We start from the raw sequence: 57671 nt of genomic DNA on the forward strand, positions 1-57671 counted from the left end.
TCGTTCAATAAGAAGGATTTCTTCTTTGATACGATTGCCGCAACCGTGCTTCCGCAAAGCAATTATGTGCTTTTGGGAGAGGAATATCAGTCCGACATCATTGTGGCGGCATACAGCACCACACGTTCGCCCAAGATCCGAATTGGAAAACTCAACGCAGACGGAACGCAGCTCGTTTCAAGCAACGACACGGTTGCCACCCAGAACGGCAAAGGCCTTTTCCGAAAACGAGCCACGGCCGAAGGCATTTTCTCCTATGAAGGCATGGTCGACCTCGTGAACAGCGAAGGCGGAACGCAGAGCTATCCGTTCCGATCGGAATACATCGTAGCGCGGCCATCATTGGTGGTGTCGCCAACGCAGATGAATGTGCTTTACAAAGGCATTGACAATCCTGTGGCCATCTCGGTTCCTGGTGTTCCTTCCGAAAAGATTTCCGCCACTATCACCGGAGGAAACAAACTTAGAAGAACGGGTTCAGGTCAGTATGTCGTTGAAATGAGCCCACAATCTCCGAACACGGTTAACATCGTTGTTTCAGCCACAATGGCTGATGGAACCGTACGGAATATGGGCAAAATGGAGTTTCGAGCGAAACGTTTACCGACTCCGTTTTCAGAGATCAATCGGAAATCTGGGTCCATCAGAATGTCTGAAGGAGAACTCGCGGCTCAGCTCGGATTATCAGCAAAATATGATGAGGAATTTGTGTTCAAACTTAATTGTCGCGTCAAGAAGTATCGGGTTTTCATTCAAGACCGTCAGAACCAGATTATCATGAACGATGGTTTTGAAGGGAGCACTTTTCCACCTGAAGTCAAAGCGGCTCTTTCGAAAGCAAAGAAGGGTTATCGTGTCCAGTTTGAGGAAATCGAAGGAGTTGGTGACGATGAGGTTCGCCACAAACTAGCTCCAATCATCATAACCGTAATGTGATTATCCAATGTCAAACGAAAAAAGAAATTGCATAATCGCGGTCTTGGTTCTCTTATTGACCCAATCAGGATGCTCACAGACTAAGCTGGATTACAACACGGTGAAGTCAGAGATTGCGAAACGGAAGCGTGAGCTGAGCTCTGCTTACAGCGACCCAAAGTGTGATAAGGATTCTGTTGTGCAATGTGCGCAGCAGTTCCTTTTCACCACCATGACAAGCAAGGTTTTCCCTTGTTGGTATGGCACGAGGTGGGATTATAACGGAACCACCGAAGAACCCCGAAAAGGGAGCATTGCCTGTGGCTATTTCGTTACCACCACGCTTCGCGATCTTGGTTTCGATATTCCACGTGTGCGTTGGGCGCAACTTGCTTCAGAGAGTATGATTCGGGAAATGACGGGTTCTGAATACATCAAGCGCTACCGCTTTGCAGACATTAGTCACATCGAAAGCGAGATCAGAGCTTGGGACGATGGACTGTATGTGGTCGGCATGGATTCGCATGTCGGTTTCATTGTGAACTCAAATGGAAAATGTGCCTTTGTTCATTCTGACTATTTCAACCCACTGAGCGGAGTGATTTCCGAAGCGCTTGATTCAGATAATCCGCTGAAAACCTCTAAGTATCGGGTCATCGGTAAAATTCTAACCAAGGAAATGACGCGTAAATGGTTAGAAAATGAACGTTTTCCTTGATCAGAAACAGTTCAGATCCATCCATTTCTAATTACTTCGCGTCATGCAAAACAAGATTGCCACAGAAGTTGGTTGCAGACCTGAACAGGTCAAAAGCACATTGAGTTTGATGGATGGCGGAGCAACGGTTCCCTTCATTTCGAGATACAGAAAGGAGGCGACAGGCGGCTTGGATGAAGTACAGATTGAGCGGATAAAGGAACTTTTTGACCGCTATTCTGAACTGGAGAAGCGCAGAGCGACCATTCTGGCTTCGTTGAAAGAACAGAATGTGTTGACTCCTGATTTGAAGAAAAAGGTGGAGGAAGCCGCCACTTCTCAGGAGTTGGAAGATCTGTACTTGCCATATCGTCCAAAACGGAAAACGCGTGCCACAATGGCCATTGCCTTGGGGTTGGAACCATTGGCAAAAATCCTGATGGCGCAGAACGAGCGCTTTCCTGAACGTGCGGCAGAACGGTTTGTGAAAGGCGAAGTGAATTCCGTTGAAGAAGCGTTGCAAGGTGCACGTGACATCATTGCCGAATGGATGAGCGAAAATGCTGCGTTGCGATCACGATTAAGGCCGCTTTTCCTTCGCGAAGCGATGATCAGCTCTAAAATGGTGAGGGGAAAAGAAGAGGAGGGCGAGAAGTTCCGTGATTATTTCAAACACGAAGAACAGCTCAAACGCATTCCATCGCATCGCTTTTTGGCCATTATGCGAGGCGAAAAAGAAGGGTTTTTAAGAGTGAATATTGCTCCGAATGAAGAGAATGCACAACAATTGATGGAGCGCTTTTTTGTGAAAGGCGAAACTGCCAGTTCTGACGAAGTGCGAACAGCTGGCAAAGACGCTTACAAACGTCTATTGCAGCCATCGCTCGAAACCGAGATGCGAAACACCTTCAAAGGGCAATCGGATGAACAGGCCATCAAGGTTTTTGCGGAAAACCTGCGGCAATTGCTGATGCTTCCGCCATTGGGCGAGAAGCGCGTATTGGCCATTGATCCTGGTTACCGAACGGGTTGCAAGGTGGTTTGCTTGAGCGCGCAGGGAGACCTGTTGCATAACGAGAACATCTATCCGCATCCACCTCGCAACGAACGAACCCAGGCGATGAAAAAACTGTCAACGTTGGTGGAACAACATAAGATTGAAGCCATCGCCATTGGAAACGGAACCGCCAGCCGCGAAACGGAAGCATTGGTCAAAGCCATTCACTTTGATCGGAAAGTGCAGGTTTTTGTGGTGAGTGAAGCGGGAGCTTCGGTCTATTCAGCAAGTAAAGTGGCGCGCGATGAATTCCCTCAGTTTGATGTGACGGTTCGTGGTTCAGTGAGCATAGGAAGAAGGCTGATCGATCCTTTGGCGGAATTGGTGAAGATTGATCCAGCAGCCATCGGTGTTGGTCAATATCAGCATGATGTAGATCAGAAACAGTTGCTAGCATCGCTGGAACGGGTTACCGAAAGCTGCGTGAACCAGGTGGGTGTCAATTTGAATACGGCAAGCAAATTCCTTCTCCATCACGTTTCAGGTCTTGGGCCACAATTGGCGGATAATATTTTGGAGTTCCGAAGTGAAAATGGCCCATTTTCTTCGCGAGAGCAACTCAAAAGCGTTCCCAGATTAGGAGCCAAAGCCTTCGAACAAGCCGCTGGATTTCTTCGAATACCACAAGCGAATGACCCATTGGATAATTCTGCCGTTCACCCAGAGCGCTATGGTTTAGTGAAAAAAATAACGAAGGATTTGAAAATTTCAGTCGCAGATATGTTGGGAAATGAAGAACTCGTCAACTCCATCAACTTATCCAACTATATTACTGAGGATGTCGGTCTGCCAACGCTTCAGGACATCAAAGAGGAACTCCTCAAGCCTGGTCGAGACCCTAGAAGGATCATCAAAGTGTTTGAGTTTGAAAAGGGAATTGAGAAGATTTCTGACCTGATCGTTGGCATGGAACTTCCTGGAATCGTAACCAACATCACGGCTTTCGGTGCGTTTGTGGATGTAGGCGTGAAGCAGGATGGCTTGGTTCATATCTCGCAATTGGCCGACCGTTTCATCAAAGAACCGACCGATGTAGTATCAGTTCATCAGCATGTACGGGTAAAGGTTTTGGAAGTAGATGCTGCCCGAAAGCGGATTGCATTGAGCATGAAAGGTCTTAACGGATAAGCGAAACGCGACCGAGCTTTTTGTACTGCCTACCTCGATAATCCTCGTAAAGAATCTGGTAAACATAAAGGCCTGGTTTCACTTCATTTCCGGTTTTCATATCACGGCCATCCCAACCAACAAGGATGTCATCAGTCACGAACAGTTCTTTCCCCCAGCGATCGAAGACGCGGAAATCGAACCAGAAAATATCTTTGCCATAAGCGTAAAAACCATCATTGATCCTGTCCTTATCAGGCGTAAATGCTGATGGCACGTATAGGGTTGTGTACGGAGCAATGTAAACCGAATCGCGAACAGTGTCAGTGCAACTATATTGATTGTAAGTAACCAAGGTAATGACCTGCATTCCTGTGTCTGCATATGCGTGCGAAGGGTTCTCTTCGTCCGAAAATGGAGTGAAATCTCCAAAATCCCATTCCCACGTAACTGCATTAACCGAGAGGTCTTCGAAATTGATCAGTGGCTCTATGGCGGTGGTATATTCAGGAGTCGCCAAGAAAGAAGATATCGGGCGCGGATTGACCGTTGCTGTGTTGGTGGCTTCGGCAGAACAATTTCCCCAAGTGACTTGCAGCGTCACATCAAAATCCCCTGCTCCTTGATAGAGCACAGATGGCATCGTATCTGTTGAAGTCTGACCATCGCCAAAACTCCACAGATAGGTAATACCAGAGGTTGGAGCCGAAGTATTCACAAAAAGTGAAGTGTCGTCAACGCAAACCGCATCAACCGTAAAACTCACGGTAGGAATCGGTTCAACAGTCATCGTTGTTGCACTAGAATTGACGCAGCCGTTGGCATCCGTTCCCGTAACCGTATATGTGAACGAGCCTGCCGCTGAAGGAGTGAAAACAGGGTTTGCAATGGTTGCACTGCTCAGTTCCGTTGTTGGGTCCCAAACGTAACTGACCGCGCCAGACGCGTTCAAGTCAACACTTTCCAGTAAGCAGATCGGGTTGTAATTGCCTGCATCTACAAGAGGCAGATCATGAACAATCGAAAGAATACTGTCGGTTGTGGTGCAGTTTGCATTGGAAGCCTGATAATAGAGATAATAGCTTCCAACGCCTGCGGTGGAAGGAGAAAACACGCCCGTGGCATTGGTGATTCCCGCGCCAGACCAAGTTCCGCCAGCAGGTGTAAATCCTGCTAGGGTTACATCAGCAGCATCGATGCAATTTTCAATATCCGAACCTGGATTGACAACAGGAGCGGCAATCAGCGTAATGGTCACTGCATTACTTGCAACACTGGTACAACCAAGGTTTGTGGCTTCAACTGTGATGCTGTTTCCAGCGACCAATCCAGTGGTGGTCCAAGTTGCAGAAGCACCGTTCTGAACGGTTGTCGCTCCATCAAAGAATTCATAGCCTTCCAGTCCAGCAGGATTTGCCGTGAATGAAATCGATTCGCCCTCACAAATTTGACTTACCGGAGCGCTTAGCGTGACGCTTGGATAAGGACTAACAACTGTTGTAATGATATTGCTTTGTCCACCAACGCAACCTTCTACAGATGTTCCTATCACAAACACATTGGTTCCTGTTGCAAGCGAACTCGTTTGATAAATGTTCGAGACACCTGATTGCACCGCAGCTACTCCTTCAAAAAACTGGTAGTCTGCCAGACCGAGAGGAAGAGCCGTGAAGATGATATCATCGCCATCGCAGATGCTATCGTTCAGATCAGAGCTGGTAATTGTCACAAACGGAAGTGGATTAACCTGAGTGACAATGGCAGCACTTGCCACGCTCGGACAACCATTGTCCGTTGCTACAACGGTGATGCTGTTATTGACAGGAACGGTTCCGAATAAAATGTTGCTTGCGCCATTTTGCAATGAATTGTTTCCATTGAAAAATTCGTAGCTATCAAGCCCTGCTGGTGATGCGGTGAACGTGACCGTCTCACCTGCGCAGATTGTGTTGTCCAGATCATCCGAAGTAAGGGTAACAGTTGGAATTGGGTTGACCGTTGGCACAATCGTATCACTTGGATTGGCGAAACAACTTCCGACAAAAGCCTCTATATAAATGCTGTCTCCTTGCTGTATGCTTGAACTGGTATACACAGGCAAAGCACCATTCTGTACCGACACTCCGTTTATGAAAAACTCGTAGTTATCGTATGTTGGCGGTGTGGCAGTGAAAATGATCGGGTCGCCTTCGCAAATGCTTGTTGAACTCGCGCTAAGCGTCACATTATACACGTTCGATTGTACGGTTACCTGAGTGGAATCGGTAACTGGCCCGCAACAGGCAGTTAGAACAGTCACTTTTACCCAATAGGTTCCGGGCGTGCTGAAGTAAACATCTGAAGTGGTGGTTACGGAAGCTCCAGATTCGGTTGGAGGAGATGCAACTGGACCGAAATCCCAATCGTATTGACTCCCAACGAGTGTGGTTGAAAATTGATTCGGACAACCCGCGTCTACTGTTGGGTTTGCAGGAGAAATGGTTGGAAGTGTTGGTCCGTTATTGAAAATTCCTACGAAATCAGTGAAGGTCGTTCCTCCATATGTGATTGTTCTCCTTCCCGTTGTCGGATAGGTAACTGCAAATGGACCGTTGCCATTTGCTGTCTGTGGATTTGCGCCTGAGCCGAAATTCCAAGCTGCGTTTCCACCAGTTGCGCTAAACGTCACTTCGGAATTGGTACAACCATAATTGTCGACAGAAATAATAGGTGGGTTGCCTGGCACACCATTGTTGTTTGATGCAGACACAGGAGTTCCTGCTGATTCCAAAAGAGGCATTGAAACCCCATCTGAACCATTACCGCCATTGCCACCGTTACCACCATCGCCTCCATTGCCACCGTTGCCGCCAGAACCAACATCGCAACTACCTCCTCCACCAATACCCCCAAAACCACCTGAACCGCCAATACCACCTACGCCTCCTATCCCGCCATATCCTGCGTTACCAGAAATTAACGAGCAATCTTGTATCACTCCGCTAGGACCATTATTCACTAAAAAGACGGAAAACGAAGAGCCTCCACCAAACCCACCAGTACCACCAGTACCACCACTTCCTCCTCCGCCTCCAGCTCCACCATCAGCACCAGATCCATCATTGCAGAACAGGCCAGACTCTGAGCCACCTCCGCCTCCGCCTCCGCCTCCAGTTCCGCAACCACCTGCCATACCGGTACCCGCCTGTGTGGGAGTCCAATAGCCATTGATAACCAGCCCAGAAAATCCGGTAAGCCCATTTGTTCCAGTTGTACCGTTGCTTCCACTGGCTCCATTACCACCGTTTGACCCCGCAGGATGACTGCAATTAGAGGAACAAAATTCAGAACCACCAACACCACCGGTTCCTCCGCCACAAGCGCCTTGTTGAGCGTCTGTCCCAGCACGATTTCCGTTCCAACCTCCATTTCCTCCGTTTCCTCCATTACAGCCACACATGGAGATTCCCCCAGTTGCAATGGAAGCATCTGTATTGAAGTTTTGATTGTCCGGATCGCCATCTCCACCGTTTTGCCCATCACCGCCTCCTTGTCCTGTCACTCCAGCCTCGCCCGGTTGTCCGTTACTGCCGTTCCCTGCAGTGACAAAACATCGAACTATGTTATAGTTGGAACAGCCGTTGAGATATATTCCGTAAACTGATGCTCCAAAAGGACTCGTAGTGGTGGATGCAGGGGCGTCTGCTACATCGATTGTAAGGTCTTGAAGACGGAATCCTGATGCATTAAGTCCTGCCAATGCAACAAGTGTATTGGCAGGTGTAGGCAACGGATTTGCTGCGGTGCGACTGATGACGCTAGGCGTACTGTTGCTCTTTATCCAGGTTGAAGGATTAAACCCTCCTTCAATAGTCACATTATTAGGAATGGCAATGCTGCTACTAATGGTATACGTTCCAGAAGCCAGCCAAAGCACATTATTTGTTGCGTTAGCTAAGGTCAGGGCATAAGAAAGAGATGCGGGATTGATCCGTGTGCCAGTGAGTCCTCCAGCAGCTCCAGAAGGGGAAACGTAAATGATTCCGCATTCTTGACCATTGCTAGAGGCAAAGAACAACAAGACAAGAATGATACTTAGAAAAAATGTCTTGATACGATTCATTTTCAAGCCTTACATGAACGCGCGAAAGTAAATGGGGTTGCTGGTTTCTTTGGTCATTTCATGTTACCAAACGGTTATCGAGAAAAGAATAGGTATTTGTACCGTAGAAACACCTTAAAAAAGCAGCCCTTAAATGGCTGCGCGTGAAGTATGGAAGCGGCATCCCTTTCTTTTCCATGGTTTGCGCTTCGAGATCCTCAGTGACCGCTGGGAAAAGAAAAGATACAGCGGATAGCCTGACCCGATTGCGGGAAGTAATGCGCAGTGGCGAGGGACACGCCCAAAAAGTCAATCTCTACGAACGGAAAGCTATGAAACGAGCGTAGTGGATAACATTCTTGTGTAACGCCCATTTAGGGGTTGCATCGGGATAATTTTGATTCTCAAACCTTAAGGTCATGAAAACCAATTTCGCACACGTATTTTTTATCTGCGCACTTTCTGTATTTCTGATGTCGTCTTGCGCATCGGTAAAACCATGCGGAGAAGCGTACACTGAACAACAACAATTTTTCCAGTCAAAGAAATTCAAAGAGGCCGTAGGACAACGCGATTCGCTTTGCGAACGAACTACTGACCTTGAAAATGTATTGGCTACAACTGAGAAGGATCTGGCTAAGACCAAAGAAGAGTTGGCCAGCGAAAAAAAGAATGTTGATGCCTTGAATACTGAAATTGCTGCCAACAAGAAAGCGTACGATCAATTGAAGCTTTCGTCTGGGGCGCAAGTGGCGGGTCTGAGCAGCGATCTAGCAGCTAAGCAGGCAGAGCTTGCGGATAAAGAGCGTTTGCTGCAAAACCGCGAAGAGCGATTGAAAATGCTCGAAGAAATTGTGAAGAAACAGGATGAGTTGATGAACGCGCTTTCGAACAGGGTTAAAGATGCGCTGATGGGTTTTGATGCCGATGAGCTTACCGTTGAAATGAGAGATGGGAAAGTTTATGTTTCGATGAGCGACAAACTTTTGTTCAAATCGGGTAGCGATGGTGTGGAGCCAAAAGGCGTGGAAGCACTGGAAAAAATAGCTGGTGTCATGAAGAAGAACACCGACATTTTTATGGCGATTGAAGGCCATACAGACAGTATTCCTATCAAGACCAATCGATTTAAAGATAACTGGGATCTGAGTGTTGCACGTGCCACATCAGTGGTTCGTATTCTAACTGGAAATGGTGTAGATGCTACACGCTTAACGGCATCAGGAAAAGGCGAATTCTCGCCAAAAGCAAGCAATTCTACCAAAGAAGGCCGTGCTACCAACCGAAGAACAGAGTTAGTACTTTCTCCTAAATTGAATGAGTTGATGGATCTGCTTGGGCAGTATAATCGCTAGCTCAAAGTTCGTAGCTGAGATACAAACCTGCTCCGTTTCCTGTTGAAAATGGCGCAATACTCAAGCCTTTGGTGAGTGGCTTTCTTCGATGCAGCCAAGGCACAAGATATCCAACGGTTGCACCCACAAAATATCCAGCAATGATGTCGCTTGGGAAGTGCTTTCCGGCTTCGTACCTAAGAAATCCGGTAACGGCTGGTAGAATCACTGCTCCGGTCCAAACCAATGCCTCGTGCGTTCGGTTATCCGAGTAATCGGAAAAGACTTTAGCGGTGGTAAAACACAAGGCTGCTGTCAGTGAAGTGTGGCCAGAAAAGAACGATTGTCGGGCGTCTTTACTTGTCCGCTCGCTCATATCAACATCCGAATTGTAAACAAATGGTCGCGGACGCTTGGCCAAGCCTTTCGTCATTTCGGTTACTCCCAAGGTCAGCATAGCTGTTTCAGCATAAATGAAGCCGACCACAAGAAAATCTTTTCGGGCCCGTTTATTTATCATCAAAAACGCTGGCAGCGTCACACTTCCATAAAGCAGAATGTCGCTGGCAAAATCGGCTTTCGGGCTCCAATGGTCTGTAGCGCTACGGTCAAAACCCGGTAGTTCATATCGGTCAAGCGAATTGACCTGTGCGACCGTGAGGGGCCGAATCTGATAACTGGTAAAAAGCCCTCCGGCTGCCAATAGCCCAGAACCTGAAGCATAAACCAATTCCCGCTTCCAATTGAAGTTATAGGGGCTTTCAGCCTCTTGAGCACTGCTGGTTAAAACCGCAAGCATCAACACGAGGAAGAACGAGGTCTGTTTCATTATTCTGAGATACAAAAAAGGCGACCTCGGGTCGCCTTTTGCTTTGTGTTGATTGCTTACTTTATTGCGTTGAGTTTTATTTCAAGCTCAGTGAGTGCAGCTTTCATGCCCTCAATTTCTTTCTGCTTGGTGGCTTGGGCCGCAACATTTTTTTCAATGCTTCCTTGCGCTTCTTCGATCTTCTTGTTGTAGTCGGCAATGTCCTTCTCCAAGCCTTCCTTATCCTTGGCCATTGACACCAATTCCTTCTCAAAACCACCTAGAACCTTGCCCGCATTCTCAATCTCTCTTCTTACAACTTCTTTCGATTGTTCTACGGCAAAATCGTAAACGATCTTTTCGCCAGCAGGGTATTTATCTGGATGATTTGCCGTGCTCAAATATGCACCTCCAAGATCAAACGCAACAATAAGCTCCACTCCTTCATCGGTTGCTTCTTGCACAACGGAATAAACGTCAAAGGAATTGTCGCCCATGCTTTTAGCTTGGCAGTCGTCACCAAAGATCACTGTCTTATCACTGACCTTTCCTTTAAGGTCTTTCAATTGTTTTTTCCAAGCCTTCTTTATGTCTTCTGCATTGGCTCCTGTAATAGTAACAGAGAGACTGTTGCGACTACTGCCGTCAATGGCAGCCATTTTTTCAGTAACGGTTATCTTATTCTGAGCCATTGCCACGGATGACAATAACAACATTGGAAGGATCAATTTTCTCATTTGATGTGCTTAATTGTTAAGGCGCAAAGAAAATAAATAATCAAGGCTTATCTGATCTTGGCGGGATTCAATCCCATTAATCAATGCCTTCTTCTCCAACCTTTTTACCTGCCTGATAAACGATGGTTTTGACGACTTTGCCGTTTTCGTATACATAAACCTTACCGTCAATCAATTTCTTGTCCTTGAAGGTTCCTTCCTTTGAAACCGTTCCGTCTGCATTCATCAACTTGTTGAATCCGTCCACAAATTCGCCTTTACCAAGTTGCTTCGGAGCTGGTTTTCCAGAATATTTCTTGATGTTTTCGTCAAAAGCTTTCCCTTCAACCAAATTCACCGTTTTATCAGGAATAACGTTTCCACCATCAAAGTAGCGCTTGGCCTTGATGGATCCATTCTCGTAATATTCTACCAACTCGCCAGCCTCTTTTCCTCCTTTCCAGTCTCCGATATATTGTAGCATTCCGTTTTCGTGGAAGTACAGCTGCTGTCCTTCGCGCTTGCCTGATGAGTTGTAACTCCAATCGTACTTAAGCACGCCATTTTCGTAGTAATATTTATACTGTCCTGCCCAACGATTCATTTGCCAAATTCCTTCTTCCTGAATCTGTCCGGTTCGGTAATAGATCTTTGCATAACCGTTGGCAATGTTGTTGGCGAAAGTCAATTCGTGCTTCTTATTTCCGTTCGGATAGTATTTGGTCCAAACACCTGTCTTCTTATTGTCCACGTATAGACCTTCCTCTACCAACTGGTTGGTTTCGTAGCCTTGATACTTTCCATCATCATTATAGACCTTCCACCAACCTTGTTTTTGGTTGTTGGAATCTTTGGCATTGATCGTATCGCCACTGGCAGACTGTGACGACTGCGCACTGGTTACCATAAAAGTGGTCAGTAGAAAAATGTAAGTGAGTAAACTTTTCGCCTGCATATCAATCTTCTCTCGTTGGGAGGTTTATACTCTCTAAACAATATTTTGTTCCAAGTCGTTTATCGAATTCTAGCGAGACATCTCTTTATCTCGAACGATTCTTACATTTGAGAAGCCTATGGAAAAATGGATAATTGAATCTTCTGACCGCAGTCCAAGTGTGGTTTTAGATAGACAGGAATCAATATTAAAGATTGACGGCAGGTCTTATCCTGAAGAAGGAATGGATTTTTTCGATCCTATTATTCTCCGCTTCAGAACCTTACAAGATTCTGAAAGTCCTATTCGTACGGTTCATATCAGATTGGAGTATTACAATTCTGCCACAACAAAGGCCATTGCAGAGCTGCTTACTTCACTTGTTAAGGCAACTCAAAGAGGCTTTGAGACCAAGGTAATTTGGGAGTACGAAGAAGATGATGACGGTATTTTAGAGGATATCGACATGTTCATCGAAACCTTTGACCTGAAATTTGAGATCCGCTATACGGAATTCAAATAAGTTGATGGCTCAAATGGCCGATCATATCGGCTGTCATCATTTCCAACGAATAATCGTTTTTCCATCCCCAATCATTTCGGGCATCGGTATCGTCTATTGAACCGGGCCATCCGTCAGCAATTGCTTGTCTGAAATCGGGTTTGTATGAAATAGAAAAATCAGGAATGTGACGTTGAATTTGCAGCGCAATTTCGGCCGGAGTAAAATCTACTCCAGAAATGTTGTAGCTAGAACGAATCTTGACCTTTTCGCTTTCAGCTTCCATAATGCCGATTGTGGCTTTTATGGCGTCCGGCATATACATCATAGGTAATCGGGTGTTTTCAGACAGAAAACACTCGAACGATTGACCGGCAACGGCTTTGTGAAAAATATCAACTGCATAGTCAGTTGTTCCTCCGCCCGGATTGCTTTTGTAACCGATAAGTCCAGGATAGCGAAGACTTCGCACATCTACGCCATAGCGATGGTGATAATAATCGCACCATCTTTCGCCAGCCAATTTGCTGATACCGTAAACCGTTGTAGGTTCGGTAATGGTTGATTGAGGCGTATTCAGTTTAGGTGTATTTGGACCAAAAACGGCAATAGAGCTTGGCCAATAAACCTTGTCTATCAACCCTTCTTTGGCCATTTCCAGCACATACAAAAGCCCGTACATATTCAAATTCCACGCAGGCATGACCTTTTGTTCGGCAGTAGCCGAAAGCAGTGCTGCAAGCAAATAGATCTGACCAATGTTGTATTGAACTACCAATTGGTGCAAACGGTCGCGGTCCATTACATCAAGCAACTCGAATGGGCCGCTTTCCTTCACTTCTTGCGATGCTGTTTTGAGGTCGGAGGCAACAACATTTTTACTGCCGTAAATTGAGCGAAGCTCCATTACGAGTTCGGTACCGATCTGGCCCGAAGCTCCAATCACCAAAATGCCTTTTTTCTTTGTCATTCGTTGCGTGTTCGCAGGTGGGCAAATGTATCATTTTTCGAAGCCTGAAACGGAACACGAACAGTTCCAATTTGCTTTGGAAGTGGTGTTTATATTTGGGCAAAATTGCGAGAGAAATGAGTGCTTCAAAATTTGATTCGAACCGTGCGCCAGAACCTGTTGGCCTTTATCCGCATGCCCGAAAGGTCGGCCAACTGTTGTTCCTTTCTGGAGTTGGGCCACGAGAGCGCGGAACCAAACAAATTCCTGGAGTGGAATTGGATGAGGGCGGAAATATTCTCTCTTACGATATTGAGAAACAGTGCCATTCGGTATTCAATAATGTGCGAATGATACTGGAAGATGCTGGTTCGAGTTGGGATCAAATTGTTGATGTAACGGTTTTCCTGACCAACATGAAAGATGATTTCAAGACATACAACCGTGTTTATGCGGAATATTTCAAGGATAATTTGCCTTGCCGTACTACGGTTGAGATAAACTGTTTGCCAACTCCGATAGGAATTGAGCTGAAGGTGATTGCGACTGTTTAGTCGGCTAGCGCGCTTGCGTTAAGGATGGAAGCGGCATCCTTTTTTCTGACCTCCGCCATCGACTGCGCTCAGGCATCGGCCAGAAAAAAGATATAGCGGACAGCCTGACCCCGATCTTTATCGGGGAAACGCCCAAACAGAATCAATCATAGATCAATTGACCATGCTCAATTTCATCATGTTTGATTGCCCGCGTTCGGTAATTGGCATGCTGGCAATGTTGATGACGAGGTCGCCTTCTTTTACGAGGCCTTCGCGTTTGAGGCGCAGTTTGAGGTCGGCAATGGTGTGATCGGTGCTTACGTATTTATCGTAAAAGAAGCCGCGAACGCCCCAAACGAGGCTGAGCATGTTGAGTATGGATCGATTGTCGGTGAAAACGAAGACGTTTGCTTTTGGCCGATAACTGGCAATTTTGAATGCCGTGTAGCCCGAATTTGTCATTGTGATGATTCCTTTTGCATCTGACTGTTCGGCCAAGCTGACGGACGTTTGGCAAATGGCATCGGTGATGGTGCGGTCGATGCTGGCAATGTGATTCACTTTTCTGTAGTAGATGTCGCCTTTGTTCTCTAAATGGCGGATGATGCTGTACATGGCTTTGATAACCATTGTTGGATGATCTCCAACGCTGGTCTCGCCACTCAGCATAAGTGCATCGGCACCATCGAGAACAGAATTTGCCACATCGTTCACTTCGGCCCGAGTTGGTGCCGGATTGGTGATCATGCTTTCCATCATTTGCGTGGCAATGATGACCGGCTTCGATTCGTTGAGGCATTTTTTGACGATCTGCTTCTGAACAACGGGAACTTCTTGCATTGGAATTTCCACACCCAGATCGCCACGTGCCACCATCACAGCATCTGTTTCGCGAATGATGTTATTGAGGTCTTTAACAGCTTCTGGCTTCTCAATTTTGGCGACCACTTTGGCTGTTCCGTTGTGCTTTTTGATAAGTTCTTTCAGTTCAATAACATCTTCAGCCTTCCGGACAAACGAAAGTCCAATCCATTCTACATTGTGCTGCAGGGCAAATTCCAGATCGGCAATATCCTTCTCCGTCAAACAAGGCATTGAGATCTTTGTGTTCGGAAGGTTGACTCCTTTTCTGGATTCCATCATTCCGCCATGCTCAACCGATGCGGTAACCTCCGTTTTTCGGTCGGTTCCAGTTACCTGTAAGATCAGTTTTCCATCGTTGATCAGAATGGTGTCGCCTTCTGCCACATCTTTCGGAAACTCGGGATAAGAGAGATAGACTTTCTGTGCCGTGCCAACACATTTTTTTGTGGTGATAGTGATCTGATGTCCGCTCCTTATCTCCACTCCGCCATCAGTCACTTCTCCCAAACGGATCTTTGGTCCTTGAAGGTCGGCCAACAAACCAACGTGCAATCCCAGTTCATCGTTCAGCTCTCGGACGTATTGAATCACTTGAAGATGGTCTTCATATTTTCCGTGAGAGAAGTTGAGCCGAGCAATGCTCATTCCGCTATCTATCATGCTTTTCAGCACTTCCTTTGATGACGATGCCGGGCCAATGGTGGCTATGATCTTTGTCTTATTGAAACTCATTAATGCATAAGATTTAAGTATGATTTCAATGCTCCAGTATCAACTCGCTGGGCTGCATTTATCAGTGGTATCAGGTTTAATTGATCTTCAATTTCTGCCAGTTCAAACTCATCGAACTGACCATAGGCCTGAAAGAAATAATCAACCTTGGTCAACTCTGGAATGAGCAACTCAGGCTGCTCCGTTGCAAACAGGTCTCCAGCCTTTGCAACCAGATCTTTGATCAACGGTTGATTGCTGATCAAAAAATATTCCTTGTGTGTCACCTCGTCTTCATACATGAATTGAGCATAGGTTGGCAAATGTGGTTTTTCTGGGTCTTCCAAGAAATCGCGCACCCGTTTAAAAGCACATTTAAAGTGCTCATTCAAGGCATAACACAATCTGTAATCTTTCTGGTGACAATAGATATGAAACAACTCAAAGTCGGGTTCCTGAGGTAGCCATTCAGATGCGTTCAGTTTCATAGCCGTGTTCCAAAGGTATCATTGATCAGGCAGACAAACGAAGCCTTTCTGACAAATGATGGTTTCTTAAACTTCGATATTGAGCTTTTCGCAAGCTGCCTTTGCCGCTGCCTGCTCTGCCAGCTTTTTTGTGCGGTCAATTCCTTCTCCGCAAACTTCACCATCAATCATTAATGCAATGGCAAAAGATGGACGATGACCATCAATGGTCTGGCTCATCACGGTGAACTCAAACTGATGCTTGTCTTTCTGGCACCACTCAATCACTCTGCTCTTGAAATTGGCGTCTTCTTTCAGAAGCTGTTCAAGATCGATGAAATGATCGATCATTCGGTCTAGAATGAACTTTTCGGCATGAGTATATCCGCGATCGAGAAAGATTGCTCCCACAAGTGCTTCCAGTGCATCTCCGCCAAGCGATGAACTCGTTCTATTGTTCTCTGCGCTCTTATTCACCATTTCGGGCAAGCCAAGTTTGCGCGAAAGGCCATTCAGGTTTTTCCTACTTACAACCTTTGATCTGGTTTCGGTCAGGAATCCTTCATTTTCAAATGGATATCGTTTAAACAGATATTTGGCAACAACGGCACTGATCACCGCATCTCCCAAAAACTCCAAGCGTTCATTGCTTACAAGTGTTCCGTCCGATAGTTTTTCACCGGCAGACCGATGAATCAGTGCCAAACGGTAAATGGAAATGTTCTTTGGAGTAAATCCCAATATATTCCGCAACGCCTGGCTCAGTTCCTTGTCTTTTCTGAAAAAGCTGCGCAGGGTGTCGAGCAATGGAATCCGGTTTATAGAACGAACTTTTTAACGATGATGGAAGCGTTGTGTCCTCCAAAGCCAAAGGTGTTGCTGATGGCAGCATTCACCACACGTTTTTGAGCTTGGTTGAAGGTAAAATTCAACTTCGGATCAAAGGCTGGATCATCTGTAAAATGATTGATGGTTGGAGGAACAAGATCGTTCTTCACCGACATAACGCAAGCAATGGCCTCAATGGCTCCTGCCGCACCAAGCAAATGGCCCGTCATGGATTTGGTTGAGCTGATGTTCAGATTGTACGCGTCAGTCCCAAAAACTTCCTTGATGGCTTTCGACTCGGCAATATCACCTAGCGGAGTACTTGTTCCATGCACGTTGATGTAGTCAATATCGCTAGGCTTCAACCCTGCATCGCGCAATGCGCTCCTCATTACATTGATAGCTCCCAATCCCTCTGGATGTGGCGCAGTTATATGATGTGCATCGGCACTCATTCCGCCACCAACTATCTCTGCATAGATCTTCGCTCCACGTGCCAAGGCATGTTCCAATTCCTCTACAATAAGACAACCTGATCCTTCGCCAAGCACAAAACCGTCACGGTCAAGGTCAAATGGGCGCGATGCCGTTTCGGGCGAATCGTTGCGTTGTGAAAGTGCTTTCATGGCGTTGAAACCGCCAACTCCTGCTTGTGTTACCGCAGCTTCAGACCCACCGGTAACGAAAATGTCCGCCATTCCCAAACGGATGTAATTGAACGAATCAATCAACGAATTGGTAGATGACGCACACGCAGAAACGGTCGTGAAATTAGGTCCGCGCAAGTTCCATTTCATAGAAATGTGGCCTGCGGCAATGTCTGCGATCATCTTCGGAATGAAGAAAGGATTGAATCGCGGTGTTCCATCTCCAAGCGCAAATTCGCTGCACTCATCATAGAATGTCTTCAAACCTCCGATTCCCGAACCCCAGATCACACCGGCACGGTCATGATCGATGAGCTCTTCGTTCAATCCAGCGTCAGCCCAAGCTTCTGTAGCAGTCACCAATGCATACTGCGCATAAGGATCGAGTTTCCGCGCTTCCTTACGGTCAAAATGTGCTTCAGGGTCGAAGTTCTTCACCTCGCAGGCAAACTGCGTTTTGAACTTCGATGCATCGAAATGCGTGATGGGAGCAGCGCCACTTTTGCCAGCAATAAGGTTTTCCCAATACTCTGTAAGCGAATTGCCTACCGGAGTAAGGGCTCCCATGCCTGTAATAACTGCGCGTTTTAGCTCCATTATTAACTTAAATACCCGCTTCCCAGCGTTGGATAACGTTAGGAAGCGGGTAATTTTTCCTCGTTAGAGGAGAAGGTTACTTAGCGTTTTCTTCGATGTATTTGATCGCTTCGCCAACGGTACCGATGTTTTCAGCCTGATCGTCTGGAATAGCGATGTTGAACTCTTTCTCAAATTCCATGATCAGCTCAACCGTATCCAAAGAATCTGCTCCCAGATCATTTGTGAAGCTAGCCTCAGGTGTCACTTCGTTCTCATCGACACCCAATTTATCAACGATTATAGCTTTTACTCTTGATGCAATATCAGACATGATTATCTGCTTTTGGTAGGTTTTTTTATCGCTGCAAACTTAAACAAAATTCAATTCTACAAACGTTAGTTCCAAGTGGCGACCGTCCGCTGGTAGGTCTCGCCCTATTCCACACATAAAAGCGTTCTCATTTTCAAGCACATAGCAACCCAATTAATCGGGTAGCTTAACAATTATTAAGACGTGCTTAAAAATGAGCCTGAAGCTGCCGCGCTCATTTGGTTAATTTTGGCGCGTGAAAACAGGAAGCATGCATTTAGCAAGAATATCAGCCATTGTCCTTGTATCCATTCTAAGCTTATTCTCTACTGAGATAATGGCCCAAGACGAATGGACATTGGAACGATGCATAGAACACGCACTCGAACACAACATACAGATCAAGCAGTCTGCGCTGCAAGAGGAATCGGCACGATTGGACAAAACCCAATCGCTGGCACAACTGTTCCCATCGCTCAATGCGAACTCGAGTTTCAACGTAAACTTCGGACGGAACATTGACTTCGTGACCAATACGTACGTAAACCAGCAGATCAACAACAACAGCTACGGAGCTTCCAGCAGCGTGACCTTGTTCAATGGTTTCAGCCTTCTTAACTCATTCAAACAATCGCAAGTTGACCTGAAATCTGCAGGTTACGACCTAGATGGTTTGAGCAACGACATCAGCCTGAACATTGCCACTGCTTTCATGCAGATCATGTTCAATGAAGAGCTTCTTGGCGTGGCACAAGACCAATATGAAGTGACCAAAGAGCAATTGATCCGAACTCAAAAGATGGTTGATGCTGGTTCTATTCCTGCTGGAAACGCCTATGATGTGGAAGCACAATTGGCTTCGAATGAACTGCAGATCGTGACTGCAGAAAATGCACTCAACACCTCTGTTCTTACGCTGAAGCAAATGTTGAATCTGCCAGCATCAGAAAAATTCAGGATTAAAAGGCCAGAAATGGACCTTCCGCTTGAAGACATGAGCGCTACAACGGCTGGCACCATTTACGATCAAGCGTTGAACAATTGGCCGAAAATAAAAGCACGCGAATCGCGCTTGGAAAGCGCAAGAAAAGGAGAGAAGATTGCATTCGCGTCTTACACTCCTACGTTAAGTGCCAACGCATCGGTCAACACCCGATATTCCAGCGCAACTTCGTTCGGAGGAACGAGAGATTCATATCAAGATCAGCTGAAAAACAATATTGGTGAGAACATCGGATTTTCGTTGTCTATACCCGTTTTTAACGGACTACGAAGCAGAACCTCTGTTGGCAAGGCGCGCCTAAGCAGAATAAATGCAGAGCTTTCTCTTCAGGATGAGAAGAACAAACTCTTTTCGTCTGTACAACAAGCATATAATGATGCGCAATCTTCAAAACGTCAATTTGATGCCAGTACCAAAAGCGTGAACGCAATGGACAAAGCATTTGAATACGCCCAGCAGCGCTATGCGGTTGGAATGACGAATACCTTGGAATTCAATACCGCATCCAACAATCTTTCGCGTGCGAAATCTGAGTTGCTACGCTCTAAATTCGACTACATTTTCAAAATGAAGGTGCTGGATTTCTACCAAGGCAAAGCCATTACCTTTGATCCAACCAAATGAAAAACAATAAGACTCTTGTATTACTGGTGGCCACCGTTGTTGTGCTGCTTGTGGTTGCATTAATTGCCAAAAAGAAAGGATTTGTTGGTGGAGCTCCGGCCACAAAGGTGGCTGTTGAAGAAGTTGCCAAACGAAGCATCATAGAAACCGTTTCTGCCAGCGGAAAGATCCAATCTGAATCGGAAGTAATCATCAGCCCAGACGTTTCTGGAGAGATCATGGAACTGCCTGTAAAGGAAGGCGATAAGGTGAAGGAAGGTCAATTACTCGTGAAGATCGATCCAGACATTCAGCAATCGAATGTTGAGCGCTTGGAAGCTGCATTGAATACGAGCAAAGCAAATTTCGCGAACGCGAAATCGCGTTTAACGCAATCTGAGTCACGTCTCATCAATTCTAAAGCCAACTACGAACGAATTAAAAAACTGTTCGAGGATAAAGTGGTGGCTCAATCAGAAATTGATGCCACGACCAGCGAGTACGAAGTGGCAAAGAGCGAAGTTGAAGCTTCGCGCCAAAGCATGGAAGCGAGTCGATTCAGTGTGAAAAGTGCAGAAGCTGCGTTGAAGGAAGCTGAGAAAAGCCTTACCAGAACCGAGATCTATTCTCCAGTAAACGGTACCATTTCCAAGCTCAATTTCGAAAAAGGAGAACGCGTTGTGGGAACCACTCAAATGCAAGGTTCAGAGATCATGACCATTGCCGATCTGGATGAAATGGAGGTTACCGTTGAGGTGAATGAGAACGACATTATCCGTGTTGGCTTTCAGGACACCTGTGATATTGAAGTAGATGCCTATTTAGGAAAGACCTTCAAAGGAATCGTTACCAATATCGCCAATTCGGCCATGTCTTCTGGTATGGGAACCGATCAGATCACCAATTTTGAGGTGAAAGTTCGAATTCTCCGTTCTTCCTATGCTTCGTTGGTGAATGAAAAGCAACCTGACCAATCTCCTTTCCGACCTGGAATGAGCGCAACGGTTGACATCCGCACCAGAGAAGTGAAAGATGTGTTGTCTGTTCCTATTCAGGCAGTTACAACCCGAAGCAAGAAGGATTTGGAAGCAAAGGATGACGAAGGCGAAGCAGAGCGACAAAACAGACGTAAAGGGCCTGCTTCTGAAGACGAAGATGAAGCAGAAACGGTGGACAAGACAGCCGTGGTGGAAGATGCCATTGAGCTCATTTTTGTGGTTGAAGACGGAGAAGTTGTAGCCAAAGTTGTGAAAACAGGTATTCAGGATAATGAGTTCATTGAACTGATTTCGGGAGCTGAACTGGGCGATAAAGTGGTTACCGCGCCATACCGCGCCATATCGAAGAAGCTCAACCCGGGCGATGCTGTTGAAGTTGTGACCAAAGAAGAACTGTACAGCGCCAAGGAAGACGGAGCGGCAGAGTGATCATTGATCGTTCCAGTGGCCGTTATTCTCCATATTGAAAGTTCAACTTTGACGTGTTCTGTTGCTGTTTCGAGCAACGGGAAAGTATTGGCCGTTCAAGAAACGCACGACACATCTTACGCGCATTCGGAAAAACTGGTGGTTTATATTGATGAAGCCATAAAATTGGCTGGAATTCAACCCCGCGAACTGGATGCCATTTGCGTTTCTAAAGGTCCTGGTTCTTATACTGGTTTGCGCATTGGTGTTTCTGCGGCAAAAGGTCTGTGTTTCGGATTGGGAATTCCGCTAATTTCTATCGGTTCGTTGGAATCACTGGCGCACTGGGCCAAAGTCCATTTTCAGAACGAATTAGCAGATGTTTCCATTCTCTGCCCAATGATAGACGCTCGGAGAATGGAGGTTTACACACAGCTTTTCAATGACTCTCTACATGAACTTCAGCCTGTTTCGGCTATGATCATTGACCAACAGAGTTTTGCTATGGAATTGGAAATAGGCAAGGTTACTTTCTTCGGTGATGGTGCCGCCAAATGCAAGGAGATCATCGACCATTCGAATGCTGTTTTTCTGGATGGATTCAATCCAAGTGCAAGCGGAATGATCACGTTGGCCGAGGCCAAATTTGCTGCTAAGCAGTTTGAAGATGTGGCCTACTTCGAGCCTTATTATCTGAAGGATTTTATGGCTGGGAAGCCGAAGAAGGTATTCTGACCGTTCAAGCGTAGCCGTTCTTCAACGCAAAACGAATAAGTCCTGCAATGTTGTGAATATCAAGCTTGTTCATCAGGTTGGTGCGATGCGTATCAACCGTTCGTGGACTGATGAATAGCTTTTCTCCGATCTGTTTACTACTGAGTCCTTCAGATATCAACTGCAAAATCTCCACTTCCCGTTCGGTAAGTTCTACTTCCACTCCATTCAAATTCTTCTCCACTGTTTTTCCGGCCAAACTCATGGTCACTTCACTGGAAAACACATTCTGGCCTTCAAAAACCTTTCGAATTGCCGCTGTAAGTTCATCTTGCGCAATATTCTTTAGCAGATAACCGTCCGAACCGCAATCGAGCAGCTGCTGTACCATGCCTCGTTCGCTGTGCTGGGTCAGCGATATCACTTTCACCTTCGGATATTCCTTCTTGATTCTTCGGGTTGCCTCCATGCCGTTCATCACTGGCATGTCTACATCCATCAGCACCACATCCACGTCAAAAACCTTCAACAGTTCCAATGCTTTTTGACCATTGTCGGCTGTGGCCACGCAATCGAAACCTTCGATGTCGTCAAGCAGCGATTTCAGCCCGTCCAAAACTATGCGGTGATCATCGACCAATATTAACCGGATGTTGCTCATGGTAGCGGAATTCTAATGGTTGCAACAGTTCCTTGTTCTGGGCTTGGCTGGTAGTTCACTTCACCATTCATCGCTTTGGCTCTACTACTTATGTTCATCAGTCCAATTCCATTCTGGTTTTGCTCCGAATCAAATTTAAAACCCTTTCCGTTATCTTCAATCACCAGAATGAGGTGTGTTTTCGATTTCAATAACTGCACAGAAACAGCCTTAGCGTCAGAATGTTTGATGATGTTGTTGATAAGCTCCTGCGAAATGCGATATACGCTGATTTCCAAGTTCTCAGGAAATCGTTCACCTTCCACTTTATGGTGCTCAAATTCATAGTTGATGTCGGTGCTTCCCAAGCTTTTGCCCAACATATCTTCAATGGCCGGAATGAGCCCTCTTTCGCTCAATACACGCGGCATCATCTGATGGCTGATGCTCCGAACTTCAGCAATGGATTCGTCCAGCATGGCTTTCGATTCTGCATAACGAGTGCGCTGTTCATCTGAAACATCTTTGATCATGGAGAACCCTTTCTGTAAACGCAAGCTCAGCGCAGTCAGCGTCTGCACAATTCCATCATGCAGATCTTTGGCAATACGCTTCCGCTCTTCTTCCGTAGCTTCAATCACTGCAGAAATTCCTCGTTCTCGCTCTTTAATGAGTGCAGCATCTTTTTCGGCCTGAGACTTCCGTTTGGATCGCTGAAGGAGCGCAAAACCAAGTAACACCAACATAACCAGACCACTTAACAGACCGATGACCCATTTGGTCTGGTTCTCTATTTTGAGTTTAGCCTCGGCCAAGGCAACTTTTTTGTCAGCGATCTCGGTTTCCTGCTCCGCAGTTCGATATTGTGTTTCGAGTTCTTGAACTTGAAGACTGCGTTCCGCGTTCACCAAACTGTCCTTTATGGCGACATAACTCATCCAATAAGGATAAGCATCTTCAAAGCGACCCAATTTGCTCAGTGTTTTTGCTTTCTCCCAATAGACCTTCCAAAGTAATGCCTTATCGTCATGCGATTCTGCCACAGTTTGCGCAGAATCCAAATAGCTGAGCATGGTCTTTCGGTCATTAAGCATACGGTAAACCTCGGCTATGTTGTAATACGTAGAGGCGTATCCTTCCGAATTGCCAATTGCCTGCTGAATCCGAAGCGTTTTAATCAAATACTCCAGTGCCTGATCGAAATCCTTTCTGCCCAAATGAACATCCGCCAAACAATTGTAGGCGCGTGCAAGACCATAAAGATCATTCAATTTGATCTTAAGTGGAATTGACATCAGCACGTAATGTTCTGTCGAGTCAAGGTCTGGTATTTCGCGATACAAGAATACCTGAGCGATGTTTGTGTAGCTGGCCGCAATCCCATAAGTATGATTTGCTCTTTGCCTAATCTGTAGTGCCTGTCGGTGATAGCGCAAGCTTTTATCAAACTGATGATCCTCATTAAGAATGAGGCCGATATTATTATAGTTGTTGCCTAGGCCGATATCATCACCGATCCTCTCAAAGATCTCTGCTGAACGGATGTAGTGATCGATGGCTTTTTCTGTGGCGCCTTGGTTCCAATAGATGAGACCGATATTGTTGAGTGCTCCCGCCTCGGTTTTCAAATTCTTCTTGAGCTTGGCCTCCTTCAGTGCCAGGGCATACCAATACAAGGCCGAATCGGGCATCGACTTGATATCATAGGCCACCCCGATGCGGTTATAAATGCCGGGCACAAGCGAATCTCGTCCACTTTTAGCGCACCATTTCAGCGCCTTGTTCCCAAAATGGATGGCCGAATCGGGCTGGTTGAACACATAGACCCAAATAAGAGCATTGTAAGTGCTTTCATCTGCTTTTCCAGCATGATGGATAGACAAGAGACTATCAGCATTCGATTGTGCCCAGGTTTGAACCGAGAACAACAGAAAAAACAATACTAACGAACGTCTAAAGTAGCGTTGGCGAATCATAATGTGGGGTTAGATTGACCTACAACAAAGAAACTGATTCCTACGACATTCGTCTATAGTGGAATATTCCCGTGCTTCTTTCGGGGCAGCGTTCGGGCTTTATTCTTCAGCATGCTAAATGCTCGAATCAGTTTTTCGCGGGTTTTTGAAGGCAGAATGACCTCATCAACATAACCTCTTTCTGCTGCGCGATATGGATTGGCGAAATGCTCAAGATATTCCAGCTCCTTCTCTTTGAGTTTGGCTTCTGGATCTGCAGACGACATGATTTCGTGTCTGAAAATGATCTCTGCTGCGCCTTTGGCTCCCATAACTGCAATTTCTGCCGATGGCCACGCATAGTTCATATCCGCACCAATGTGCTTGCTGTTCATTACATCGTAAGCTCCGCCATATGCTTTTCGGGTAATGACCGTAATCCGCGGAACAGTAGCCTCGCAGAATGCATAAAGCAATTTAGCACCATTCGAAATGATGCCATTCCATTCCTGATCTGTTCCTGGAAGAAACCCTGGAACATCCTCAAACACCAATAGCGGAATGTTGAAACAATCGCAAAAACGCACAAAACGTGCGCCTTTTGTGGATGCATGAATATCTAAAACACCTGCCAACACTGCTGGCTGATTGGCCACGATTCCAATGCTTTTTCCAGCCAATCGGGCAAAGCCAACTACCATGTTCTCGGCAAAGTGTGCATGCACTTCCATGAATGAGCCAGCATCAGCCACCGCTTCAATTACTTCCTTGATGTCGTATGGCTGATTTGGGTTCTCGGGAATGATGTCATCCAACTGCAGGCGATTTTCATCTCCAGCGTGATATTCCAACGTTGGCGATTCTTCCTCACAATTCTGTGGCATATAGCTCAACAGTTTCTTAAGCTGTTCTATGCACTCAAGATCATTGGCACAAGCAAAATGCGTGACGCCAGACTTTGTTGAGTGCGCACTTGCGCCTCCCAATTCTTCTGAAGTAACCTCTTCATGAGTCACTGTTTTGACCACGTTCGGCCCAGTTACGAACATGTAACTCGAATCCTGAACCATCATCACAAAATCAGTAAGTGCAGGAGAGTAAACCGCACCGCCAGCGCATGGTCCCATAATGGCCGAAATCTGTGGAATTACCCCAGAAGCAAGTGTGTTTTTATAGAAGATGTCCGCGTATCCACCCAGCGAAACAACGCCTTCCTGAATACGAGCGCCACCAGAATCGTTCAATCCAATTACCGGAGCACCATTTTCCATGGCCAGGTCCATGATGCGGCATATTTTCTCAGCATGCATTTCGGCCAGCGAACCACCGAAAACGGTAAAATCCTGCGCAAAAACGTATGTCGTTCTTCCCTTCACGGTTCCATATCCAGTAATTACACCATCGCCTAGAAACTTCTGTCTATCAAGACCGAATTCTTGCGAACGATGCGTTACGAACATCCCTAGCTCCTCAAAACTCCCTTCATCCAGCAAGAGATGAATGCGTTCCCTTGCTGTCAATTTGCCTTTGGCATGTTGAGATTCGATGCGCTTTTCGCCACCGCCCAACTTGGCCAATTCCTGTTTTTCTCTAAGCTCGTTTATCTTCTCTTTCATGGCAGGAATCAGTAAGCAGATTTGAATTGATCTAAGAATCGTTTGTCATTCTCGAAAAACAAACGAAGGTCTTTTACCTGATATTTCAGCATTGCAGTTCGTTCAATACCCATTCCGAATGCAAATCCAGAATAAACCTCTGGATCGATGCCACAAGACTTCAACACATTCGGATCGACCATTCCGCAGCCCAAAACCTCCAACCATCCTGTTCCTTTTGTAATCCGGTAATCAGCTTCTGTCTCCAAGCCCCAATACACATCCATTTCGGCACTCGGTTCGGTGAATGGGAAATAAGACGGCCGCAAACGGATCTTCGTTTCAGGACCGTAAAATTCACGTGCAAAATAGAGCAGCGTGTCTTTCATATCAGCGAACGAAACGTTCTTATCTATATACAGTCCTTCAATCTGGTGGAAAATGCAATGCGCTCGTGCCGAAATGGCCTCATTTCTAAAAACTCGACCTGGAGAGATTGTCCTGATAGGCAGTTTTTGGTTCTCCATTGTTCGTACTTGAACGGATGATGTATGCGTTCTCAAAGCAAAATCTGGATCCTTAGCCACAAAAAACGTGTCCTGCATATCGCGCGCTGGATGTTCTGGTGGAAAATTCAATGCCGAGAAATTGTGCCAATCGTCTTCAATTTCAGGTCCTTCGGATACAGTGAAACCAATGCGTTCAAAGATTCCGACAACTTCTCTTCTCACCATATTCACAGGATGCCGGGTTCCAATTTCCATTGGAAATGGAGGAACCGTCAGGTCAATATTCGGGTCAACTTGTGATTCGCTTGACTTCAGTTCTGCCTGAAGGTCTTTGAATTTGCCCTCGGCCAGACCTTTTAGCACGTTCAATTTTTGACCAAAGGCCTTCTTCTGCTCATTAGGCACATCTCGGAATGCCGTAAATAACTGAGGGATTATTCCCTTTTTAGACAAAAATTGGAGTCGGAAGTTTTCCAGATCCTCTTTGCTGGCAATGACCAGTTCTTGAATCTGCTTCTCGTAGTCTTCGAGTTTCTTTAACATGGGGCAAAAATAGAACAGGCCGCGCAATTGGCGGCCTGCTTAAATTCCTGTTAGGATAAGATCATTTGCTTAGGATTTTCACCCGCATCGGGATTGCTTCTACCGGTACATCGCCTTGCTGTGTTTTCACTGCAGCAATCTTATCAACCACATCTAAACCATCAATCACTTCTCCAAAAATGGTGTACTGCATGTCAAGGTGTGGTGTTCCGCCAACTTCAGCATAAGCCTTTCGTTGCTCATCGGTATAGGTGATGCCCATTCTGGCTTCCATCTGCTTCACCATTTCTTCGGTGTACGTTCTACCCTGAACAATATAAAACTGTGAACCACTTGACTTGCGCTCCATATTCACTTGATCTGGCGTTCGAGCTGCGGCAAGAGCACCTTTTTTGTGAATGTATCTAGGAGTGATCTCCGCTGGAATTTCGGGACGATTATCGATTGTTCCAAGACTAGCATTTCCACCACCTTGAATCATGAATCTATTGATAACGCGGTGAAAAACCGACCCATCAAACTTTCCAGACTTTGCCAATTCAAGAAAATTATCTCTGTGCAATGGAGTCTCGTTGTAGAGTTTCAATGTGATATCGCCATAAGCAGTGCTTATCAAAACAATCGGTTCTTTCTTGTTTTGTGCAAAAGACCCTAAGCTGAATAAGGCGACCAAAAGAGTGAGGATAATCTGTTTCATCATGTTATATTTATTGTTGAATTTGTACTTTTAATGACTCGTCAAATATATTGTCTGAATTGAAACACAAGGCTAACCAAAAAACAGTCCAAATGAATACGAAGTTTTCAAAATGGGGTTTCCTTTTCCTTCTGATAGTCTCTAGCACAGGTTTTACCTCGTGTGAAAAGCAGGAGACCGCGACTGCGTCTATCGAAGTGGTAGAGAAATATACCGCAACACAAGGTACAGTAACCCGATTCAGGCCCATAGATGGAGCAGAACTTAAAATTTATGGGCCCACTGGCTCCAGTATTGAAGCAATCTTGTTCACAGATGCAGAAGGAAAAACTACGTTTACATACGAATATGAGGCTTACCTGAATTGCGATGTTTCCTATTTGGGAAGGGTATCCGAAGGAAATCCAGTGAAATTCGAACTGGGAAAAACAACTAGTACAACGATAATACTACCAGAGTAAGTTGGTTTCGGTTAATTTTACCCCTGAAATTAAAAAAATGAAACGCACTAAAATTTTATTGCCACTTCTAATCTTAGGAGTACTAATTGGTTCTTCTTCCTGCAAGAAAAACCGTGACGCGAAAGCTGTGATCACTGTTCTAAAGGATTCGGTCAATTTTATCACTGGAGATACTGTGCAAGTAGCAGCCGTACAAGCCATTGTGCGCTTTTACCTTGATCAGATAGGTGCAGAACAGATTGACACGACCATTCGTACCAACACATCTGGCAAGGCCGAGTTTGTGTGGTTTGAAGACGCCATCATTCAGTATGATGTGGTCTATAACTCATTTACCGACCTAGAGAATTACATTATCCTCAAGCAAGGAGAAACCGTTGAGAAAACGGTAATCGTTCCTTAGTTGGTTAATTCAGCATTCTTGAAGTAATCCAAGATTGCTTCTTTCATCAAAAGGCTTTGTTGCGTAGGATTGAGACGCGGAAGTTTTGCCAATTCCTTGTAATGAGGCCAACCGTCAGTGTCCATTCCAATGTACTCGTAATATCCGTATTGGCTAAGTAGACGACAGATTGCAATGTGCATCAAATCAGTCTTCTCGCTTTTCTTGAATGTCCGATATCCCTGCCCAAGCTCTTGAACTCCAATCAGAAATAATACCGCATCCAAGTCCAATCCTTCCCCAAATTTCGCTTCAAGCTCTGAAACAAGTTCACGCCAAGCTTTCTGTAGTTCCAATTCTAGCATGGCACAAAATTAGTACGGAAAGGCAGGAAACCTCAAAACGCTATTTTTGCGCGCACAAAATGTCAATACAACTCATTCTCAAGCGCCTCATTCTTTCCTCCTTCCTGGTACCACTGTGTTTGCTAATTACAACACAGCATTCGGTGGCTATCGAACTTCCCGATGTGAAAGAAGGTGCACCGATGGATATTGTCCTTGTCATAGACATTAGTGGAAGTACGGGTGGTATTCTATCCTCAGTTAGAGGAAAATTCTGGGAGATCCAGAACGAAATATCAAGACTTGAGCCCACACCTAAATACAGAATCGGTATTGTGTGCATGGGCCGACCAAGCTTTAAAAAAGAGAACAACTACGTTCAGGTAATTTCTGACCTGACTGATGATATTGATGCTGCTGCATATCCGTTTTTTCAGATCAAGGACGTTTCTGCCCCTGGAAATTATTTCCTAGGTCATGCATTGGATGTCGCGGTTAACGGAATGTCGTGGTCAAGCGACCCAAATGCCATCAAATTGATATTCCTTGCTGGAAATGGAAAACCGTCTGCGGGCCCAGGATATACAAAACCGGTTCGAGAGGCAGCTGAAAACGGAATTATCATCCATTCACTTTACTTTCTTTCGTATTCCAATCAGCAAGAACAAGCAGAATGGAATTCCATTGCAACAGAAACGAAGGGCACATTCAGCGTTATTGGGCTTAAAGAACCTGCTATTGTGCTTGAAAAGCCGTACGATGGTTCAATGCTTCGCGAGGCCAACCACATGATGAACACGACCTACCTTTACTACGGTCAGGAAGGATTGAGCCGTTACGAAATGCAGGCTGATCTGGATGAAGAAGCCGAGCTACAGGGCGAAAACCAAGTGGAAGCACGAACGTTTTTCAAAGCCACAAGCCTCTATCAGGGCAAAAATGCTAAGTGGGACCTAGTTGACCTACAGAATACCGGAGGAAATGTGCTTAAGCAGAATACCAAACTAATGGATGAGCGCTTGAACGAATATTCGAACGAAGAATTTCTTGCTCACTTGATGGAAGTTGGCTACGAACGCAAAGAATACATCTCCATTATTAAGATGCTAAGCACGCAACGTGAAGAGTTCCTAAAAGAGAAGCGCGAAAAAATGGAGAATTATCGCTTCGGAAAGACCTTTTTCGGGGTAGTTAATCGGCAAATTGTGGAGACAGCCGAAAAGCACGGATATACACTAGAATACTGATGAATTGGCTTGACATTCTGTTGGCCATACCAATGATCTGGGGCCTTTACAAAGGTTTGACGAGCGGCTTCATCATGGAAATTGCCCGATTGGTTGCACTGATCACTGGCGTTTATCTGGCAGTAAGGTTTGCTCAAGAACTTTCAGAATACGTCTATCAGAATTCGGATATCACGAACGAATTTCTTCCCATCCTTTCGTTCGCCATCATTTTTGTAGGAGTCGTTCTACTAGTACATTTCTTTGCCAAGGCCATTGAGCAATTAGCCAAAGCAGTCGCCTTGGGATGGGCGAATAAAGCTGCTGGTGCTGCTTTTGGGGTTCTCAGAATGACGTTCATAGTTAGCATCGTGATAATGATGCTTTCACGCTTTGAACTGTTAGATAAATTCAATCGGGGCGAAACAGCAGGGAAATCGTTTCTCTATTCGCCAGTAACACAATTAGCTCCGTTCATTCTTCCTATTTTGGAAGATGTGAACAAAGATTCCATACTAGATAAGGTTGACAGAAAAGTGAATAAAGCGCGCGATGCGATCCGTGATATTATCCACGAATAGCTTTGATTCCTGGAAGCTCTTTTCCTTCCATATACTCCAATAGCGCACCTCCACCAGTTGAAACGTAGCTAAATTTATCAGCAAGATTGAACTTGTTGATAGCTGCTACAGAATCGCCTCCACCAACCAAAGAAAACGCTCCGTTTTCTGTTGCTTTAGTGATTGAAAGCGCTACGGACTTGGTTCCATGCTGGAACGATTCCATTTCGAAAACACCCATTGGACCGTTCCAAAGAATGGTCTGAGACAACTGAATAACGGCATCGTAAGATTTCTCTGCTTTTGGGCCAATATCCAATCCTAACCAACCATCAGGAATGGCGTTGGTATCGCATGTCTGTGTGTTGGCATTATTATCAAATGCATCGCCCGCAATTGTGTCTTCTGGCAAGTGGATTTTAACGCCTTTTGCTTCAGCATCCAGCAGAATTTGCTTCGCAGTCTCCAAGTAATCATCTTCTACCAGCGATTTTCCAACCGAACCACCCATTGCTTTCGCAAATGTGTAGCTCATTCCTCCACCGATAATAATGTGGTCAACGCTATTGATGAGGTTTGAAATGATGGAAATCTTCGAAGAAACCTTGGCTCCACCCATCACAGCCGTAACCGGTCGTTTTGAATCTTTAAGCACCTTATCTACACTTTCGATTTCCTGCGCCAACAAATAGCCGAATAGCTTGTCGCTGGGAAAGAAATCTGCCACAATGGTTGTTGATGCATGAGCTCGATGAGCGGTGCCAAAAGCATCATTCACGTAAACATCTCCCAAATTGGCCAACTGCTGTGAAAAAGCTCGGTCGCCTGCTTCTTCTTCTTTGTGAAACCGCAGGTTTTCCAAAAGCAACACGTGACCCATTTTCAACGAATCTGCTGCGGCTATGGCTTCTGGTCCAACACAATCTGAAGCAAATTTCACAGATACTCCAATTAATTGAGTCAGATGCGCAACTATGTGCTTAAGAGAAAACTTATTTTCAGATCCGCTCTTTGGCCTTCCGAGATGACTCATTAGAATAACTGCACCGCCATCATCCAAAATCTTGGTGATGGTTGGCAGTGCCGCGCGTATTCGTGTATCGTCAGTGATATTGAAATTTGCATCCAACGGAACGTTGAAATCAACCCTCACAAGCGCTTTTTTACCAGCAAACGAAAATGTGTCCATAGTTTTCATGGTCGCAAAAATAGAAATCAGCTCTTGCTTTAAAGCAAGTGATACCATTGTATTGAATCATACTTTTGAGTCATGATATTGGTAACGGGCGGAACGGGTTTGTTGGGTTCTCATCTACTGTTGAATTTGGTGGAGAACGGTGAGTCGGTAAGGGCCATTTACCGAACCGAAGCCAAGCGCGATGCGGTTCTCGGCATTTTCGGTTATTACCAAGAAAATCCAAGGCCATTATGGGAACGGATTGATTGGGTAATCGGAGATGTTTTGGATATTCCAAGCTTAGAAGACGCTTTTGATGGCGTTTCTCAAGTTTATCATTGCGCTGCCGCTGTCACATTTCTACCTGCTGATGAACCGTACATGCACAAAGTGAATGTGGAGGGCACGGCCAATGTGGTTAATCTATGTTTAGAAAGACCTGAGTTACGATTATGTCATGTAAGCTCGGTGGCAGCCATTGGGCGAGATGGCTCCGAAAAGGTGATAAACGAACAGAACGAGTGGAAGGAAAGCAAGCACAACGCATCGTATGCGGTCAGTAAGCATCATGCCGAAATGGAGGTTTGGCGTGGCATTACAGAAGGCTTGAACGCTTTCATGATCAACCCATCGTTGATCATCGGACCTGGCGATTGGTCGCAAAGCACAGGAGCCATGTTCAGAAAAGCATGGAAAGGTTTGCCTTTTTACACACGAGGCGGCAACTGTTTTGTGGATGTTCGTGACGTGGTAGCAGTGATGATGGCACTGATGAAATCAGAGGTTCGGAACGAACGCTTTATTGTAGGTGCTGAAAACCGCTTGTTCAAAGAGGTTTTTGAGCGCATAGCACAAAACATGGGTAAGAAGCCGCCAACGCTTGAAGCTTCTCCGTGGATGACAGAGCTAACGTGGCGTGCAGAAAAAATGCGCAGCGCCATAACTGGAACCAAGCCATTCATTACAAAAGAAGTTGCACATCATGCTTTGCAACTGAACCGCTACGATAACGCTAAACTGTTGCAGAAACTTCCTGATTTCAGCTTCAGAAAAGTGGATGAAACTTTAGATTTTGTGTGCGACAAATTCATGTACGACCAGACAGCTACTGCGCTGAATTGACCTCGCTTTCCTGTTCTGATAGATTTTCCAGAACCTTATCGTAAATCACATCCATTCTATCGGTTTGGGTAGAATAGTAGTACAGACTGCTATCAAAATCGGCTTTGGAAACATTATTGGTCGCGAATATGGAGCCGAAAGCTTCGTCATACTGAAGCCCCGAAGAATCTGGATTGTAAATCTTGAGGTTGGCGGCAGTTTCTACAATATGCATGTCCACCATCATTGAAACCATCTTTTCCTCATCTATTAGGTAAGCTGGTTTCTTAGGTTCGTTTTCCTGACAAGAAACGACAAAAAGGGAAATCGAAAAGAGGAAGATGACTGCTTTTCTCATCGATCAAAGGTCAATCGTTGGCCAAGAACAGCATCGTTTAGTTTGCCATTCGAGTAGACCAGATTTCCGTTCACAAATGTGTGTGTAACGGACGAAGAGAATGTTGTTCCCTCAAAAATGGACCAGCCACATTTGTACAGAATATTCTGCTTAGAAACCTTCCAATCGTGTTTAGGATCTACAAGAACAAGGTCTGCAGCGTAGCCTTCGCGGATAAATCCACGGTTTTCCAACTGAAAACAAATGGCCGGTGCATGGCACATTTTCTCCACCATCTGCTCAATGGATAAAACGCCATTTTTCACATGTTCCATCATGGCCGGAAGCGCGTGCTGAACGAGTGGTCCTCCCGAAGGCGCCTTTAAGTAGCTGTTCTGTTTCTCCTCCCAAGTGTGCGGAGCGTGATCGGTGGCAATAATGTCAATTCGGTCATCGAGCAAGGCTTTAAAAATGCCTTTCCTGTCCTCTTCGCTTTTAACCGCAGGATTCCATTTGAGCAAGGTTCCTTTTTCCGCGTACATCGACTCATTGAAGGTCAAATGATGAATGCAGGCTTCAGCAGTTATACGTTTTTGGGCCAACGGAATGGAATTATCGAAAAGGTGCGTTTCCTTTTCTGTTGAGATGTGAAGAATATGCAGCCGCGTATTATGTCTTTTCGCCAACTCTACCGCTTTTGATGACGACAGATAGCACGCTTCTACACTTCGGATATTCGGGTGTTCCCAGATCGGAATGTCTTCACCGTATTGCTCAATCGCTCTAGCCGTGTTTGCTCTTATGGTGGCTTCGTCCTCGCAATGCGTGGCAATCAACAACGGACATTCTGCGAATATTCCATCGAGTGTTGCTTCATTGTCTACCAACATATTTCCTGTGGATGAGCCCATAAAGATCTTGATGCCGCAAACGTTTCTTCCATCGGTTTTCAAAACCTCATCCAAATTATCGTTGGAGGCTCCCATGAAAAACGAGTAGTTGGCCAACGAAACCTGAGCTGCGCGATCGTATTTCTGCTGCAGCAGTTCCTGTGTGAGCGCATTCGGAACGGTGTTGGGCATTTCCATGTAACTCGTAATTCCCCCAGCAACAGCCGCGCGCGACTCGGTAAAAAGTTCGCCTTTGTGGGTCAGTCCTGGCTCACGAAAATGCACTTGATCATCAATTACTCCGGGAATGAGGTAAAGTCCATCGGCATTGATCTCGTTCACGAGTTCGTTTGCAGCAAGCTGAATTTGATCCTCAATTTTTGCGATGCGTCCATCTTCAATCAAAAGGTCTTTAACCTCTTGTCTTCCTTCGTTTACAATGGTTGCACCTTTGATCAGATGTCTCGTCATTCCTTTATCGTTTATAACTCTTGAACAGGCTTTTGATTCTCATTTCCAACACTCCGAAAATGGCTTCTTTGAAAATGCCTGAACTCATTTTCGACTCGCCTGCTGTTCTGTCTGTGAAGATTATCGGTATTTCCTTAATGATGAAGCCGTATTTCCAAGTGATGAATTTCATCTCTATCTGAAATGCATAACCGTAAAACTTGATGTCATCCAACGGAATTGTTTCCAATACGGTTCTTCTGTAGCATTTGAAGCCAGCAGTTGTATCTCTGATGGTCATTCCCGTAATGAAACGTACGTAAGTTGATGCGTAATAAGACATCAGCACGCGGCTCATTGGCCAATTAACCACATTTACACCTCGGATGTAGCGCGATCCGATCACAAGGTCGGCCGGTTCATCCACGGCAGCATTGTAAAGATTGGTCAGGTCTTCTGGATTATGCGAAAAATCGCAATCCATCTCAAAAATGAACTCGTATTCACGCGCCAAGGCCCATTTAAAACCATGGATGTAGGCAGTGCCCAGCCCAAGTTTGCCAGACCGTTCTTCAATAAAAAGCCTCCCTTGGAATTCTTCTAATAGTTCCTTTACCATGGAGGCCGTTCCATCGGGCGAACCATCATCAATAATCAGAAGGTCGAACTTTTTATCCAACGACATCACCTTACGGATCATCTGATGGATGTTCTCCTTCTCGTTGTATGTTGGTATGATAACTAGACTATCTGACACGGCTGACGGCTAAATTACTCAACCTTTGAGGCTCTTAATTGATGTGATAAGACTTTTTAACAAGCTTCCTCCCGGAAGGTTGTAAATCAGGGTGACCAACTTGGCACTGTTGCGAGGTGCTTCTGGAAATTGAATTAAAAAAAACAGGAGTTCTCTGATCAATTGCGTTCGCTGACCAGTGCTTTGATAATGCCTGATGAGCAATTCTTTCAAACCTCGCTGTTTATTTCGAATGAAGTTTACCGATAGTTTCTCGTTAACCAATGGATTATTCAGCAGAGACGAAAACACATAAATCAAATGCAAAATACTGTCCCTGGACTGTTTATCAGTATTTCCCGAATGAACCCGAAGTTTAGCCGTATATCCGCTTACTGGCAAAACTGGAAATTCTGACGTTATTCTTGCCCAAAGTTCTACGTCTTCGTTAATGAATAGAGCTGGATTAAATTGATATTTGTACAAAATTTTTCGGGAAACACAAACGGAATCGGGCGCAAACTGATTGGCAATGACGTACTCGACATCTGAATTAAACTTATTGCGATCACTATATTTTACCTTATGCTCTTTGATTCCGTTTTCATAAAACCAAATCAATCCTGTGTGAAGCATTGTATCTTGCTTCAAGGAAACAGCAGCTTTTCGCAGCGTGCCTAGATGGTCTGGCAACCACAAGTCATCACTGTCTAAAAAACATATAAACCTTCCCCTGGCAGCGGTAATTCCGACATTTCGAGCTATACTTCTTCCTTTATTTTGTTGCTTAATGTAAATAATGCGTTGGTCTTCATTTGCATATTCTTTTACTAGACCTTCCGAATTGTCCTCAGAACCATCATCAACAATAATATGCTCGTAGTCGGAGAATGTCTGAGCTTGAACGCTAACTATCATTTCTCCTAGAAAGGATGCGCGATTATAAGTTGGTGTAATTATGGAGAAAAAAGGCTCAGCTACGTTGTTTTGGTCAGATGATAATAGATCTGCAACGACACCATTAAGCGATTGGAAAATGGATTCAACTTCCTTCGCCCGTTCTGACCACTGATAAGTATTGCCACGTGACAATGCATTAATCCTAAATTGTTCCAATTCCTCTCGGTTCTTACTGAGGTGAAGAATTGCACTAACAAATTCTGCCTGATTGATTGCTTTAAAATAATCTACCTGAGGATGACAGTCGTCAAAACCACGCATTCCTTCAGGGGTACTAACGATGGCTTGACCAAGCGCAAGAAAATCACAAATCTTATTACGAACACCTCCGCATACTGCACCATCAGGGTAAGTTGCCAAGCAGATGTCTGATTTAAGTATCTCGTCTTCAAAGTCTTCGATAAAGCCCGTATACAACACATTGCCGCTTTTTGGCAATGGTTTCGTGCCACCACCGATAACGACAAATAGAATGCTTGAGTCTTCCGATTCAACTTCTGCAGCTATATCCAAAAGCATTTCCAAAGCCATATCGTTGCTTGGAAATCCATCTATTGGAAGAACTGAAGTGCAAATAAATCGTTCATTCTTTGGACTGAGAATCTTTCGAATCGGAATAATCTGCGTGGCGTTTTTAACAATGTGTAACTTTGACTCGGGCTTGTTGTAGATCTCCGAGAGAATCTTGCTGGTTTCAGACGAAACAGTTATTACAAGGTCTGATTCAATAACAGCGCTTTTCTCCCGGTCAAAGGTTATTTGCTGACCTTCTTCATCTGCACCAAAATTCTGATGCTCATAAAAGACAGAGGTATGTGCGTCATAAACCCTTGGAACTTTTGGAAGTGCTCTCGAAAGCCTTACCCACATCCAATTGTTGAGTTGATGTACATAAATTACATCGGGCTTGAATAAGCGCACCCTCACAAAAAGCCATGCAAAATTAAATGCCCTATCAAGAATTGATATGCCAGATTCTAGAGAATCTTTGCTCATAAAAGCAACACGGCTTTTTCCTTTTCCAGATTTATCGCAAACGTGCAATATCTCATGGCCAATGTCTGAAAGACCATCACCAATAAACATTGGGCGAGTACTTTCTCCGTACCCATTTTCCTTAATATTTGAAACGATTAGAATCCGCAACTTACTCATTATAAACAATTTGCATCACCGTTTGTCCAACCGCTTTCAATGTTTCGCGGTCAATAACATCGATGTTATCGGAGTGCGTGTGCCAATAGTTCGCAAACCGCGATTCTGTTTGAGCATCATGCTGAACGATATCGATGCAAGGAATGTGTGCGAAAAGATTGACGTTGACATGATCATCCAAAATTTCCCATGTTCGGTTATACTGGAAATGCTTTCCGTAGCCAAGTTGATGGCCCATGTCCCATACCTTGTACACCACATCAGGCGCATACTCCATAGACGTTGCATCCAAGGTAAAAATGGCGTCTTTCGCGCCTACCATATCAAGCAATATCCCGTATCGGTAACCGGTCGAATCAACACGTTCCGACCAATACCAAGAACCTCGACAAAAGCCGTGATCGTATGGGTCGTCATAGACATCCGTTGCTGGGCGTCCTTGGTCTTCAAGGTCAAATAGGACGATATCCACGCCTACTTCTGGTGACCGTTCTGAGATCAACCGCGCCATCTCCAATAGAACGGCTACACCACTCGCATTGTCGTTTGCGCCTGAAATTGGCTTTTCCTGGTCTTGAACATCTCTGTCTGCATATTTCCGACTATCCCAATGGGCGAAAAGCAGAACACGATCGGAACGTGCAGTGTCTGAAGAGGCAATGATATTCCTGAACGCAGATGCATAGCCAGTGTAGACCTTCATTGAATCGACCTGCTCAGAAACAGCGAACCCATATCTTTTAAAGGTTTTCACCAGATGATCGCCACATTTCTTGTGAGATTCCGTTCCCGGTACTCTAGGGCCAAACGCCAATTGTTGCTTGATAAAAGCGTAAGCAGAATCAGCCTGAAAATCGGGAGCAGCGTTAAGTTGCTGTTGTGCAGGAATCCGCTTATTGGGATTGCAGGCGCCAATTGCCAAAAGCAACGCAAAAAAGAAAGACGCTTTACCCCAATTGCCAATCAGCACCATCTTTTCCGTCCATAATGGTTACACCGATGGCTTTCAGTTTATCGCGAATAGCATCGGCAGTATTGTAATCCTTATTCTGTTTGGCAATGCTGCGTAAATCAAGCAACACGTCCATCACATCATTCAATGTTTTTCCACTTTGGCCATCCGACACATTGCTTCCTAAACCAAGCACATCCTCGAAATAACTGGCAAAGAGCGCTACTACCTGCTCAAATTCGTTCTTACTTGGAATGAGCTTCTCTTGCCCATTCTTCAACCCGTTGATGTATGACGAAATATCGAACAGCGTAGCAATGGTCAAAGACGTGTTCATGTCGTCATTCATTGCTTCAGTACATTCTTCCGACCATTTGGCAATTTTGGCTGCCACTTCTGGTGTGTCTTGGTTCCAATTCAAGGAAAGTTCGCGAGCAGTTGCAAGTGCGCTCCTTAACTTGGAATACCCTTTTTGAGCCGCCAACAGCGCTTCATTGCTAAAATCGAGTGTGCTTCTGTAGTGCGCCTGCAGAATAAAGAACCGTATGGTCATAGGATCGAAAGCCTGATCCAGCAATTTATTATCTCCAGAAAAGAACTCGTGCAACATGATGGTGTTGCCCAACGATTTGGCCATTTTCTGACCGTTAAGCGTGATCATGTTATTGTGTAGCCAATACTTAGCTGGTTCTTCTCCATTCGACCCTACCGATTGTGCAATTTCACACTCATGATGAGGGAAAAGCAGGTCCATTCCACCTCCATGAATATCAAAGGAGTTTCCAAGGTATTTGCTGCTCATTACAGAACATTCAATATGCCAGCCCGGAAAGCCTTCGCTCCAAGGAGAAGGCCATCTCATGATATGCTCAGGCGAAGCCTTTTTCCAAAGCGCGAAATCCAGCCCACTTTTCTTTTCGTCCTGCCCATCAAGATCGCGCGTGTTTGATTGCAGGTCCTCTATCTTTCTTCCCGACAGCTTTCCGTAGTGATTTTTTTCAGCATATTTCTTCACGTCAAAATACACGGAACCATTGGAAACGTAGGCAAACCCGTTCTGAAGCAACTTCTCGGTCATGGCAATTTGCTCGATGATATGCCCTGAAGCTTGAGGCTCTATGGAAGGCCGATTATTGTTCAGCGCATCCATATCTCGATGATATCGGTCCTTGTAATACTGAACGACCTCCATCGGTTCCAATTGCTCAAGACGCGCTTTTTTGGCCACCTTATCTTCGCCATGGTCGGCATCGTTCTCCAAATGTCCTACATCGGTAATGTTGCGAACGTAGCGCACCTTATAACCAAGGTGTTTCAGGTATCTGAAAACGATATCGAATGTGATGGCTGAACGGGCGTGGCCCAAATGCGCATCGCCATAAACCGTTGGTCCACAAACATACATGCCTACAAACGGTGCATTTGCAGGAACAAATTCTTCCTTCTTTCTAGTTATCGTGTTGTAAAAGTGCAGCTTGCTACTCATTTTCTTTATGCCTAAGCAGCAAAGATAGGTTTCGTGAACAACCGATCGTCTGAACGTGGTTTCTTTTTGATAGGGGTCTGGGTACAAAAAAGGAGTTACCGATTTTCATCCGCAACTCCTTCTTACGTTTTGTGGGCCCACCTGGGCTTGAACCAGGGACCCCTTGATTATGAGTCAAGTGCTCTAACCAGCTGAGCTATAGGCCCGTGCCTTGCGGCTTTCTGCTTCATTTGAAGCGGAGGCCAAAAGTATATATTTGACTCTTGTTAACCAATACGGTTTTCATGAAGCCAAAAGACTTTCAGAATATCATTTTCGATCTTGGTGGAGTCATTCTGAACATTGATTATTCAAAAACCATCGCTGCGTTTCGCAATCTTGGCCTTCTGGATTTTGAGAATAATTATTCTCAATTGGTGCAGACAGACCTTTTTGATAATTATGAACGTGGAGAAATCAGTTCTGCAGATTTCAGAAATGGCATTCGAGCCGTTTTTAGAATGGAATTATCAGACGCTGAAATTGACCATGCGTGGAACATGATGCTGTTGGATCTGCCACCACAACGACTTGACCTTCTGCACAGATTGGGAAGCGAAAAAAAACTGGCGTTACTAAGCAATACCAATGAAATTCATATTCATCAGTTCGAAAAAAGCCTAATGAGCAATTTTGGGTTTGAAGATCTTTCAGATTACTTCCAGAAGCTGTATTACTCTTACCATGTTGGAATGCGTAAACCCGAGGAGCGGATCTTTCAACTCGTGCTGGATGAAATGGGTTTCAATCCATCAGAAACCTTGTTCATTGACGATTCTCCGCAACACATAGACGGGGCGAAAAAAGTTGGTTTGCAAACCTATCACCTGTGGGTTGACCGAGGCGAAACGATCCTTGATCTATTCTGAAATTTCTTGACACAATTCCATCAACACTCCTGACGTGTCTTTTGGATGAACGAAGCAAATAAGCTTATTGTCGGCACCACGTTTTGGCTGCTCGTTCAGCAATCGGAAACCTTCGGCTTTCAAACGCGCCATTTCCTGATGGATGTCGTTTACGGCATAAGCTACGTGATGAATTCCTTCTCCACGCTTTGCCACAAACTTGGCGATGGCGCTTTCTGGCGATGTTGCCTCTAGCAGTTCAATCTTGTTGTTGCCAGTTTGGAAAAAGGCAGTGACCACATTTTCCGATTCCACCGCTTCTTGCTTATAACACTTGGTATTAAGAAGTTGCTCGTAAATCGGAATGGAGCGCTCTAAACTTTCAACCGCAATTCCCAAATGTTCGATGTGTTCCATGGCGTAAAATAAAAAGGCCGCTCCATAGAATTGGAACGGCCTTTACTGTTTTGTTAAAATCAACTACTTCTTGAATGTTGCCGTTGCCGTACCGTAATTGAGGTAGTAAGTGCCCTTTTCCAATCCACTTACATCTACTCGTTTTGCAACTCCTTTGGCCACGATGTTTCCGTATCCATTGTAAATTTCATACAAGGTCATATCAGAGAAATTGAGTGCGTCATCTGCCTTCTTGCCATCGCCTGGTTGGAATGTGATCTCTGGAAGTGGCGAATTGATCTTGGCTTCAAACGAATAGCGAGGCTTTCCACGCTGATCCAGTTGTTTTACGCGAAATCTGTTCTGACCAGTATGAACCGTAGTAAGTTGAACTTCGTAATCGTTCTTTTCAGGATTTCCTTTGCCTTCAAATTCACCTACTTCAACCCATTTGTTCCAACGGAACTGCTCGATGGTGTAAGGAAGTTTTCCTGTTTCGTTCGAAGTTGTGAGTTCAAGCAATCCAGCTTTGCTGATACCAATTGAAGCCACCTCAAAGGTGCTCATCGGCTTAAGCACTTCAGGGTTTACAACCTTTGGCTTACAATCATCCTTGTGAGAAATTCTGATCTCAACAGCAGAACCAAGTTCCAACTGAAAGAAACTCAGGTCAATCTCATAAGCGCTTGAATTGATCTCGTCAGTTGTAACCTGACCGTTAACCTTTACTTCAAAGGTGCAAAAACCAACCCCTTCTGAGGCAAATGGATTCTGGACATACAGGTTTCTACCGTGGTAGTTTCCTTCCAAAAGAATGGTTCCTGCCATGGATGGCAAGGAGAAAAGTACTACAAGAACAGATAGAATCTGTTTTCTGCTGGTAAGGAGTTGTTTCATTTGTGTGGAAAACATGTTAGTAACAGGCAATATTACAGGGTTGTAAAGATAAATCAAAACAGATGCCAATTGAATGTGCAAGTTTTAGACAAATGGTCGACATACTTGATTTCTTTGAGCTTAAACGTTAATCTTGTGTAAAGCACTTAGGCAATGACACAAAGATATACCCGCGCCTTTCTACTCATATTTCTTTCCACGGTTACATTTTATTCGTGTGAAAGGGTTGAAAATACACAGACGCATCGGATAGCAAAGGGCAATGCCGAGGTAGGTGGATTGTTGAAAGTAGCCGTTCCGCAAAACCCTAAAACCTTCATACCAAGCCAAATAACAGATGCCGTATCTTCAGAAATAGGGCTTCATCTTCATTGCGGACTTTTGCGACTTGACGATCAATCGCTAGAGGTTCTTCCTGGATTGGCCGAAAGTTGGTCTGTTGATGATGCCGGCACATCGTATGTTTTCGCCCTTAGAAAAGGTGCCACATTTCACAGAGACGCGTGTTTCGGCAATAGTTCGAGAGAAATTACCGCCAAAGACTTTGCTTATAGTTTCGGTCGGCTTTGCGCCTCAGATGCAGCTGCTTTTGAAAGCACATTCAGTAATCGGGTTGTAGGAGCTGATGCATTTCACTCTGGAGAGTCTCAAGAACTAACAGGTGTAACAGTAATTGATGACTATAAACTGAAGATTCAACTACTGAAACCAGATAAGTCATTCCTATTCGTTTTGGCACAACCTTCTACTGCAGTTGTTTCTGAGAAGGCCGATCTGAAATATGCCGGAGAATCGAAGGTCGGTGCCGGGCCGTTCAAGTACAACCTTGATGAAAACGGATTGCTTCTTGAGCGGAATCCAGATTATTTCTTGAGTGACGCCTTTGGCAATCGTTTGCCTTACATCGATTCGCTTAGTTTCAAAACCATTTCAACAAAAGAAGAACAGTTAGCGGCTTTTTTCGATGGAGAAATTGACGTGGTTTCTGGGCTTTATCTTGATCCTGTGAAAGAGATTCTTGAACAGCACGTGGCTGAGTTTTCTGGAAAGCATCCGAAATTCGTGATGCAACGAGAGTCTGAATCGGTTGGTTATGAATCGTATTGCATTTATGATGCTGTGGTTAAAGACCTAGGCAACAACTTTATGGGTTATCGCGATTTTTCGCATGTTCAGATTGAACAATAACTACTGTTTCAAGCTTACACATTCATGGAATTAAAAGGAAAAATTGCGCTGGTAACGGGCGGAAGCAACGGTATTGGCAAAGAAATCGCTCTTCAACTTATTGAAGAAGGAGCCAAAGTATACATCACTGGAAGAAACAAGGAACGCTTAGAGGCCGCAGCATCCGAGATCGGAGCGCTTGCCATTCATGCCGATGCTTCGCTTCAATCAGATGTCAACAGCACCTTCGATCGCATCATGACTGAAAATGAATCGTTCGACATTTTGATAAATAATGCAGGATTTGGTGCTGGTTGGGCAGAATTGGGCGACCTGAACATGGACGACATGCTACGTGTCTATCAAACCAACGTTTTCGGTGCGGCCATGATGGGACAGGCAGCGGCAAACATTTTCAAAAAGCAGAAAGCTGGAAATATCGTGAACATCGGTTCTACCGCTTCGGTCAAAGGTTATGCTAAGGGAAGCATCTATTCTTCATCAAAATTTGCGCTTCGCGGATTAAGCCAATGCTGGCAAGCCGACCTAAGACCATATAACGTTCGCGTGATGCACGTGAATCCATCGGAGGTGACCACTGCGTTTGGCAAAGCAGACGGAGTAAGCAGAGATGAGGTTTCGAATAAGCTCAGACCAAAGGAGATTGCTGATGTAATTGTTGCTCAGCTAAAAATGGACGATCGCGGTTTTGTTCCTGAAGTGACAGTTTGGGCAACCAATCCTTTCTAAAAGTAAGGGATTCACGTAGTAGCGTGCTATATTTGGTTTTCACAATTCCAAATTGACCTTTATGATCAGAAAGTTTACGCTCCTATCCCTTTTTTCTATTTCAAGCTTTGGATTCGCTCTTGGGCAGCCAAGCACGGTTACTGTTGGAAATACTACACTTGATGTAAGGGTTGTCATTCAAGGAACCAATTCTACAAATGGAATAGATATTCCTTGGGAAATTACTTGGGGACCAGATGACCATATTTGGATGACCGAACGTTACGGACGCGTCAGTCGTCTGAACCCAGAAACGGGACAACGCACCACAATTCTCGATCTGACCAATACGGTTTACGATAATTCCGAAGCAGGCCTGCTAGGTTTGGCACTGCATCCAGATTTCGAGAATACACCGCAGGTTTTCTTGGCCTACACTTATTCAAGCGGAGGAATTAAGGAACGGGTTGTACGATACGACTATAACAGTACGAGTGGAATGCTTGAGAATCCATTGACGTTGGTGGAGGGGATTAATGGAAATACTACCCACATCGGATGCCGATTATTTGTCCTGCCTGACAATACACTACTTGCAACCACTGGTGATTATCAAAATCAATCTTCACCTCAAAACGAGACTTCTGTGAGCGGCAAGATATTGAGAATGAACTTTGACGGCAGCATACCTGACGACAATCCCTTCGGGACAAGTAGCTATATCTATTCGAAAGGACACAGAAACGCGCAGGGATTGGCGCTGGCTCCAAACGGCATTCTTTACAGTTCTGAGCATGGTCCAACCACGAATGACGAGTTCAACATCATCGTTCCTGGTGGGAATTATGGTTGGCCAGATGTAGAAGGATTCTGCACAGGTGCTGAACTTAGCGACTGCAACGCCATGACCAATTATCAAGACCCATTGGCCATTTGGTATCAGAGTTCTACCATTGCCCCTTCTGACCTCATTTGGTACGACCATCCTGCCATTCCAGAATGGCAAGGAAAAATGTTGATGACCGTACTAAAGGCAGAGCATCTGAAGGTAATTGAAGTTGACAACATGGATGGAACAACCGTGGTAAGTCAGGAGATTCTATTCAATAACGCCCATGCAAACAATCCTTCTTCCTCTTTTAGCAGCGGATTGTTCGATCGATTAAGAGACATCTGCATGTCACCAGATGGACGGGTTTTTCTTGCTACCAACGGGCCATCTTGGGGAACCAGTCTAACATGGCAGAATTCCATCATCGAGCTGAAAAATTCAGCTTACATCGCAACTTCTGTCGAACACGCAGTTAAGCAGATCCGTACGCAGGTTTATCCGAATCCAAGCAGTGGCAGCACCAATTTGGTATTCGATGAGGCAATGATCGGTTCTGCGTTTTCCATCTGCGATCAGGTTGGCCGCGTGGTTTACACTGGAATTGTTAGCGCGCGAAAGACGGTACTTGATCTTTCTGATCTGGCACCTGGTTTGTACACCCTGCTCTCGTCCAATTCGAATTATTCAACAAACGAAAGGATATTGATTACCGAATGAGACATCTTTCCATTGTTTTCCTTTTCCTGGTTTTGAATTCCTCTTTGCATGCACAAGTAAATAATGCTGAGTTTGACAACGTTGCCAAGAAATATGAAAAAGGCAGTTTTGAATCAGCGCTCGAATCGGCCGAAGCGCTGATGGACAACGACAAATACCGCAAAAATCCGGAGCCTTATCTGTGGGCTTCCATGTGTTTCTACGAGTTGTCGAAGTCTGATGATGAGAAAATCAAAGAGCGCTATAAATCCGCTTTTCGCGATGCATTGAAATTTGCTGGCAAAGCCGTTTCTAAGGATAAGGAAGGGGCAATAGTAACGGACAATCAAGAATATTTTGATCTGATGAAGAAAGAAGGGATTGCCGCAGCAAGAGCTTTCGAGAAGGAAAATGATTACCGAAAGGCATCGTATACCTACAAACAATTGCAAGACATTGCGCCAAACGATGCATTCATCCAATTTGCAAAAGGAGTAACGGATATCCGATTGAGTTCCATGTTTGAAGCTGAGCGCGAGATCAAAGCAAGCTTTCCTGTTTTGGAGGAGAATTATCGTAACCTAGATTACAAACCAGACCCGATCAGTTCACCACTCTTAAAAGAAGCTGTGGTCTATTACATCGATCATCTTACAGAGGTCAATTATCTCGATTCTGCAAAGACCGTGTTGCTTACCGCCCGCGTTTTCTTTCCGCTGGATGAAGAAATAAAAGGAAAGCTGGAAGGTTTGAAATAATCAAACTTCCGTTCAGGAATTGTTGCTGTTCCCTACCTGATTCTGAGCTTATTCGCCCAACATTCCTTTGATCATATCATTGGTTTCCTTGGCTTTCACCTCATCAATTACTGATGCGATAGTTTCCACCAACGACTTGGCTTCGGCCGAATCCTGCGCTTCGGCAGATTGGCGAAGACCCATCAAAACCTGAAGTGAAGAAAGGCGCATCCACCATGCTCCTTCGTTAAGAGCAAGATCCTTCAGCATTCCAAGTCCTTTTGTTTGGGTTGCGATGTCTTGCTTCATCAAGTATTTACCAAAGATCTGAACGTAAACGTATTTCTCGTTCGGATCAGAAATCTTATCAATACCATTCAGGAAGAAATCGATTTCTTCGGCACCACCTTTTTGAGAATAGAGCGATGCAATAGACGACACAAGCGAACCTGAAGCATCTTTTTCAGCTTCTTTGGCCAAGCTTAGCGCACGGTTCTCATCATACTCGGCTATTGCCTTAAGCGCTGCGCCTAAAACCATGTATGATCGATCTTTCATTGCGCCTTCAATCACCAATTTCACGTTTGGATCGCTGCTAAATGTTTCTGCCAAAAGTGCCAACGCTTCTGCGCGTACCAGCGATTTTTGGTCTTTCTGAGTCAACCAGATCAACTTGTTTTTAAGAAGCGAAGTATCTGCCACTGCTTTTCCTTTCAGCGATGCAAGTGCTATTCTCCGCGCAGCCCAGTACGTGTCGTCCAGTGCATTCAGAATTGCATCCAAGGCAGCAGGATCATTTGATGCTTTCAGACCATTCATGGCTTCCACCTTATCTAAGAACAGTGGCGCATTTTTCAGTTTGAAAATATTCTCTTCTTCAGAAATGGTTTCCTCTTTTGTTCCCAAAAGCATGTTCTCTGCATCAACAATTACAAGCGATGGCTTGCCCAACACATCGAAATCAAATGTCTGCTCTTCATCTGTAAGGTCAATTCGATATCTGTTAACAGCTCCTCCGAAATACACATCCACATCCATCGGAATTCTGTACAGAGGGAATTCTTTCAGGTCTTGAGTTTGGCTGATGGTTACGCTGTATTTCTTCATCTCCTCGTTGTAATTGTGAGCGATCTTCAGGTTTGGGTGACCTTTGTCCAAGAACCATTGGTTGAAGAACCAATTGAGGTCCATTCCGGTCACTTTCTCCATGGCCAAACGCAATTGGTGAATTTCCACCGACTGGAATTTATTGTCATTCAAATAAAGGTTCAAGCCTTTGAAGAATGCCTCGTCTCCAATTGTTTTGCGAAGCATATGCAGAATACGTCCGCCTTTGTTGTATGAATGCGCATCAAACATGTCCTCTTTATTGTCATAATAAAATCGGATCATGTCTACTGGACCGCCAGATTGGGCCAAAGAAGCTATGTACTGACGCATTTGCTCGTAACCGTGCTTGTCAGCCTCATCGCGACCATGACGATGCTCTAGCCATAGATATTCGCCATAGGTGGCAAAGGATTCGTTGAGCGGCAAATTGCTCCAGCTTTCGCAGGTTACAAGATCACCGAACCAATGGTGAAACAACTCGTGCGCAATGATCTCTTCGTTGTCGCCATCAATCAGTTCGCGCTCGGTGCGTTGCACAAATTCGCCATGAATGGTAGCAGTGGTGTTTTCCATGGCACCAGAAACATAATCGCGCACAACAATTTGGCTGTATTTCTCCCAAGCGTATGGATAATCGAGCACGTCTGAATAGAAATCGAGCATGTTTGGCGTTTCTCCAAAAATGGCCTTCGCATATGGCTCAAACGCTGGCTCAACGTAGTAATCCACATCAATTCCTTTCCACTTATCTTTTATCACAGCAAACTCACCAACGGCCATCATGGCCAAATAAGGCGCGTGTGGTTTGGTCTGTTTCCAATGGTCAGTTCTTGTTCCGTCTCCGTTTGGACGTGAACTCAGCAATAATCCATTTGAAAGGGTCACGTAACGGCTATCAACGGTTATTTTGATGTCCTGCGTCATGTTCTCATTCGGAGAATCGATGGTAGGGAACCAGCAAGAACTTGATTCGGTCTCGCCCTGCGTCCAGATCTGTTTTGGCTTGTCTTTATCCTCGCCTAGTGGATTGATGAAATAAAGTCCTTTGGCATCTGTGATGGCTGCGCTTCCTTCCGCTTCCAATTCTTCCGGTTTGGCCACATAATCTACCCAAATGATCAGCGTTTCGTTGCGCGCATATTCCTTATCCAGTTCAATGAAGATCTTCTCGTTATCGTAGGTGTATTTCAGCGATTGCAGGTTTCCATCCTTTTTAATGCTCACCGCCCGAAGGTCAAAACCTTTGGCATCGAGCGTCAGCTTTTTGCTTGAATAGAAATAAGGCTGTAGCGTGAGCTCTGCTTTGCCGATCAACTGTTGCTTGGTCCAATCGAAGCGAACATCCAGCGAAGTATGAAGCAGGTCGAACGTACGGGTGTTGGAAGCCATGTACGTGCGGGTTTCCTTTTCAATCGGCTCCTCTACTACTATTTCAATCCCATCTGTTTCTGACGCAACTGCAGTTGTCTGTTTCTGTGTTTTGCAGGCACCTAGGCCAAGGGCCATTACAAGTACTCCGATGATCCACGCATTATTCTGAGTAAGAATTCTCATTCTATTCTTTTCTTTGATTTTTTTAACGGTCGGCAAAAATAGCTTAAGCCTATAGAATGCAGCGGCCATTAGCGATTTTTAAGATATGAGCAAACGTGTTAAGGTTTCCGGGTCAGAGTTTCTGGTCGATTTTGAAGAGGAAAACAAGAAGACTGGAACCGTAAATGGAAAAGCGTTCAGTTGGGATGTAAGCAAAATTTCGCCCAAGGTATATCACATCCTAAAAGACAATCGCTCTTTTAATGTAGAAGTATTGGGCAAGGTTGATGGCATTCATCAACTTAAAGTGAACGGTACGATATACGAAGCTCAGACCATCGACCAGTTTGACGAATTGCTGAAAAGCCTTGGGATGGAAAAAGGAGCTGCGGGAAAAGTAAACGAGCTGAAAGCCCCAATGCCCGGAATGGTTCTTCACATAGACGTCAGACCTGGCGACCAATTGAAAAAAGGCGACCGTGTATTGGTGCTGGAAGCCATGAAAATGGAAAACGTCATCAAAGCACCGGCAGATGTTACCGTTGCTTCAATAGAAGTTGAGACAGGAAAAACCGTAGACAAGAACCAAGTAATGGTCCGATTCGCTTAATCGTTTACCAACGAAATATCGAACTGAACAAGGTCGATGAAATCCTGAACACGATCATCGATTTCATCTTGAGAAAGGTCGATCAGTCTTTCTGTTCCGAATTTCTCTACACAGAATGAAGCCATTGCTGAGCCAAAAATGATGGCGCGCTTCATATTGTCGAATGAAATGTCGCGTGTGCTAGCCAAATAGCCAATGAATCCACCTGCAAAGCTGTCGCCAGCGCCTGTTGGATCAAAAACTTCTTCAAGTGGCAAGGCAGGTGCGAAAAACACCGATTCCTTATTGAACAGCAAGGCTCCGTGTTCTCCTTTCTTAATGACCAAGTATTGTGGTCCCATTTCGAGAATGATCTGAGCTGCTTTTACCAACGAATATTCTCCCGAAAGCTGACGAGCTTCTGCATCGTTAATGGTCAGCACATCCACTTTTTTAAGCACCGCCTTCAGTTCATCCATCATGATGTCCATCCAGAAATTCATGGTGTCCAACACCACCAATTTTGGGCGGTTTTTCAATTGATCGATCACTGACATTTGAACAGCCGGTGTCAAATTGCCCAACATCAGAAACTCACAGTTCTGATATGCATCCAGCACCACTGGCTCAAAATCGGCCAATACGTTCAGTTCGGTTGCCAAGGTATCGCGCGTATTCATATCGTTGTGATACTTACCTGCCCAGAAAAAGGTCTTTTCGCCTTCTTTGATCTGAATACCGTCTGTATTGGCACCATGATTCCTCAGATTGGCCAAGGCATCTGCCGGAAAATCGTCTCCAACCACCGAAACCATATTGATCTTTTTGGTGAAATAAGATGCAGCAAGCGCAATGTATGTAGCGGCACCACCGATTATCTTATCGGTCTTCCCGAATGGAGTTTCAATAGCATCGAAGGCAACGGTTCCAACTGTAAGTAGGCTCATTTTTAGCGGATTTGAAATTTTTGCCAAAGGTATTGGATTATATTAGTGAGCAAACTACATTTGCAGCCCTTAAATTCCTCCTTAGCTCAGCTGGTTAGAGCATCTGACTGTTAATCAGAGGGTCCTTGGTTCGAGCCCAAGAGGAGGAGCAGAAACCCCGCCAATGGCGGGGTTTTTTGTTTTCATCCCCTTCCTTTCTGCGCCAATAAAAAACCCCGCTCTGGTTCCGGAACGGGGTTTTTTCTGCTTTCTGAGGTCTGACATCTCACATCTCGTATCTGCTATCTGACATCTGGTATCCGGCAACTCATCAAACAACCACACTCTGAACCACTGTACTCCACGAGCTGCTGTTCTCCTCCTTGCTGGCATTTACCCAGCGGAAAAAGGCATAGATCCGCTTCCCGCTATGTTCCTGTCCGAGCGAAGCAATGAAGATGGCCTTCTTGCTGATCTTGCTGTAAGGACATTCCGCTGCGGTGGTCGGTACTTTCTGAGCACCGGCCGCGGTATCTGATGGAGGCCTCGGGATGGTCGGATCAGGTATCGGAAAACTCCCCGTATCCTGACCCACGCTCACCAGCGCATAGCGCATCTCCACATGGTCCGCATCAGGGTGCTTGCTGGCACGGTTACCGTCTTCGGTGGTGCGTACACGGATCTTCACATCACCCCCTTCCATCGGAATGATCTTGGCCAGCGGTGTGGTTTCGATCTTGGTTCTTTCGGTAGGCGCATCGCGCTCGGATAGGTGCAACGCACCCCTGTCATCGCTTGTAAGGGCAGGCGACACGCTCATCCTCGTCAGCAAAGGGTTGGCAAATTGAATGAAGGCTTTTTTCTGAAGGTCCTTTTCGGCCGTGATGGTTTTTGTCCGTTTCGAAGCATCCTTATGCTTGGCATAGATAAGCACCCAAGCGTCCCGTCTGCTACTCCATTCGGTCAGTTCGCCAACCGTCAGGCCAAGACGTTCGCCATTGGTAGGTGTTTCCGCTTCCAGATAATCTGTCGTTGAAGTGATGTAGGAGTCGAAACCCCCGTCTGATTGATCTATTCTAGTTGGCATTTGTTCTCGTATTTAAACGTGTTTGTAAAAAATGATCTGGGTTCTGAGGCTTCGCCCCTTCATTGAAGCATTCCGCTGCAACTTCTATGGAGCCCTTACAGAGCAGCGCTTCAAATGGCCCGCGCCCCCAATTACCGGCCAAAAGGAAGACAGGGTCCACCTTCGGGTCAGGAATCCCATCCCAAGGGAGGAGAAGTAATTCCTTAAGGACGAGATATTATTCCTTAAGGAGGAATCATATTTCCTTAGGGAGGAGAAACAATTCCTTAAGGACGAGATACTGTTCCTTAAGGAGGAATCATATTTCCTTAAGGACGAGATACTATTCCTTAAGGAGGAATCATTGTTCCTTAAGGAAGAGATGGTATTCCTACAGGAAGGGTTATTATTCCTTACGGAGGAGATAGCTGGCAACAAAACGAGGACAGCTTCGTTTCTCAGGCAATAAACTGACAGTAAGCCACTTACATTGATGATTTTTAAATCCTGTTCTGACCTGTTCATGACCTTTGGCCCTTGGTTTACCCAAATTTCAAAAGGCATTTCGGTTGTTGCAAGCGCTAAATTTTGCGGCCTACAGCGGGAATCAGCAAGCTATTTCAGTTCTAATTTTCGCGCGAGCAAGAGAAGCCTATAGGCACCGAATGTGCTGTAGGTATTCAGCAGTTTCCGCGCGTTCTTCAACCGTCTGTTGATGCAGTAAATGCTCACACCTTCTTCTGCGGCAATGTCATCAACCAACTTCTCCATGGCAGAGGCCTCCACGGCCCGAAGCATTTCGGGGGTTATCTCACTAAGTTTCTTTGCATCCAGATATACCACGCCTTTGGCAGTGTGTACAAGCAAGGCTTGCTCTTCCGGTGGCGTTGGGGTTGACACGTGTGCGGGTAGAACAACAACACTAAGTTATCTGATCCCCTAAAATGCCACAATACCAAATTGCGGCCATAAATTACAGTTCTAAAAAAGCTCCTGAAGCGCAGGGGCAAGGTGTTGGAAATGTGGGCGGGGGTTTGTAGTATTGGGAAACTGTAAGAAGGAATATGGCAAGATTACGAATCGGTGAGCTAAACAGCGTTGAGCATTAATGAAAAATCGTTTTTCAAGACCACAAAAACAACAACCTTTAATTGAATCATCAAATGACGAAAGACCCAACCACTAGTCGAAGTAATCTTTCAGAGGTTGTTATTGGTGGCATCACTTACAACCTAGAAATATCCTTAAAACGACTTAAGCAAGATCTTCGAGATGACTGGTTTCCAGATTTCCTAGACTTCAAAGACTTATTCGATAACAAGGACTTTTTTCTAAATCAATTAAAAAAGTACACGGGTACAAACGACCTCTACGAACCTGGGAATTCATTACACTTTGATATTCCAAAACCTGGCTTTACCGTTAGATACTCAAGTGAGACAAATATTGTTGACCGATTAATGTACCAAGCTTGCGTTGACAAACTAGGCCCAGAACTTGACTCTATACATTCAGAATCCATTTATTCTCATAGAATAGATACCGACAGAGGTGAGAAATACTTTTTTAGATATCCAGTGGAAGAATGGAATAAGTTTCTTACCGATGCCAAAATCGAATTAGATAAAAACGAAAATGAGGTATTGCTAATAACCGACCTTTCCAACTACTACGAATCCATAAGTATTAAGGACTTAATCACCACTCTGGATTTTCAGATTGATTCCCTCATCAAGAACAAGGACAAGAACAAGGAATTAAAAAAGGTATCCAGTCAAATAAAGAAACTCTTGGATAGGTGGTGCGAGCCTAATACCAAAAGAGGTATCCCACAGAACCGTGACGCTTCCTCTTTTCTTTCCAATATTTTTTTGAACCCTGTTGATGATAGCATGCTAAAATCTGGATACAAATATTTCAGGTATATGGATGATATTCGAGTCGTTTGTAAAAATAAGTTTGAGGCCAGAAAAGCATTAAAGCTTTTGGTTAGCGAACTGAGAAAAAAAGGACTTAACGTAAACTCGAAAAAGACTGAAATATTAGACTTAAACAACGGTTCACAGCGACTTCTTATAAACGAGGCTCTACAGAAGAATGACAAACAAATTGAGCAGATTGAAAACCTTCTAAAATCAAGACAAGCTAGGGGTGTACAAATTGCCATTCCAATGCTAAGAAAAAAAACTATCTCCCTGATTGAAAATGGCGTGACTCTGGAAAGACATTTTAGGTTTTGTGTGAACCGCCTGGAACGGTTAGTTAGAATACCTGAAATAAGAAATAAGATTGATATCGATGACATCACGGACGCTGTAATTAACCAACTCATTGACCAGCCGTGGTCTACAGATTCATTTGCTCGATATTTAATTAGTACCCCTCTCTCGGACTACCATCTACAGAGAATTGCGAGCTTGCTATTGGATGATGAAAAAAACATTTATGAGTGGCAAGAATATCACATTTGGAGAATTTTAATCAATCACAATTGTAAGGAGGCTTCATTAATTCTAAAGGCAAGGCATAACTTGGAGCATCGTGCAACAAATCACCCCATTATAGCAGGTTCAACTCTTTACTTATGTTCTCTTGGAGATGGTAACGACAGGAAACATGTAGCCGACAATTTTCAAAACCTAACCAATTTCTTCGTGCAAAGGACTGCTCTTATTGGTATTAAAGAATTGGATTATACAACCATAATTAAAGGTTCAGTGGAAAAATTCATGGACGATTGCCATAAAGGAAGTTATCGGGTACTAAACAAGGATTTTACTGGTGTCTATTCCATACCACCTTCAAAATTGAACTTCAAGGATTTTTATGACGAATTGCCAGAATTCATATCATAGATGAAATTATTCTTAGCGCATAGAATTGATATTTACAACCAGGCCGACTCCTTTTATGTCGGTCTCTTTGAAGATGGGGAATACCGAAAACTCTCTATTGAGGAAATTCGAGATTATCAACATGAAATTATCACTTACAACTTAAATCATTTACTAGACCATCTTAGAATGGTTTACGAAGGAAACTTACCGATAATAACCGATTTAGGCCAAATAATTAAAATCAACACGGGTAGGTCGAAGAAAACCTATTCCAAGAAGAAATATCCTTGGATTTTTTGGAACAGAATTCACAGAGACCTAGGGGAAGAAGAATCAAATCGATTGTATTCAATAATTAGGGAAGGAACGGAAGAGAAACAACTGGTTGAAACCTTGAAAGCCTTAGCAACCAAGGTAAAAAAGTTCTACGAAGTGTCTTTTATTAATCTTAAGGAATTAAAACAAGAATCCAGATTTAACAATCTAGAAAATGCCATACAACAAGTGCTCAACGAGCGGCAAGTTGAAGGCATACACGTAGATGTCGAGAAGCTTGATGGTTTGATTACTGAACTGGAAACGAATAAAAATGCACTAGTCAATAGACTGAGATACAAGTATGGAATTATCAACCTAGACTACAAGTACCTCAGACGATTTCTCATCAAAAAAGGATTCAAACTTTCCAACAAGGATTTCGACCATTTTAATCTTATTAGCTTCCTAAAAAACGAAAAAATTAGTTCGGAGCTCTGTAAAGACATCTACATTACCATACGGGTAAAGTCTGACTATGAAAAGCTGAAGCAATACATTATTGAAGAGGGCAATTTAATATTTCCGGTATTTGATTGCATAGGAACAATTACATCTAGAATCCTAATCAATTACCCACACATTCAGCAGCTAAAACGAGAGAACCGAACAATCTTTAGAGCAAAGGAGGGATATGCCTTGCTTTACTGTGACTACAATCAATTTGAGCCTGGTATTCTTGCTTCTAACTGTAAAGACGAGGCAATGCTCGATTTGTATAACAGTAGTGACATCTATACAAGTTTTAGCGAATACATATTTGGAACGAAGGCGTTGCGTAAAGAGGCCAAAGTCTTGTTTCTTTCTTATTTGTATGGAATGTCAAACAAGAAATTAGTGTCCTCAATCAATCGGGTCATTACATCGAAAGGGTTAACTCAGAATACATCTGCAACGGAATTCTTTTCCAAATTTGAAAAATTGGAGATGTTCAAATTATCAGAATATGAAAAAGCAGTTAATCAAGGATATATTCAATCGGAAACTACCCTTCGCAGAAACATCAAAAAAACAAAGGATGGGAAAAAAGGAAAAAAATCAGAAACTCGGTTTGTTCTGAGCCAACTAATCCAAGGACAAGCCTCATTCATACTCAAGTCTGCCATACTCGAAGTATCGCAAGACAGTGAAATTGAATTCTTAGTTCCAATGCATGATGCCGTACTCTATCAAGTTCCGAAAAGTAAGATTGAAGAAAAGAAGGAACATATTGAAACGGTTTTTCTAAAGAATTTTCTGGCTTTATGTCCAGATATAAATGCTAAAGTGGATTTCAAGGCATTTGAGGAATAAGCTCCCCCAAGCTCGCGCAAGAATTCCGTAGGATGTCTTGTGTGGCATGAAACACGATCAGTATCCTGACTGATCTTCTTTTATGCAAGCGTTTTTGCAACACCCATCCTCAAGCCCGCTAGCTCGCGTTCAATGTCATTAATTAAGCCGTTTGAGAGATTGCTTGGAGTTACGTCCTTTCAGGCCGTGAGCTCCGCTTCGGTCGGTTCGTTGCTCACAATGACGCTCAGAGCATCGTCATTACGAGGAACGACCGAAGCAACCGACCAACGGGAGTTCATCGAGGGAAGAGATAATCTCTATTCAACACGGCCGATCTCTTAACTTGATGACGTTGAGACTGCGTTTGCAAAGCCTGCCCACAAGCAATAGTTACAGAATAAGCACCCGGTACAACTTAGCGAAGCGTTTTAACCGGAGATAAACGCTCGCTATGGCGTCATGGTTTATTGGATAACGATTTTTCTGGTTATCACCGCTGAATCGTTGGATAGCCTGAGCAGATAGATGCCCTTGTCTTGCAGTTCTATTTCCGTCTGACGAATGAATTCCTTTTCCATTACTACCCTTCCCCGAATGTCAATGACCTGAAGCAACAGTGCCGTTTGCAGATCGCATTCAACCTTTACGAGTCTTTCGGCTGGATTCGGATAAACATCTGTTCTGATCGATGGATGCTGAAGATCACCCACATCCATGGCATCGCCTTCCATGCAACGGATAGATTTACCTGCTTCCTTATTATCGTTCGAATAGCCCGCATATCCACTAGCAGAGACCAAGAGATAGGAGCCGGGATTGTAAATGTCGATGGCAGTGGCTGTCCACCATGTGCCGGCAAGACCGATCAGGTCAAACACCCCATAGGCGCCCCGTTGTCCGCCCGGTAGTGCTGTGAACCCTGATTCGTTGGTTGCTCCCGTATTAGGAACGGCCCAATGGGCTGTGCCTGCTTCTTTCAGTGCGTTTCCTGCGGCAACACCACCGTAGAGGTCCATCAGTTCTGCCCATTCTGCATCCGTTGGAACATGCCATCCTGTCGGACATAGCTTCTGAGTGTTCACCGTATACCAGTTGTACATGGCGCCATAAGTGTCTGCATTGGCAGCCTCATCATTGCCGTACCAGCAGCGGCCTGGCGTGGTCAGAGCTGGCCAGTCTGTATAGTCACTCACCAAAGGAACGGGTGTGCCATCATTCAATCTGGTGGTTTTCAGATTCTCGGCCATCCACACCTGCGTGCCTATGACAACCGTATTGTAGACATTCCCATCAATGTCTGTTACCTGGCCCATGGTTTCTGTTGAAAACTGGGTGGCAAACATTAAAACCATCAACAAGCGCAGATTTTTCATCATTCATTACTAAAACAGAACTCTACTCGTCTGGCTTTTCGAATCCGCCCCATTTTTTCGCTGGTCACTGGTCTCCACCTTGCTTTTATAGTGGTTCAACTCCACTGGCAGGAACAACACTGTCCATTTCTAAAGAACCACCAAAGAGGTTTATCGACAGCTGTTGTTTCACATTGCGAAGGAATATCACGCTACGGGGATATGAGTGAGAGCGGTCATTCGTCCCTATGATTTTCCTCATCACAGAGGTACCCCCGCACACAAACGGGTGCTCCGCAGGCGCTGCGCTCAGCTTGTCGAAGCGGATCACCCGTGTGGAACTAAGTATGATAGGTTTACCTTCGGTGATAACGCTTCGCTAAGTTTCTGCCCAAGGCAAAGA

At 44.8% G+C, this 57671-nt stretch carries 53 protein-coding genes and 2 tRNA genes (1 of these 55 cut by a window edge); 24 read left to right on the forward strand and 31 right to left on the reverse strand.

The window, feature by feature from the left end:
- The 3 genes in view from gldM to K9J17_00760 are tightly spaced (at most 43 nt apart) and all read left to right on the forward strand, a layout consistent with a single transcriptional unit that may run on beyond the window.
- Positions 1-936 carry the 3' portion of a gliding motility protein GldM gene (gene gldM, locus K9J17_00750; protein ID MCF8275234.1) on the forward strand. 678 nt of this gene lie to the left of the window's left edge, so 936 of the gene's 1614 nt are visible here — the last part of the coding sequence; its start codon lies off the left edge, out of view; the stop codon is at positions 934-936.
- Positions 937-979: 43 nt separating this feature from the next.
- Positions 980-1633 carry a hypothetical protein gene (locus K9J17_00755; protein ID MCF8275235.1) on the forward strand — a complete coding sequence of 218 codons (654 nt, stop codon included), beginning with the start codon at positions 980-982 and terminating at the stop codon, positions 1631-1633.
- Between the two features lie 43 nt (positions 1634-1676).
- Positions 1677-3797 (forward strand): RNA-binding transcriptional accessory protein, encoded by a 2121-nt coding sequence (locus K9J17_00760; protein ID MCF8275236.1) that lies wholly within the window; start codon positions 1677-1679, stop codon positions 3795-3797.
- Here the strand turns inward: K9J17_00760 and K9J17_00765 are convergent.
- Positions 3787-7878, reverse strand: a complete 4092-nt coding sequence (locus K9J17_00765) for a PKD domain-containing protein (protein ID MCF8275237.1) — start codon at positions 7876-7878, stop codon at positions 3787-3789. The genes K9J17_00760 and K9J17_00765 overlap by 11 nt on opposite strands.
- 398 nt (positions 7879-8276) lie before the next feature.
- Between K9J17_00765 and K9J17_00770 the strand changes: the two genes are divergently transcribed.
- Entirely contained in the window at positions 8277-9212 is a 936-nt protein-coding gene (locus K9J17_00770) for an OmpA family protein (GenBank protein ID MCF8275238.1), read from the forward strand.
- 1 nt (position 9213) lies between these two features.
- Here the strand turns inward: K9J17_00770 and K9J17_00775 are convergent, their stop codons facing one another.
- From K9J17_00775 to K9J17_00785, 3 genes are all read right to left on the reverse strand, one after another.
- Entirely contained in the window at positions 9214-10020 is an 807-nt protein-coding gene (locus K9J17_00775; GenBank protein ID MCF8275239.1) for a phosphatase PAP2 family protein, read from the reverse strand.
- 56 nt (positions 10021-10076) lie between these two features.
- On the reverse strand, positions 10077-10736 hold the full coding sequence (locus K9J17_00780) for a hypothetical protein (protein ID MCF8275240.1): 660 nt from the start codon (positions 10734-10736) through the stop codon (positions 10077-10079).
- Between the two features lie 76 nt (positions 10737-10812).
- Entirely contained in the window at positions 10813-11670 is an 858-nt protein-coding gene (locus K9J17_00785) for a hypothetical protein (GenBank protein ID MCF8275241.1), read from the reverse strand.
- A gap of 118 nt (positions 11671-11788) precedes the next feature.
- Between K9J17_00785 and K9J17_00790 the strand changes: the two genes are divergently transcribed.
- Positions 11789-12172: a DUF1987 domain-containing protein gene (locus K9J17_00790; protein ID MCF8275242.1), complete on the forward strand. Its 384-nt coding sequence runs from the start codon at positions 11789-11791 to the stop codon at positions 12170-12172.
- Here the strand turns inward: K9J17_00790 and K9J17_00795 are convergent.
- Complete coding sequence (locus K9J17_00795; GenBank protein MCF8275243.1) at positions 12165-13121, reverse strand: NAD-dependent epimerase/dehydratase family protein; 957 nt, start codon at positions 13119-13121, stop codon at positions 12165-12167. The genes K9J17_00790 and K9J17_00795 overlap by 8 nt on opposite strands.
- Positions 13122-13237: 116 nt before the next feature.
- On the opposite strand from K9J17_00795, the gene K9J17_00800 reads away from it, so the two are divergent.
- Positions 13238-13654, forward strand: a complete 417-nt coding sequence (locus K9J17_00800; protein ID MCF8275244.1) for a RidA family protein — start codon at positions 13238-13240, stop codon at positions 13652-13654.
- A gap of 153 nt (positions 13655-13807) precedes the next feature.
- Here the strand turns inward: K9J17_00800 and pyk are convergent, their stop codons facing one another.
- The 5 genes from pyk to K9J17_00825 form a co-directional block, all read right to left on the reverse strand.
- Positions 13808-15232 (reverse strand): pyruvate kinase, encoded by a 1425-nt coding sequence (gene pyk, locus K9J17_00805; protein MCF8275245.1) that lies wholly within the window; start codon positions 15230-15232, stop codon positions 13808-13810.
- Positions 15232-15699: an IPExxxVDY family protein gene (locus tag K9J17_00810; GenBank protein MCF8275246.1), complete on the reverse strand. Its 468-nt coding sequence runs from the start codon at positions 15697-15699 to the stop codon at positions 15232-15234. Before K9J17_00810 ends, pyk begins: the two co-directional genes overlap by 1 nt.
- 66 nt (positions 15700-15765) lie before the next feature.
- The gene (gene rnc, locus K9J17_00815; GenBank protein MCF8275247.1) at positions 15766-16485 is read right to left on the reverse strand and encodes a ribonuclease III; all 720 of its coding nucleotides are present in this window, start codon (positions 16483-16485) and stop codon (positions 15766-15768) included.
- Between the two features lie 11 nt (positions 16486-16496).
- Positions 16497-17750: a beta-ketoacyl-ACP synthase II gene (gene fabF / locus K9J17_00820; GenBank protein MCF8275248.1), complete on the reverse strand. Its 1254-nt coding sequence runs from the start codon at positions 17748-17750 to the stop codon at positions 16497-16499.
- A 76-nt stretch (positions 17751-17826) separates the two neighbouring features.
- Positions 17827-18063, reverse strand: coding sequence for an acyl carrier protein (locus tag K9J17_00825; GenBank protein ID MCF8275249.1), 237 nt, complete (start codon positions 18061-18063; stop codon positions 17827-17829).
- 250 nt (positions 18064-18313) lie between these two features.
- On the opposite strand from K9J17_00825, the gene K9J17_00830 reads away from it, so the two are divergent.
- Genes K9J17_00830 through tsaB form a run of 3 tightly spaced genes read left to right on the forward strand, consistent with a single transcriptional unit; the run spans position 18314 to position 21789 of the window.
- On the forward strand, positions 18314-19669 hold the full coding sequence (locus K9J17_00830; GenBank protein MCF8275250.1) for a TolC family protein: 1356 nt from the start codon (positions 18314-18316) through the stop codon (positions 19667-19669).
- Positions 19666-21075, forward strand: a complete 1410-nt coding sequence (locus tag K9J17_00835; GenBank protein MCF8275251.1) for an efflux RND transporter periplasmic adaptor subunit — start codon at positions 19666-19668, stop codon at positions 21073-21075. Before K9J17_00830 ends, K9J17_00835 begins: the two co-directional genes overlap by 4 nt.
- Positions 21076-21090: 15 nt before the next feature.
- Positions 21091-21789 carry a tRNA (adenosine(37)-N6)-threonylcarbamoyltransferase complex dimerization subunit type 1 TsaB gene (gene tsaB, locus K9J17_00840; GenBank protein MCF8275252.1) on the forward strand — a complete coding sequence of 233 codons (699 nt, stop codon included), beginning with the start codon at positions 21091-21093 and terminating at the stop codon, positions 21787-21789.
- A 4-nt stretch (positions 21790-21793) separates the two neighbouring features.
- Here tsaB and K9J17_00845 read toward each other — a convergent pair whose 3' ends face one another.
- The 5 genes from K9J17_00845 to K9J17_00865 form a co-directional block, all read right to left on the reverse strand.
- Complete coding sequence (locus K9J17_00845) at positions 21794-22429, reverse strand: response regulator transcription factor (GenBank protein MCF8275253.1); 636 nt, start codon at positions 22427-22429, stop codon at positions 21794-21796.
- Positions 22426-24384 carry a sensor histidine kinase gene (locus K9J17_00850; protein ID MCF8275254.1) on the reverse strand — a complete coding sequence of 653 codons (1959 nt, stop codon included), beginning with the start codon at positions 24382-24384 and terminating at the stop codon, positions 22426-22428. The genes K9J17_00845 and K9J17_00850 overlap by 4 nt, the downstream gene beginning before the upstream one ends.
- A 53-nt stretch (positions 24385-24437) precedes the next feature.
- Positions 24438-25979, reverse strand: a complete 1542-nt coding sequence (locus tag K9J17_00855) for an acyl-CoA carboxylase subunit beta (protein ID MCF8275255.1) — start codon at positions 25977-25979, stop codon at positions 24438-24440.
- Positions 25980-25987: 8 nt separating this feature from the next.
- Positions 25988-27010 (reverse strand): phenylalanine--tRNA ligase subunit alpha, encoded by a 1023-nt coding sequence (gene pheS / locus K9J17_00860; protein ID MCF8275256.1) that lies wholly within the window; start codon positions 27008-27010, stop codon positions 25988-25990.
- Positions 27011-27071: 61 nt separating this feature from the next.
- Positions 27072-27707, reverse strand: coding sequence for a peptidylprolyl isomerase (locus tag K9J17_00865; GenBank protein ID MCF8275257.1), 636 nt, complete (start codon positions 27705-27707; stop codon positions 27072-27074).
- 92 nt (positions 27708-27799) lie between these two features.
- Between K9J17_00865 and K9J17_00870 the strand changes: the two genes are divergently transcribed.
- Entirely contained in the window at positions 27800-28168 is a 369-nt protein-coding gene (locus tag K9J17_00870; GenBank protein MCF8275258.1) for a hypothetical protein, read from the forward strand.
- A 37-nt stretch (positions 28169-28205) separates the two neighbouring features.
- Positions 28206-28571: a hypothetical protein gene (locus K9J17_00875; protein MCF8275259.1), complete on the forward strand. Its 366-nt coding sequence runs from the start codon at positions 28206-28208 to the stop codon at positions 28569-28571.
- On the opposite strand, the gene K9J17_00880 is transcribed toward K9J17_00875, so the two are convergent.
- Positions 28568-28915: a hypothetical protein gene (locus K9J17_00880; GenBank protein MCF8275260.1), complete on the reverse strand. Its 348-nt coding sequence runs from the start codon at positions 28913-28915 to the stop codon at positions 28568-28570. The genes K9J17_00875 and K9J17_00880 overlap by 4 nt on opposite strands.
- A 143-nt stretch (positions 28916-29058) precedes the next feature.
- On the opposite strand from K9J17_00880, the gene K9J17_00885 reads away from it, so the two are divergent.
- Together K9J17_00885 and K9J17_00890 are read left to right on the forward strand one after the other, a co-directional pair.
- Positions 29059-30141 carry a VWA domain-containing protein gene (locus K9J17_00885; protein ID MCF8275261.1) on the forward strand — a complete coding sequence of 361 codons (1083 nt, stop codon included), beginning with the start codon at positions 29059-29061 and terminating at the stop codon, positions 30139-30141.
- On the forward strand, positions 30141-30701 hold the full coding sequence (locus K9J17_00890) for a CvpA family protein (GenBank protein MCF8275262.1): 561 nt from the start codon (positions 30141-30143) through the stop codon (positions 30699-30701). The genes K9J17_00885 and K9J17_00890 overlap by 1 nt, the downstream gene beginning before the upstream one ends.
- On the opposite strand, the gene K9J17_00895 is transcribed toward K9J17_00890, so the two are convergent.
- Entirely contained in the window at positions 30688-31878 is a 1191-nt protein-coding gene (locus K9J17_00895) for a phosphoglycerate kinase (GenBank protein MCF8275263.1), read from the reverse strand. The two genes, K9J17_00890 and K9J17_00895, sit on opposite strands and share 14 nt — an antisense overlap.
- 72 nt (positions 31879-31950) lie before the next feature.
- Between K9J17_00895 and K9J17_00900 the strand changes: the two genes are divergently transcribed.
- Positions 31951-32979, forward strand: coding sequence for an NAD-dependent epimerase/dehydratase family protein (locus K9J17_00900; protein ID MCF8275264.1), 1029 nt, complete (start codon positions 31951-31953; stop codon positions 32977-32979).
- Here K9J17_00900 and K9J17_00905 read toward each other — a convergent pair.
- From K9J17_00905 to K9J17_00935, 7 genes are all read right to left on the reverse strand, one after another.
- The gene (locus tag K9J17_00905; GenBank protein ID MCF8275265.1) at positions 32963-33316 is read right to left on the reverse strand and encodes a DUF4296 domain-containing protein; all 354 of its coding nucleotides are present in this window, start codon (positions 33314-33316) and stop codon (positions 32963-32965) included. The genes K9J17_00900 and K9J17_00905 overlap by 17 nt on opposite strands.
- Complete coding sequence (locus K9J17_00910) at positions 33313-34656, reverse strand: dihydroorotase (protein ID MCF8275266.1); 1344 nt, start codon at positions 34654-34656, stop codon at positions 33313-33315. Before K9J17_00910 ends, K9J17_00905 begins: the two co-directional genes overlap by 4 nt.
- A 4-nt stretch (positions 34657-34660) precedes the next feature.
- Entirely contained in the window at positions 34661-35392 is a 732-nt protein-coding gene (locus K9J17_00915; protein MCF8275267.1) for a polyprenol monophosphomannose synthase, read from the reverse strand.
- 18 nt (positions 35393-35410) lie between these two features.
- On the reverse strand, positions 35411-37486 hold the full coding sequence (locus K9J17_00920; protein MCF8275268.1) for a glycosyltransferase: 2076 nt from the start codon (positions 37484-37486) through the stop codon (positions 35411-35413).
- Complete coding sequence (locus K9J17_00925; protein ID MCF8275269.1) at positions 37479-38459, reverse strand: M28 family peptidase; 981 nt, start codon at positions 38457-38459, stop codon at positions 37479-37481. Before K9J17_00925 ends, K9J17_00920 begins: the two co-directional genes overlap by 8 nt.
- Positions 38434-39924, reverse strand: coding sequence for a cysteine--tRNA ligase (gene cysS, locus K9J17_00930; protein ID MCF8275270.1), 1491 nt, complete (start codon positions 39922-39924; stop codon positions 38434-38436). The genes K9J17_00925 and cysS overlap by 26 nt, the downstream gene beginning before the upstream one ends.
- A gap of 132 nt (positions 39925-40056) precedes the next feature.
- Positions 40057-40130, reverse strand: a tRNA-Ile gene (locus K9J17_00935).
- A 78-nt stretch (positions 40131-40208) separates the two neighbouring features.
- Here K9J17_00935 and K9J17_00940 point away from each other — a divergent pair.
- A complete protein-coding gene (locus K9J17_00940; GenBank protein MCF8275271.1) occupies positions 40209-40832 on the forward strand; it encodes an HAD family phosphatase in 624 nt (207 codons plus the stop codon).
- Here K9J17_00940 and mce read toward each other — a convergent pair.
- Together mce and K9J17_00950 are read right to left on the reverse strand one after the other, a co-directional pair.
- Entirely contained in the window at positions 40824-41228 is a 405-nt protein-coding gene (mce, locus tag K9J17_00945) for a methylmalonyl-CoA epimerase (protein ID MCF8275272.1), read from the reverse strand. The two genes, K9J17_00940 and mce, sit on opposite strands and share 9 nt — an antisense overlap.
- A 63-nt stretch (positions 41229-41291) precedes the next feature.
- On the reverse strand, positions 41292-42104 hold the full coding sequence (locus K9J17_00950) for a hypothetical protein (GenBank protein MCF8275273.1): 813 nt from the start codon (positions 42102-42104) through the stop codon (positions 41292-41294).
- A 153-nt stretch (positions 42105-42257) separates the two neighbouring features.
- Between K9J17_00950 and K9J17_00955 the strand changes: the two genes are divergently transcribed.
- The 4 genes from K9J17_00955 (at position 42258) to K9J17_00970 (ending at position 46286) form a co-directional block, all read left to right on the forward strand.
- Positions 42258-43292 (forward strand): ABC transporter substrate-binding protein, encoded by a 1035-nt coding sequence (locus K9J17_00955; GenBank protein ID MCF8275274.1) that lies wholly within the window; start codon positions 42258-42260, stop codon positions 43290-43292.
- Positions 43293-43316: 24 nt separating this feature from the next.
- Positions 43317-44021 (forward strand): SDR family NAD(P)-dependent oxidoreductase, encoded by a 705-nt coding sequence (locus K9J17_00960; protein ID MCF8275275.1) that lies wholly within the window; start codon positions 43317-43319, stop codon positions 44019-44021.
- A gap of 61 nt (positions 44022-44082) precedes the next feature.
- A complete protein-coding gene (locus K9J17_00965) occupies positions 44083-45549 on the forward strand; it encodes a PQQ-dependent sugar dehydrogenase (GenBank protein MCF8275276.1) in 1467 nt (488 codons plus the stop codon).
- On the forward strand, positions 45546-46286 hold the full coding sequence (locus K9J17_00970; protein ID MCF8275277.1) for a hypothetical protein: 741 nt from the start codon (positions 45546-45548) through the stop codon (positions 46284-46286). Before K9J17_00965 ends, K9J17_00970 begins: the two co-directional genes overlap by 4 nt.
- 48 nt (positions 46287-46334) lie before the next feature.
- Here the strand turns inward: K9J17_00970 and K9J17_00975 are convergent, their stop codons facing one another.
- On the reverse strand, positions 46335-48929 hold the full coding sequence (locus K9J17_00975; protein MCF8275278.1) for a M1 family peptidase: 2595 nt from the start codon (positions 48927-48929) through the stop codon (positions 46335-46337).
- Positions 48930-49014: 85 nt separating this feature from the next.
- Here K9J17_00975 and K9J17_00980 point away from each other — a divergent pair, with 85 nt between their 5' ends.
- Complete coding sequence (locus K9J17_00980) at positions 49015-49518, forward strand: acetyl-CoA carboxylase biotin carboxyl carrier protein subunit (protein MCF8275279.1); 504 nt, start codon at positions 49015-49017, stop codon at positions 49516-49518.
- On the opposite strand, the gene K9J17_00985 is transcribed toward K9J17_00980, so the two are convergent.
- On the reverse strand, positions 49515-50444 hold the full coding sequence (locus K9J17_00985) for a bifunctional hydroxymethylpyrimidine kinase/phosphomethylpyrimidine kinase (protein ID MCF8275280.1): 930 nt from the start codon (positions 50442-50444) through the stop codon (positions 49515-49517). The two genes, K9J17_00980 and K9J17_00985, sit on opposite strands and share 4 nt — an antisense overlap.
- 75 nt (positions 50445-50519) lie before the next feature.
- Here K9J17_00985 and K9J17_00990 point away from each other — a divergent pair.
- A tRNA-Asn gene (locus K9J17_00990) sits at positions 50520-50593 on the forward strand.
- 161 nt (positions 50594-50754) lie between these two features.
- Here the strand turns inward: K9J17_00990 and K9J17_00995 are convergent.
- Positions 50755-51510 (reverse strand): hypothetical protein, encoded by a 756-nt coding sequence (locus K9J17_00995; protein ID MCF8275281.1) that lies wholly within the window; start codon positions 51508-51510, stop codon positions 50755-50757.
- A gap of 594 nt (positions 51511-52104) precedes the next feature.
- Positions 52105-52389: a hypothetical protein gene (locus K9J17_01000; protein ID MCF8275282.1), complete on the reverse strand. Its 285-nt coding sequence runs from the start codon at positions 52387-52389 to the stop codon at positions 52105-52107.
- 263 nt (positions 52390-52652) lie between these two features.
- Between K9J17_01000 and K9J17_01005 the strand changes: the two genes are divergently transcribed.
- The 3 genes from K9J17_01005 (at position 52653) to K9J17_01015 (ending at position 56258) form a co-directional block, all read left to right on the forward strand.
- Positions 52653-54344 (forward strand): RNA-directed DNA polymerase, encoded by a 1692-nt coding sequence (locus K9J17_01005; GenBank protein ID MCF8275283.1) that lies wholly within the window; start codon positions 52653-52655, stop codon positions 54342-54344.
- On the forward strand, positions 54345-55934 hold the full coding sequence (locus K9J17_01010; protein MCF8275284.1) for a hypothetical protein: 1590 nt from the start codon (positions 54345-54347) through the stop codon (positions 55932-55934). It abuts the gene before it with no gap.
- A 132-nt stretch (positions 55935-56066) separates the two neighbouring features.
- Entirely contained in the window at positions 56067-56258 is a 192-nt protein-coding gene (locus K9J17_01015) for a hypothetical protein (protein MCF8275285.1), read from the forward strand.
- Between the two features lie 122 nt (positions 56259-56380).
- Here the strand turns inward: K9J17_01015 and K9J17_01020 are convergent, their stop codons facing one another.
- Positions 56381-57229: a T9SS type A sorting domain-containing protein gene (locus K9J17_01020; GenBank protein ID MCF8275286.1), complete on the reverse strand. Its 849-nt coding sequence runs from the start codon at positions 57227-57229 to the stop codon at positions 56381-56383.
- Between the last annotated feature and the right edge of the window lie 442 nt (positions 57230-57671).

Source organism: Flavobacteriales bacterium (assembly GCA_021739695.1).
In the GTDB taxonomy this organism is placed as follows: domain Bacteria; phylum Bacteroidota; class Bacteroidia; order UBA10329; family UBA10329; genus UBA10329.

Coding starts and splice junctions, on each gene's coding strand:
- K9J17_00760 (MCF8275236.1), top strand. CDS start 1,677: ATGCAAAACAAGATTGCCACAGAAGTTGGTTGCAGACCTGAACAGGTC.
- K9J17_00765 (MCF8275237.1), bottom strand. CDS start 7,878: ATGAATCGTATCAAGACATTTTTTCTAAGTATCATTCTTGTCTTGTTG.
- K9J17_00770 (MCF8275238.1), top strand. CDS start 8,277: ATGAAAACCAATTTCGCACACGTATTTTTTATCTGCGCACTTTCTGTA.
- K9J17_00775 (MCF8275239.1), bottom strand. CDS start 10,020: ATGAAACAGACCTCGTTCTTCCTCGTGTTGATGCTTGCGGTTTTAACC.
- K9J17_00780 (MCF8275240.1), bottom strand. CDS start 10,736: ATGAGAAAATTGATCCTTCCAATGTTGTTATTGTCATCCGTGGCAATG.
- K9J17_00785 (MCF8275241.1), bottom strand. CDS start 11,670: ATGCAGGCGAAAAGTTTACTCACTTACATTTTTCTACTGACCACTTTT.
- K9J17_00790 (MCF8275242.1), top strand. CDS start 11,789: ATGGAAAAATGGATAATTGAATCTTCTGACCGCAGTCCAAGTGTGGTT.
- K9J17_00795 (MCF8275243.1), bottom strand. CDS start 13,121: ATGACAAAGAAAAAAGGCATTTTGGTGATTGGAGCTTCGGGCCAGATC.
- K9J17_00800 (MCF8275244.1), top strand. CDS start 13,238: ATGAGTGCTTCAAAATTTGATTCGAACCGTGCGCCAGAACCTGTTGGC.
- pyk (MCF8275245.1), bottom strand. CDS start 15,232: ATGAGTTTCAATAAGACAAAGATCATAGCCACCATTGGCCCGGCATCG.
- K9J17_00810 (MCF8275246.1), bottom strand. CDS start 15,699: ATGAAACTGAACGCATCTGAATGGCTACCTCAGGAACCCGACTTTGAG.
- fabF (MCF8275248.1), bottom strand. CDS start 17,750: ATGGAGCTAAAACGCGCAGTTATTACAGGCATGGGAGCCCTTACTCCG.
- K9J17_00825 (MCF8275249.1), bottom strand. CDS start 18,063: ATGTCTGATATTGCATCAAGAGTAAAAGCTATAATCGTTGATAAATTG.
- K9J17_00830 (MCF8275250.1), top strand. CDS start 18,314: ATGCATTTAGCAAGAATATCAGCCATTGTCCTTGTATCCATTCTAAGC.
- K9J17_00835 (MCF8275251.1), top strand. CDS start 19,666: ATGAAAAACAATAAGACTCTTGTATTACTGGTGGCCACCGTTGTTGTG.
- K9J17_00845 (MCF8275253.1), bottom strand. CDS start 22,429: ATGAGCAACATCCGGTTAATATTGGTCGATGATCACCGCATAGTTTTG.
- K9J17_00850 (MCF8275254.1), bottom strand. CDS start 24,384: ATGATTCGCCAACGCTACTTTAGACGTTCGTTAGTATTGTTTTTTCTG.
- K9J17_00855 (MCF8275255.1), bottom strand. CDS start 25,979: ATGAAAGAGAAGATAAACGAGCTTAGAGAAAAACAGGAATTGGCCAAG.
- pheS (MCF8275256.1), bottom strand. CDS start 27,010: ATGTTAAAGAAACTCGAAGACTACGAGAAGCAGATTCAAGAACTGGTC.
- K9J17_00865 (MCF8275257.1), bottom strand. CDS start 27,707: ATGAAACAGATTATCCTCACTCTTTTGGTCGCCTTATTCAGCTTAGGG.
- K9J17_00870 (MCF8275258.1), top strand. CDS start 27,800: ATGAATACGAAGTTTTCAAAATGGGGTTTCCTTTTCCTTCTGATAGTC.
- K9J17_00875 (MCF8275259.1), top strand. CDS start 28,206: ATGAAACGCACTAAAATTTTATTGCCACTTCTAATCTTAGGAGTACTA.
- K9J17_00880 (MCF8275260.1), bottom strand. CDS start 28,915: ATGCTAGAATTGGAACTACAGAAAGCTTGGCGTGAACTTGTTTCAGAG.
- K9J17_00890 (MCF8275262.1), top strand. CDS start 30,141: ATGAATTGGCTTGACATTCTGTTGGCCATACCAATGATCTGGGGCCTT.
- K9J17_00895 (MCF8275263.1), bottom strand. CDS start 31,878: ATGAAAACTATGGACACATTTTCGTTTGCTGGTAAAAAAGCGCTTGTG.
- K9J17_00900 (MCF8275264.1), top strand. CDS start 31,951: ATGATATTGGTAACGGGCGGAACGGGTTTGTTGGGTTCTCATCTACTG.
- K9J17_00905 (MCF8275265.1), bottom strand. CDS start 33,316: ATGAGAAAAGCAGTCATCTTCCTCTTTTCGATTTCCCTTTTTGTCGTT.
- K9J17_00910 (MCF8275266.1), bottom strand. CDS start 34,656: ATGACGAGACATCTGATCAAAGGTGCAACCATTGTAAACGAAGGAAGA.
- K9J17_00920 (MCF8275268.1), bottom strand. CDS start 37,486: ATGAGTAAGTTGCGGATTCTAATCGTTTCAAATATTAAGGAAAATGGG.
- K9J17_00925 (MCF8275269.1), bottom strand. CDS start 38,459: ATGGTGCTGATTGGCAATTGGGGTAAAGCGTCTTTCTTTTTTGCGTTG.
- cysS (MCF8275270.1), bottom strand. CDS start 39,924: ATGAGTAGCAAGCTGCACTTTTACAACACGATAACTAGAAAGAAGGAA.
- K9J17_00940 (MCF8275271.1), top strand. CDS start 40,209: ATGAAGCCAAAAGACTTTCAGAATATCATTTTCGATCTTGGTGGAGTC.
- mce (MCF8275272.1), bottom strand. CDS start 41,228: ATGGAACACATCGAACATTTGGGAATTGCGGTTGAAAGTTTAGAGCGC.
- K9J17_00950 (MCF8275273.1), bottom strand. CDS start 42,104: ATGAAACAACTCCTTACCAGCAGAAAACAGATTCTATCTGTTCTTGTA.
- K9J17_00955 (MCF8275274.1), top strand. CDS start 42,258: ATGACACAAAGATATACCCGCGCCTTTCTACTCATATTTCTTTCCACG.
- K9J17_00960 (MCF8275275.1), top strand. CDS start 43,317: ATGGAATTAAAAGGAAAAATTGCGCTGGTAACGGGCGGAAGCAACGGT.
- K9J17_00965 (MCF8275276.1), top strand. CDS start 44,083: ATGATCAGAAAGTTTACGCTCCTATCCCTTTTTTCTATTTCAAGCTTT.
- K9J17_00970 (MCF8275277.1), top strand. CDS start 45,546: ATGAGACATCTTTCCATTGTTTTCCTTTTCCTGGTTTTGAATTCCTCT.
- K9J17_00975 (MCF8275278.1), bottom strand. CDS start 48,929: ATGAGAATTCTTACTCAGAATAATGCGTGGATCATCGGAGTACTTGTA.
- K9J17_00980 (MCF8275279.1), top strand. CDS start 49,015: ATGAGCAAACGTGTTAAGGTTTCCGGGTCAGAGTTTCTGGTCGATTTT.
- K9J17_00985 (MCF8275280.1), bottom strand. CDS start 50,444: ATGAGCCTACTTACAGTTGGAACCGTTGCCTTCGATGCTATTGAAACT.
- K9J17_00995 (MCF8275281.1), bottom strand. CDS start 51,510: ATGCCAACTAGAATAGATCAATCAGACGGGGGTTTCGACTCCTACATC.
- K9J17_01005 (MCF8275283.1), top strand. CDS start 52,653: ATGACGAAAGACCCAACCACTAGTCGAAGTAATCTTTCAGAGGTTGTT.
- K9J17_01010 (MCF8275284.1), top strand. CDS start 54,345: ATGAAATTATTCTTAGCGCATAGAATTGATATTTACAACCAGGCCGAC.
- K9J17_01015 (MCF8275285.1), top strand. CDS start 56,067: ATGTCATTAATTAAGCCGTTTGAGAGATTGCTTGGAGTTACGTCCTTT.
- K9J17_01020 (MCF8275286.1), bottom strand. CDS start 57,229: ATGGGCCAGGTAACAGACATTGATGGGAATGTCTACAATACGGTTGTC.